Origin of the sequence: Oceanospirillum sanctuarii (genome assembly GCF_002150805.1) — a bacterium.
In the GTDB taxonomy this organism is placed as follows: Bacteria; Pseudomonadota; Gammaproteobacteria; order Pseudomonadales; family Halomonadaceae; genus Oceanospirillum; species Oceanospirillum sanctuarii.
On the sequence record NZ_MTBA01000004.1, the window covers coordinates 518,902 to 576,572 of the forward strand.

General features: G+C 50.9%; 52 protein-coding genes, 2 tRNA genes and 1 pseudogene (2 of these 55 only partly in view). 17 read left to right on the plus strand and 38 right to left on the minus strand.

Annotation, left to right across the window (positions count from 1 at the left end; genetic code table 11):
* From odhB to sdhC, 6 genes are all read right to left on the minus strand, one after another.
* Positions 1–573 carry the 5' end (the start) of a 2-oxoglutarate dehydrogenase complex dihydrolipoyllysine-residue succinyltransferase gene (odhB, locus tag BV405_RS09280; protein ID WP_086480581.1) on the minus strand. 651 nt of this gene lie to the left of the window's left edge, so only the first 573 of its 1,224 coding nucleotides appear in the window; it begins with the start codon at positions 571–573; the stop codon falls past the left edge of the window.
* Positions 574–658: 85 nt separating this feature from the next.
* Positions 659–3,502, minus strand: coding sequence for a 2-oxoglutarate dehydrogenase E1 component (locus BV405_RS09285; RefSeq protein ID WP_086480582.1), 2,844 nt, complete (start codon positions 3,500–3,502; stop codon positions 659–661).
* A gap of 236 nt (positions 3,503–3,738) precedes the next feature.
* On the minus strand, positions 3,739–4,440 hold the full coding sequence (locus BV405_RS09290; RefSeq protein ID WP_281251678.1) for a succinate dehydrogenase iron-sulfur subunit: 702 nt from the start codon (positions 4,438–4,440) through the stop codon (positions 3,739–3,741).
* Positions 4,441–4,461: 21 nt separating this feature from the next.
* Positions 4,462–6,237, minus strand: coding sequence for a succinate dehydrogenase flavoprotein subunit (gene sdhA / locus BV405_RS09295; RefSeq protein ID WP_086480584.1), 1,776 nt, complete (start codon positions 6,235–6,237; stop codon positions 4,462–4,464).
* 3 nt (positions 6,238–6,240) lie between these two features.
* Positions 6,241–6,588: a succinate dehydrogenase, hydrophobic membrane anchor protein gene (sdhD, locus tag BV405_RS09300; RefSeq protein WP_086480585.1), complete on the minus strand. Its 348-nt coding sequence runs from the start codon at positions 6,586–6,588 to the stop codon at positions 6,241–6,243.
* Positions 6,582–7,016, minus strand: a complete 435-nt coding sequence (gene sdhC, locus BV405_RS09305) for a succinate dehydrogenase, cytochrome b556 subunit (RefSeq protein WP_086480586.1) — start codon at positions 7,014–7,016, stop codon at positions 6,582–6,584. The genes sdhD and sdhC overlap by 7 nt, the downstream gene beginning before the upstream one ends.
* A 314-nt stretch (positions 7,017–7,330) precedes the next feature.
* Here sdhC and gltA point away from each other — a divergent pair, with 314 nt between their 5' ends.
* The 3 genes from gltA to BV405_RS09320 all read left to right on the plus strand — a co-directional run bounded on the left by gltA (position 7,331) and on the right by BV405_RS09320 (position 11,652).
* On the plus strand, positions 7,331–8,617 hold the full coding sequence (gltA, locus tag BV405_RS09310) for a citrate synthase (protein ID WP_086480587.1): 1,287 nt from the start codon (positions 7,331–7,333) through the stop codon (positions 8,615–8,617).
* Positions 8,618–8,713: 96 nt separating this feature from the next.
* Entirely contained in the window at positions 8,714–9,589 is an 876-nt protein-coding gene (locus BV405_RS09315; protein ID WP_086480588.1) for an NAD(P)-dependent oxidoreductase, read from the plus strand.
* A 119-nt stretch (positions 9,590–9,708) separates the two neighbouring features.
* Positions 9,709–11,652, plus strand: coding sequence for an HD domain-containing phosphohydrolase (locus BV405_RS09320; RefSeq protein ID WP_086480589.1), 1,944 nt, complete (start codon positions 9,709–9,711; stop codon positions 11,650–11,652).
* A gap of 194 nt (positions 11,653–11,846) precedes the next feature.
* On the opposite strand, the gene BV405_RS09325 is transcribed toward BV405_RS09320, so the two are convergent.
* The 4 genes from BV405_RS09325 to BV405_RS09340 form a co-directional block, all read right to left on the minus strand.
* A tRNA-Glu gene (locus BV405_RS09325) sits at positions 11,847–11,922 on the minus strand.
* 50 nt (positions 11,923–11,972) lie between these two features.
* Positions 11,973–12,048: transfer RNA gene (locus BV405_RS09330), tRNA-Ala, on the minus strand.
* Between the two features lie 142 nt (positions 12,049–12,190).
* Positions 12,191–13,675: a glutamate--tRNA ligase gene (gltX, locus tag BV405_RS09335; protein ID WP_086480590.1), complete on the minus strand. Its 1,485-nt coding sequence runs from the start codon at positions 13,673–13,675 to the stop codon at positions 12,191–12,193.
* 153 nt (positions 13,676–13,828) lie between these two features.
* Positions 13,829–14,635, minus strand: a complete 807-nt coding sequence (locus BV405_RS09340; RefSeq protein WP_086480591.1) for a carbon-nitrogen hydrolase family protein — start codon at positions 14,633–14,635, stop codon at positions 13,829–13,831.
* Positions 14,636–14,923: 288 nt separating this feature from the next.
* Between BV405_RS09340 and BV405_RS09345 the strand changes: the two genes are divergently transcribed.
* Positions 14,924–16,336, plus strand: a complete 1,413-nt coding sequence (locus tag BV405_RS09345) for an AmpG family muropeptide MFS transporter (protein WP_245832286.1) — start codon at positions 14,924–14,926, stop codon at positions 16,334–16,336.
* Entirely contained in the window at positions 16,333–16,803 is a 471-nt protein-coding gene (locus tag BV405_RS09350) for a Fur family transcriptional regulator (protein ID WP_086480592.1), read from the plus strand. The genes BV405_RS09345 and BV405_RS09350 overlap by 4 nt, the downstream gene beginning before the upstream one ends.
* Before the next feature lie 72 nt (positions 16,804–16,875).
* On the opposite strand, the gene BV405_RS09355 is transcribed toward BV405_RS09350, so the two are convergent.
* The 5 genes from BV405_RS09355 to BV405_RS09375 all read right to left on the minus strand — a co-directional run bounded on the left by BV405_RS09355 (position 16,876) and on the right by BV405_RS09375 (position 19,278).
* Complete coding sequence (locus tag BV405_RS09355; protein WP_086480593.1) at positions 16,876–17,193, minus strand: antibiotic biosynthesis monooxygenase family protein; 318 nt, start codon at positions 17,191–17,193, stop codon at positions 16,876–16,878.
* Positions 17,194–17,235: 42 nt separating this feature from the next.
* Entirely contained in the window at positions 17,236–17,640 is a 405-nt protein-coding gene (locus BV405_RS09360; protein ID WP_086480594.1) for a DUF1801 domain-containing protein, read from the minus strand.
* Positions 17,641–17,652: 12 nt separating this feature from the next.
* Positions 17,653–18,162, minus strand: coding sequence for a P-loop nucleotide/nucleoside kinase family protein (locus BV405_RS09365; RefSeq protein WP_176330101.1), 510 nt, complete (start codon positions 18,160–18,162; stop codon positions 17,653–17,655).
* 135 nt (positions 18,163–18,297) lie between these two features.
* Complete coding sequence (locus tag BV405_RS09370; RefSeq protein ID WP_086480595.1) at positions 18,298–18,621, minus strand: DMT family transporter; 324 nt, start codon at positions 18,619–18,621, stop codon at positions 18,298–18,300.
* A gap of 174 nt (positions 18,622–18,795) precedes the next feature.
* Entirely contained in the window at positions 18,796–19,278 is a 483-nt protein-coding gene (locus BV405_RS09375; protein WP_086480596.1) for a YajQ family cyclic di-GMP-binding protein, read from the minus strand.
* A gap of 72 nt (positions 19,279–19,350) precedes the next feature.
* On the opposite strand from BV405_RS09375, the gene BV405_RS09380 reads away from it, so the two are divergent.
* Positions 19,351–20,274, plus strand: coding sequence for a ketopantoate reductase family protein (locus tag BV405_RS09380; RefSeq protein WP_086480597.1), 924 nt, complete (start codon positions 19,351–19,353; stop codon positions 20,272–20,274).
* On the opposite strand, the gene BV405_RS09385 is transcribed toward BV405_RS09380, so the two are convergent.
* Both BV405_RS09385 and ppc read right to left on the minus strand, forming a co-directional pair.
* Positions 20,259–20,870: an HD domain-containing protein gene (locus tag BV405_RS09385; protein ID WP_217895618.1), complete on the minus strand. Its 612-nt coding sequence runs from the start codon at positions 20,868–20,870 to the stop codon at positions 20,259–20,261. The two genes, BV405_RS09380 and BV405_RS09385, sit on opposite strands and share 16 nt — an antisense overlap.
* Positions 20,871–20,971: 101 nt before the next feature.
* Positions 20,972–23,611, minus strand: coding sequence for a phosphoenolpyruvate carboxylase (ppc, locus tag BV405_RS09390; RefSeq protein WP_086480598.1), 2,640 nt, complete (start codon positions 23,609–23,611; stop codon positions 20,972–20,974).
* 448 nt (positions 23,612–24,059) lie between these two features.
* Between ppc and BV405_RS09395 the strand changes: the two genes are divergently transcribed.
* On the plus strand, positions 24,060–24,398 hold the full coding sequence (locus BV405_RS09395; protein ID WP_086480599.1) for a hypothetical protein: 339 nt from the start codon (positions 24,060–24,062) through the stop codon (positions 24,396–24,398).
* Positions 24,399–24,680: 282 nt separating this feature from the next.
* Here BV405_RS09395 and mazG read toward each other — a convergent pair whose 3' ends face one another.
* The 4 genes from mazG to cysM form a co-directional block, all read right to left on the minus strand.
* Positions 24,681–25,580, minus strand: coding sequence for a nucleoside triphosphate pyrophosphohydrolase (gene mazG, locus BV405_RS09400; protein ID WP_245832287.1), 900 nt, complete (start codon positions 25,578–25,580; stop codon positions 24,681–24,683).
* 135 nt (positions 25,581–25,715) lie between these two features.
* Positions 25,716–27,998 carry a GTP diphosphokinase gene (gene relA, locus BV405_RS09405; RefSeq protein WP_086481152.1) on the minus strand — a complete coding sequence of 761 codons (2,283 nt, stop codon included), beginning with the start codon at positions 27,996–27,998 and terminating at the stop codon, positions 25,716–25,718.
* A gap of 264 nt (positions 27,999–28,262) precedes the next feature.
* Complete coding sequence (rlmD, locus tag BV405_RS09410) at positions 28,263–29,606, minus strand: 23S rRNA (uracil(1939)-C(5))-methyltransferase RlmD (RefSeq protein WP_086480601.1); 1,344 nt, start codon at positions 29,604–29,606, stop codon at positions 28,263–28,265.
* Positions 29,607–29,945: 339 nt separating this feature from the next.
* Positions 29,946–30,890 (minus strand): cysteine synthase CysM, encoded by a 945-nt coding sequence (gene cysM, locus BV405_RS09415; RefSeq protein ID WP_086480602.1) that lies wholly within the window; start codon positions 30,888–30,890, stop codon positions 29,946–29,948.
* A gap of 339 nt (positions 30,891–31,229) precedes the next feature.
* Between cysM and BV405_RS09420 the strand changes: the two genes are divergently transcribed.
* A complete protein-coding gene (locus BV405_RS09420; protein ID WP_176330102.1) occupies positions 31,230–34,229 on the plus strand; it encodes a response regulator in 3,000 nt (999 codons plus the stop codon).
* Positions 34,230–34,283: 54 nt separating this feature from the next.
* Here BV405_RS09420 and acpS read toward each other — a convergent pair whose 3' ends face one another.
* The 12 genes from acpS to rpoE all read right to left on the minus strand — a co-directional run bounded on the left by acpS (position 34,284) and on the right by rpoE (position 45,400).
* Complete coding sequence (acpS, locus tag BV405_RS09425) at positions 34,284–34,673, minus strand: holo-ACP synthase (protein WP_086480604.1); 390 nt, start codon at positions 34,671–34,673, stop codon at positions 34,284–34,286.
* A gap of 10 nt (positions 34,674–34,683) precedes the next feature.
* Positions 34,684–35,439 (minus strand): pyridoxine 5'-phosphate synthase, encoded by a 756-nt coding sequence (gene pdxJ / locus BV405_RS09430; RefSeq protein WP_086480605.1) that lies wholly within the window; start codon positions 35,437–35,439, stop codon positions 34,684–34,686.
* Positions 35,440–35,557: 118 nt separating this feature from the next.
* Positions 35,558–36,283 carry a DNA repair protein RecO gene (gene recO / locus BV405_RS09435; protein WP_086480606.1) on the minus strand — a complete coding sequence of 242 codons (726 nt, stop codon included), beginning with the start codon at positions 36,281–36,283 and terminating at the stop codon, positions 35,558–35,560.
* An 89-nt stretch (positions 36,284–36,372) separates the two neighbouring features.
* A complete protein-coding gene (gene era / locus BV405_RS09440; protein ID WP_086480607.1) occupies positions 36,373–37,278 on the minus strand; it encodes a GTPase Era in 906 nt (301 codons plus the stop codon).
* An 8-nt stretch (positions 37,279–37,286) separates the two neighbouring features.
* Positions 37,287–37,997, minus strand: coding sequence for a ribonuclease III (gene rnc, locus BV405_RS09445; protein WP_086480608.1), 711 nt, complete (start codon positions 37,995–37,997; stop codon positions 37,287–37,289).
* 66 nt (positions 37,998–38,063) lie between these two features.
* On the minus strand, positions 38,064–38,879 hold the full coding sequence (gene lepB / locus BV405_RS09450; RefSeq protein ID WP_086480609.1) for a signal peptidase I: 816 nt from the start codon (positions 38,877–38,879) through the stop codon (positions 38,064–38,066).
* A 2-nt stretch (positions 38,880–38,881) separates the two neighbouring features.
* Entirely contained in the window at positions 38,882–40,681 is a 1,800-nt protein-coding gene (gene lepA, locus BV405_RS09455; RefSeq protein ID WP_086480610.1) for a translation elongation factor 4, read from the minus strand.
* Between the two features lie 320 nt (positions 40,682–41,001).
* Positions 41,002–42,387, minus strand: coding sequence for a DegQ family serine endoprotease (locus tag BV405_RS09460; RefSeq protein WP_086480611.1), 1,386 nt, complete (start codon positions 42,385–42,387; stop codon positions 41,002–41,004).
* A gap of 190 nt (positions 42,388–42,577) precedes the next feature.
* A complete protein-coding gene (locus BV405_RS09465) occupies positions 42,578–43,042 on the minus strand; it encodes a SoxR reducing system RseC family protein (protein ID WP_086480612.1) in 465 nt (154 codons plus the stop codon).
* Positions 43,043–43,142: 100 nt separating this feature from the next.
* Positions 43,143–44,057, minus strand: a complete 915-nt coding sequence (locus BV405_RS09470) for a MucB/RseB C-terminal domain-containing protein (RefSeq protein WP_086480613.1) — start codon at positions 44,055–44,057, stop codon at positions 43,143–43,145.
* A gap of 66 nt (positions 44,058–44,123) precedes the next feature.
* Positions 44,124–44,765, minus strand: coding sequence for a sigma-E factor negative regulatory protein (locus BV405_RS09475; protein ID WP_086480614.1), 642 nt, complete (start codon positions 44,763–44,765; stop codon positions 44,124–44,126).
* A 44-nt stretch (positions 44,766–44,809) separates the two neighbouring features.
* The gene (rpoE, locus tag BV405_RS09480) at positions 44,810–45,400 is read right to left on the minus strand and encodes an RNA polymerase sigma factor RpoE (RefSeq protein WP_086480615.1); all 591 of its coding nucleotides are present in this window, start codon (positions 45,398–45,400) and stop codon (positions 44,810–44,812) included.
* Between the two features lie 430 nt (positions 45,401–45,830).
* Here rpoE and nadB point away from each other — a divergent pair, with 430 nt between their 5' ends.
* Entirely contained in the window at positions 45,831–47,432 is a 1,602-nt protein-coding gene (gene nadB / locus BV405_RS09485; protein ID WP_086480616.1) for an L-aspartate oxidase, read from the plus strand.
* Positions 47,433–47,478: 46 nt separating this feature from the next.
* On the opposite strand, the gene BV405_RS18090 is transcribed toward nadB, so the two are convergent.
* Together BV405_RS18090 and BV405_RS09495 are read right to left on the minus strand one after the other, a co-directional pair.
* Positions 47,479–47,919, minus strand: a complete 441-nt coding sequence (locus BV405_RS18090; protein ID WP_342743949.1) for a protein YgfX — start codon at positions 47,917–47,919, stop codon at positions 47,479–47,481.
* Positions 47,879–48,157, minus strand: coding sequence for an FAD assembly factor SdhE (locus BV405_RS09495; RefSeq protein WP_086480618.1), 279 nt, complete (start codon positions 48,155–48,157; stop codon positions 47,879–47,881). The genes BV405_RS18090 and BV405_RS09495 overlap by 41 nt, the downstream gene beginning before the upstream one ends.
* Positions 48,158–48,419: 262 nt before the next feature.
* On the opposite strand from BV405_RS09495, the pseudogene ihfB reads away from it, so the two are divergent.
* The 3 genes and pseudogenes from ihfB to BV405_RS09510 all read left to right on the plus strand — a co-directional run.
* Positions 48,420–48,719, plus strand: a pseudogene (gene ihfB, locus BV405_RS09500) (integration host factor subunit beta); the annotation flags it as partial.
* 119 nt (positions 48,720–48,838) lie between these two features.
* On the plus strand, positions 48,839–49,150 hold the full coding sequence (locus BV405_RS09505) for a lipopolysaccharide assembly protein LapA domain-containing protein (RefSeq protein WP_086480620.1): 312 nt from the start codon (positions 48,839–48,841) through the stop codon (positions 49,148–49,150).
* Positions 49,143–50,321, plus strand: a complete 1,179-nt coding sequence (locus tag BV405_RS09510; protein ID WP_086480621.1) for a tetratricopeptide repeat protein — start codon at positions 49,143–49,145, stop codon at positions 50,319–50,321. Before BV405_RS09505 ends, BV405_RS09510 begins: the two co-directional genes overlap by 8 nt.
* Positions 50,322–50,414: 93 nt before the next feature.
* Here BV405_RS09510 and pyrF read toward each other — a convergent pair whose 3' ends face one another.
* The gene (gene pyrF, locus BV405_RS09515; protein WP_086480622.1) at positions 50,415–51,128 is read right to left on the minus strand and encodes an orotidine-5'-phosphate decarboxylase; all 714 of its coding nucleotides are present in this window, start codon (positions 51,126–51,128) and stop codon (positions 50,415–50,417) included.
* A 194-nt stretch (positions 51,129–51,322) separates the two neighbouring features.
* Between pyrF and BV405_RS09520 the strand changes: the two genes are divergently transcribed.
* Positions 51,323–51,667 carry a ComEA family DNA-binding protein gene (locus BV405_RS09520; protein ID WP_086480623.1) on the plus strand — a complete coding sequence of 115 codons (345 nt, stop codon included), beginning with the start codon at positions 51,323–51,325 and terminating at the stop codon, positions 51,665–51,667.
* Between the two features lie 106 nt (positions 51,668–51,773).
* Here BV405_RS09520 and BV405_RS09525 read toward each other — a convergent pair whose 3' ends face one another.
* Positions 51,774–52,535 (minus strand): SDR family oxidoreductase, encoded by a 762-nt coding sequence (locus BV405_RS09525; protein ID WP_086480624.1) that lies wholly within the window; start codon positions 52,533–52,535, stop codon positions 51,774–51,776.
* A gap of 221 nt (positions 52,536–52,756) precedes the next feature.
* Here BV405_RS09525 and BV405_RS09530 point away from each other — a divergent pair, with 221 nt between their 5' ends.
* From BV405_RS09530 to BV405_RS09545, 4 genes are all read left to right on the plus strand, one after another.
* Positions 52,757–53,251 carry an FxsA family protein gene (locus BV405_RS09530; protein ID WP_086480625.1) on the plus strand — a complete coding sequence of 165 codons (495 nt, stop codon included), beginning with the start codon at positions 52,757–52,759 and terminating at the stop codon, positions 53,249–53,251.
* Positions 53,252–53,400: 149 nt separating this feature from the next.
* Positions 53,401–53,694, plus strand: coding sequence for a co-chaperone GroES (locus BV405_RS09535; RefSeq protein WP_086480626.1), 294 nt, complete (start codon positions 53,401–53,403; stop codon positions 53,692–53,694).
* 58 nt (positions 53,695–53,752) lie between these two features.
* Positions 53,753–55,396, plus strand: a complete 1,644-nt coding sequence (groL, locus tag BV405_RS09540; RefSeq protein WP_281251679.1) for a chaperonin GroEL — start codon at positions 53,753–53,755, stop codon at positions 55,394–55,396.
* 222 nt (positions 55,397–55,618) lie between these two features.
* A complete protein-coding gene (locus tag BV405_RS09545) occupies positions 55,619–56,359 on the plus strand; it encodes an RNA methyltransferase (RefSeq protein ID WP_086480628.1) in 741 nt (246 codons plus the stop codon).
* A 106-nt stretch (positions 56,360–56,465) separates the two neighbouring features.
* Here BV405_RS09545 and BV405_RS09550 read toward each other — a convergent pair whose 3' ends face one another.
* Positions 56,466–57,671 carry the 3' portion of a methyl-accepting chemotaxis protein gene (locus BV405_RS09550; RefSeq protein ID WP_086480629.1) on the minus strand. The gene runs 432 nt beyond the window's last position, so 1,206 of the gene's 1,638 nt are visible here — the last part of the coding sequence; its start codon lies off the right edge, out of view — the gene reads right to left on this strand; the stop codon is at positions 56,466–56,468.

Consider the following 57,671-nt stretch of genomic DNA (forward strand, 5'->3'; position numbering starts at 1 on the left):
CTTAGCGATAGTCTGACGCATACGGCTCATTGGAACGCGCTTCTCAACACGCTCACCAGCAACAACATTTACCGCAGGGGCAGCGGCTGCCGCAGCAGGAGCAGCTTTTGCAGCACCGGACTGTACAGCCTTCAGTACGTCTTCTTTAGTAACGCGACCGCCTTTACCGGTACCGTTCAGTTTAGCGATATCCAGATTGTTCTCATCAGCCAGTTTGCGTGCTGCAGGGCTCAGGATCTTATCACCAACCTGTACAGTTTCTTCTTCAGCGGCAGCTGGGGCAGCAGCGGCAGACGGAGCAGCTTCAGCGGCTGGAGCAGCAGTTGTACCTGCAGCACCCTCTTCAAAAATAGCGATCAGCTCGTCGCTCAGTACAGTAGAGTCCACATCCTTGATGATCTCTTTCAGAGCGCCATCAGCAGGAGCAACAACTTCCAGAACAACTTTGTCAGTTTCAATTTCAACCAGCAGCTCATCACGTGCAACAGCTTCGCCAGGTTGTTTTGCCCAGTTTACGATGGTTCCGTCTGCAACAGATTCAGGGAAGACGGGAGCTTTAATTTCAGTAGCCATGTTCGGTCCTTTCTGGATTGTTCTTTGTTTGCACAAACAAAAAATCTGAGGTGCCCCGCTTATTGCAGGGCACGTAATTGATCAATTAAGCGTTAAAAGCGTCGGATACCAGCTGCGTTTGCTGTTCAGCATGCACAGAAGTATAACCACAAGCCGGAGCAGCAGAAGCCGGACGACCCGCAAACTTCAGTTCAAAACCGAAGCCTTTACGGTAGTCGTTCAGAACACCACGCATATGGTGCTGACTGCTGTACCAAGCGCCCTGGTTCATTGGCTCATCCTGACACCAAACAACTTCTTCCAGTGCAGGGTATTCGGCAACGATGTCAGCCAGAGCTTCCTGCGGGAACGGATAAAGCTGCTCAATACGGATAATCGCCGTATCACTGCGCTCATTCTCACGACGGTAATTCGCCAGATCGTAGTAAACCTTACCGCTGGTCAGCACCAGGCGCTTGACCTGACTCTTATCAATGGTAGTGTCTACTTCGTTGATGATCGGCTGGAAGCTACCGTTAGCCAGCTCTTCAAGAGTCGAGGTTGCATCTTTATGGCGCAACAGACTCTTCGGCGACATAACAATCAGCGGCTTACGCAGCGGACGGATCACCTGGCGACGCAGCATGTGGTAAACCTGCGCAGGCGTTGTCGGAACAACAACCTGAATATTGTGCTCAGCACAGGATTGCAGGTAACGCTCCAGACGCGCAGAGGAGTGCTCAGGGCCCTGGCCCTCATAACCGTGTGGCAGCAGCATGGTCAGACCACACAGACGGCCCCACTTGTGTTCACCACTGGTGATGAACTGATCAATTACAACCTGTGCACCGTTAGCGAAGTCACCAAACTGTGCTTCCCAAATAACCAGTGCATCAGGTTTTGTTGTTGCATAACCATATTCGAACGCCAGAACCGCTTCTTCAGACAGGTAGGAGTCATGAATAGTCATAGCTGGTTGTGACTCAGACAGGTTCTGCAGAGGTACATAAACCTCACCATCAGTCTGACTGTGAATCACTGCATGGCGGTGCGAGAAAGTACCACGGCCAACATCCTGACCTGTGATACGAACCGGATGGTTCTGATCCAGAATCGTGGCATAAGCCAGTACTTCTGCAAAACCCCAGTTTACAGGCATGGCACCTGCAGCCATCTTACGACGGTCTTCGTAAATCTTGTTTACCTGACGCTGAATTTTAACACCGTCTGGGATTTCACCCAGTTTATTAGCCAGTGCCTGCAGATGCGTCAGCTCAACAGAGGTATCTGCTTCTGAGGTCCATTCGTGACCCAGATAAGGAGTCCAGTCAACGAACAGCTCTTTGTTCGGTTCTTTAACCAAGCTGTTAGCTACATGTCGGCCATCAACAAGCGCCGAACGGTAGTCTTCCATCTTGTCTTTATCTTCAGCTTCCGTCAGAACACCTTCAGCAATCAGACGCTGTGCGTACAGGGTACGGGTTGTCGGCTGCTTGGCGATCTTCTGATACATCAGAGGCTGAGTACCTGATGGCTCGTCCGCTTCGTTGTGACCACGACGGCGGTAGCAAACCAGGTCAATCACGACATCACGCTTGAATTGCTGACGGTAATCAGCAGCAACCTGAGCGGCATGGATCACAGCTTCCGGATCATCACCATTAACGTGGATTATAGGTGCCTGAACCATCTTAGCGATATCAGTACAGTATTCAGTAGAACGGGTATCTTCAGGCTTACTGGTGGTGAAACCAACCTGGTTGTTGATCACAATATGGATGGTGCCGCCGGTTTTGTAGGCACGGGTCTGAGACATCTGGAATGTCTCCATCACTACACCCTGACCTGCAAAGGCAGAATCACCATGAACAACAATCGGCATTACCGCGTCACCGGAAGTGTCTTTACGACGATCCTGACGGGCACGAACCGAGCCTTCAACAACCGGAGAAACAATTTCCAGGTGAGAAGGGTTAAAAGCCAGAGCCAAGTGAACTTCGCCACCGGAAGTCATCACGTTGGATGAGAAACCCTGGTGGTATTTCACATCACCGGAACCATCATGATTGAGTTTCTTACCTTCAAACTCTTCAAATAGTTCCGCTGGGTTTTTACCCAGAATGTTAACCAGCAGGTTAAGACGACCACGGTGAGCCATACCGATAACGACTTCTTTCACGCCGAAGGAACCAGAGCGCTGAATGAGCTCATCAACCATAGGAATGAAAGACTCACCACCTTCCAGACCAAAACGCTTGGTACCTGGATAGCGGGATGCAAGGTAGTTCTCCATACCTTCAGCGGCAGTCAGACGCTCAAGGATATGTTTCTTCGCTTCAACTCCGAATGCAGGAGCTGAACGCACGCTTTCAAAACGCTGTTGTAACCAGCGCTTCTCTTCTGTGTTCACGATGTGCATGAACTCAGCGCCGGTGGTGGAGCAGTATGTTTTCTCCAGCGCTTCGATGATTTCACGCAGTGGGGCTTCATCTTTACCGATGAACAGAGAGCCGGTTTGGAAAACCGTATCCAGATCAGCAGCAGATAATTGGTGGTACGCCAGATCCAGGTCAGCTACCGGCTCACGCTGAAGCAAGTTCAGGGGGTCGATATTAGCTTTCTGGTGGCCGCGGAAACGGTAAGCATTGATCAGCTGCAGAACACGAACCTGTTTCTTTTCATGTTCAGTGCTTACTGAGCCAGCACTGGCGGGAGCAGCTTTGTGCTTGTTTTTGGCAAGCAGATCGAAGTGTTCGCGGATGGGCGTAAGGGGGATATCACGAGAACCGGTGCCTTCGGTTCTTGGAAGCTTGTCGAAGTAGTTCCTCCACTCTTCAGGAATTGCATTCGGATCAAGCAAATATTGCTCATAAAGCCCTTCAACGTAGGACACATTGCCCCCGTAGACGTGGGAAGAGCTCCACATCAACTCCATTATGCCTTCTTGCATTCTTAGTCACCCTGCACGAGGAACTTGAAATCCACAATGACCCTTGAGTCTTTTTCAGGTCAAAAAAAAGGTAGCGTGCCTTACCTTTCTGCAGATTAGGGACGAGCCCCGTTCCCCAAGTCGTTTTTACGTTTGCTAAAGCCGGCACCTTTTGAGCGCCGGCTTTAGCGACCACAGGTGTCTGCCTGTCGGCAGACACAATAGCTTTATTATTGTGTAAATGAGCTGCGGTTTGACTAGGTCGCGTTACGCAACAGCATGTCACGGATATGACCGATGGCTTTTGTTGGATTCAAGCCTTTAGGACATACACTTACGCAGTTCATAATACCGCGGCAACGGAATACACTGAACGGATCGTCCAGTTCTGCCAGTCGCTCGCGGGTTTGAGTGTCACGGCTGTCAATCAGGAAGCGGTACGCCTGCAGCAGGCCGGACGGACCGACAAACTTATCAGGGTTCCACCAGAAAGACGGGCAGGACGTTGAACAACATGCACAAAGAATACACTCGTACAGGCCGTCAAGTTTATCACGTTCCTCAGGTGCTTGCAGACGCTCGATAGCCGGAGCCGGAGTGTCATTCAGCAGGTAAGGCTTGATACGCTCGTATTGCTTGTAGAACAGAGACATATCAACAACCAGGTCACGGATAACCGGCAGACCAGGCAGAGGACGGATAACCAGCTTGCCACCAGTCACAACCTCGGACAGAGGAGTGATACAAGCCAGACCATTTTTACCGTTCATGTTCATACCGTCGGAGCCGCAAACACCTTCACGGCAAGAACGACGGTAGGCAAACGTATTGTCCTGCTCTTTTACCAGATGCAGAACATCAAGCACCATCAGGTCTGCACCTTTAGTGTCGATGTTGAATTCCTGCATGTACGGAGCAGAATCTTTTTCCGGATTATAGCGGTATACACTAACAACCAGCATTAGGCTAACTCCCGTAAATTAGTAAGTACGTACTTTTGGTTCGAATGCAGGTACTGTCTTAGGCGCAAAGTTAACATCACGCTTACCAACACGCTTCTCACCAGGGAAGTACATTGAGTGCTTCAGCCAGTTCTCATCATCACGATCCTGATAATCGTCACGAGCGTGAGCACCACGGCTCTCTTTACGGTATTCAGCTGTAATAGCGGTTGCTTCCGCCACTTCCAGCAGGTTATCCAGTTCCAGAGCTTCAATGCGCGCGGTGTTAAACGCCTGAGACTTATCGTCCAGCTTCGCATTAGCAATACGCTCGCGCAGAGATTCCAGTTCTTTAATACCTTTCAGCATGTATTCTTCTGTACGGAATACACCGAAGTAGTTCTGCATGGTCTGCTGCAGCTCAGCACGCAGCTCAGCAACGCTTTCGCCGTCAGTAGAACCGTTCCAACGGTTCAGTCGCGCCATTGCACGTTCGATATCAGCTTCGTTAACAGGAGCATCGGTCAGGCCTTCGCTCAGGGCTTTCTCGATATGGATACCTGCAGCACGGCCGAATACAACCAGGTCAAGCAGAGAGTTACCGCCCAGACGGTTTGCACCGTGAACAGATACACAAGCCACTTCACCTACTGCGTACAGACCATTGATGATGTGATCGTTACCGTCTGCATCCTGAGTCAGAGCCTGACCGTGAACGTTAGTCGGTACACCACCCATCATATAGTGACAGGTTGGAACAACAGGCACAGGTTCTTTAGTTGGGTCTGCGTGAGCAAATGTTTTTGACAGCTCACAGATACCAGGCAGACGCTTGTTCAGAACTTCTTCACCCAGGTGGTCAAGCTTCAGGAATACGTGATCGCCTTTCTCGCCACAACCGCGGCCTTCCAGGATCTCCATAACCATAGAACGTGCCACAACATCACGACCTGCAAGGTCTTTGGCGTTAGGCGCATAACGCTCCATGAAGCGCTCGCCATCTTTGTTTACCAGATAGCCACCTTCACCACGGCAACCTTCAGTTACCAGTACACCCGCACCCGCGATACCGGTTGGGTGGAACTGCCACATTTCGATATCCTGAACAGGAATACCGGCACGCAGCGCCATACCAACACCGTCACCTGTGTTGATCAGAGCGTTAGTGGTAGAAGCGTAGATACGGCCTGCACCACCGGTTGCCAGAACAGTCGCAGCCGCTTTAACAAATACGGTTTCGCCAGTTTCGATGCACAGTGCAATTACACCACAGATGTCACCGGAATCGTTGCGAACCAGATCCACTGCATACCATTCGTTCAGGAATACAGTGTTATTTTTCAGGTTAGCCTGATACAGAGTGTGCAGCAGAGCGTGACCAGTACGGTCCGCAGCAGCACAAGTACGGGCAGCCTGACCGCCTTCACCAAAGTTTTTAGACTGACCACCGAAAGGACGCTGGTAGATACGACCATTGTCAAAACGGGAGAAAGGCAGCCCCATGTGCTCCAGTTCGAATACCGCTTTAGGGCCTTCGGAACACATATACTCGATAGCATCCTGGTCACCAATATAGTCCGAACCTTTAACGGTATCGTACATGTGCCAGCGCCAATCATCGTTCGGATCCGCACTTGCGATCGCACAGGTAATACCACCCTGAGCCGATACAGTGTGTGAACGGGTTGGGAAAACTTTTGTAATCAGAGCAGTTTTCTTACCGGACTGCGACAGCTGCAGAGCTGCACGCATACCGGAACCGCCACCACCAACGATGATGGCATCAAAATTCAGTGTACGTAGATTTGCAGACATTCCTTACGCTCCCCAAAGAACTTGAACACCCCATACCACATAGGTAAACAGGGCTAGGTTACATACTGCCTGGAATACAAAACGGATCCCCGTTGGCTTGATATAGTCAGTGGAAATCGTCCACAGACCGATCCAGGCGTGGGCAGCAATAGACAGGATGCTCAGAAAAGTGAAGATACGAACCCAGGTTTGCTGGAAGAACGCAGACCACTGAGCGTAGTCCAGATCAGAAGTCGTCAGGAAATAACCAACGATAAAAACGCTGTACAGAGCCAGAACAACCGCACTAAAACGCTGTAACAACCAGTCTGACAGGCCGCTACGACCGAAATTCGTTACGTTAGTTACCATACCCAAACCCCTGCCAGTACAATCAGAATTACAGAAATCACCAGCGTCAGCTTGGCGCCCAGACGGCCACCTTCCAGTGTTTCACCGATACCAACATCCATAATCAGGTGTTTGATACCCGCTACAACGTGGTATGCCAATGCGGAAAGAAGTCCCCAGAGTACAAACTTGGCGAATGCACCCTCCTGCAGAGTTTCTTTAACTGCGTTGAAGCTTTCTTCTGACTCCAGAGAAGCATCAAAAGCCCAGAACATGAACGCCAGTCCGACAAACAGAATAACGCCCGTGATACGGTGCAGAATCGAAGTATACGCAGGGAGAGGGAGCTTAATAGTTGCTAGATCTAAGTTTACAGGTCTTTTGCTATTCACGGCTCTTACACACTCTCTATGCCCTTTCTTAGGGCTTATGGTTTCTGGTGGTTGCATCCTTATATCTAGAAGCAATAAACAGGGCTAAAACCCTATTTCGTATACCTATTTATATAAGGCGGCACCACCGCCAATCGTGCGGCAGGAATTATAGTGACTCGCTATTCTGATTACAATAAAACCAAAGGCATAGCCGGGGCATAATTCCCTTGGGTCGCCACACTTCCGATTGCTACCCGATTTTAACAATCGGTACCTGCATTACTGCTACCTTTTTAGGTAATTGACAATCCTGCTTATCCTTCTATATTTGTGCAGTCCGCGATTTTGGGCATGGCAAGTATGAATTAACAATTAGAAAGGAGGCCATAATGGCTGACAAGAAAGCGATCCTGACGGTACCAGGGCTTGACGAACCAATTGAACTGCCGATTTATAACGGCACAGTTGGCCCTGACGTTATCGACGTACGCGGCTTGACCTCCAAGGGAATGTTCACTTACGACCCAGGCTTTGTCTCAACTGCTTCCTGCGAGTCTGCCATCACTTACATTGATGGCGCAAAAGGCGTATTGCTGCACCGCGGCTACCCGATCGAGCAACTGGCAAAGCAGTCTGACTACATCGAACTGTGCTACCTTCTGCTGAATGGCGAACTGCCAAGCCCAGAAGAGAAAAAACAATTTGAGTCCACTATTACGTACCACACCATGGTGCACGAGCAGCTGACTCAATTCTTCAAAGGCTTCCGTCGTGACGCACACCCAATGGCAATTTTGTGCGGCGTAGTGGGCGCGCTATCAGCGTTCTACCACGACTCCCTGGATATCAACAACCCACGTGACCGTGAAGTTTCAGCATTCCGCCTGATCGCGAAAATGCCAACTATCGCAGCTATGTGCTACAAATATTCAGTTGGCCAGCCTTTCGTATTCCCTCGCAATGACTTCAACTATGCAGAAAACTTCCTGCACATGATGTTCAGCACACCTTGCGAAGAGTACAAGCCGAACCCGGTACTGGCTAAGGCAATGGACCGCATCTTTATGCTGCATGCGGACCACGAGCAGAACGCGTCTACTTCTACCGTTCGCCTGACCGGCTCCACCGGCGCCAACCCATTTGCCTGTATTGCTGCAGGTATTGCTGCTCTTTGGGGCCCATCACACGGTGGCGCCAACGAAGCAGTACTGGAGATGCTGGACGAAATCGGTGAAGATTCTGAAGAGAACATCCAGCGCTTCATCGCTAAAGCGAAAGACAAAGATGATCCATTCCGTCTGATGGGCTTTGGTCACCGCGTTTACCGTAACTTCGACCCTCGTGCGAAAGTTATGAAAGAAACCTGTGACGAAGTTCTGAAAGAACTAGGCCTGGAAAACGATCCACAGCTGCATATTGCTAAGCGCCTGGAAGAGATCGCACTGGAAGACGAATACTTCGTTAAGCGCCAGCTTTACCCGAACGTAGACTTCTACTCCGGCATCATCCTGAAAGCGATTGGCATTCCAACCAACATGTTCACAGTGATCTTTGCACTGTCCCGTACTGTTGGCTGGATCTCTCACTGGAAAGAGATGGTAAGCGGCGACAACAAGATTGGTCGCCCTCGCCAGCTGTACAAAGGTTCCGATGCTCGCGATTATCCTGCAAAATAATCCCGAACCGGTTCCACCAAAAGGGCTGCTTTGCAGCCCTTTTTTCTTTAGTGATAAAACACATACCCGACCAACAGAGCACGGAGAACAATAACAATGCCATTAAATCTCGCATTTATCGGTCTTGGCGTTATGGGTTACCCAATGGCAGGACATCTGGCGAAAGCCGGTCATAAGGTTTGCGTCTATAACCGCACCACTCAAAAAGCGGAACAATGGGCAGAAACCTATGGCGGCACTTTTGGCACCACTCCGGCAGAAGCAGCAAAAAATGCTGACATCGTCTTCTGCTGCGTGGGTAATGACGATGATGTACGTAGCGTTACCACCGGCGAAAACGGCGCAATCTCCGGAATGAAACCTGAAGCCATTCTTATCGATCACACTACTGCATCAGCCGAACTTGCCACTGAGCTCGACACAGCCTGTCGTAACGCCGGATTACACTTTATTGACGCTCCGGTTTCCGGAGGCCAACAAGGTGCTGAAAACGGAAAACTGACCATCATGTGCGGTGGCGAAGAAGCGATCTTCGAAAAAAGCCAGGATATAATGGCGATTTATGCACAGGCCGTCACCCTGATGGGCGAAGCAGGCGCAGGCCAAATGACCAAGATGGTCAACCAGATCTGTATCGCAGGCCTGGTACAGGGCTTATCGGAAGGACTCTACTTTGCCGAGAAAGCAGGTCTTGATCAAAACAAAGTGATCGATGTGATCTCTAAAGGCGCCGCAGGCTCATGGCAAATGATGAACCGCCACCAGACAATGATCGATGATAAATACGACCATGGCTTCGCAGTCGACTGGATGCGCAAAGACCTTGATATCTGTCTAAACCAGGGACGCAAGATTAAGGCTAAACTACCGGTCACCGCACTTGTTGACCAGTTCTACGGAGAGGTACAGGCAATGGGTGGTGGCCGCTGGGATACCTCCAGCTTACTCAAGCGCCTGAAAGCAACAGACTAAATACCTTTTTGGTAATAGCCTGATACAATTTTAAGTGTACAATTCAGGCATTTGATTTTATAAGATGTTTTCTTTTTTCTAAAACATCCCAGCCATTCTGACAAAGAGGATTTGGTACCTTGGCGACCGAGACACCCAACGCACAGCAGGACAATCAATCTGAGCCGCAAGGCCAGCTCTTGACCAAACCTGAAAGCATCTACGGGCTTCTCAACCGCCTGAAGGATCACCATATCCCTCTCAAGCTTCACTTCAATACGGTTGAAGGTGTTTATAGCACCATCATCCTTAAAGTGGATCTTAAGAACCGCCACTTTATTGTCGATCAGGTCTCTCCCAACTGGGGAGACCGGGTTATGGCTAAAAGTGGTGCCTTTATGTTTGAAGCCTATTACGACGGTTGCCGTATCGCTTCATCAACCCTTAAAGCCGTTGGCAAAGGGGTACAGGATGGTCAGGCGATCTACAAGATCCCTTTCCCGGATGAGCTGGATTATTTCCAGCGCCGCCAGTTTTACCGCGCACAGATTCGTCGCGGCGTTGTTATCGATGCTATTTTCGATTCCAAAGACTTTGCCAAACCTATCGTTGGTGAACTGAAGGATATTTCAGCCCAGGGCTGTCAGATCGAAATCGATGGCGATTATCGGGAGATTCTTGGTAATCAGGCGGTTCTGGACAGCTGCTCGATCACTTTCCCGAATCAACTGTCTATTGTCACCGCTATTCAGGTTCGCCACGTAGGCTATGACGAGAAGACTGATCGCTCAAGCTGTGGCTGCCTATTTGTTGATCTCCCCCCAATGGAAGAGCGCAAGGTATCCTACGCCGTAGCTGAGATCCAAAGGGAAGTCGCCCGTCGCTCCAGCGATGGTAGCTCTCGCTACATCTCCCCTCTTTACGAACCCAAACCCCTTGAAGAGGGCGAAGGTGGCGAATCAGCACCAGCAGCAGAAAGCAGCGAAAAACCTCGTCGCAAGAAAGTGACTAAGGCGAACAGAACTTCTGATAGCAACTCATCAGCAACAACTGACGAAGATAACTCCGAAGAGCTGGTTGAAGAGGTTATCGAAGAGGGTTCCATTCAGTCCGGCATTAACGAACTGAAACAACAGAAAGAGAAAGCCAAGCTACAGGAACTGTTCAAAGAGTTCCGTCTTTACCACACCAATGCGATCGCTTGCGTGAAGGGCTTGCTGGCCCAGCTCAAGCAGAAACAAACACTTAAGCTGCAGCCCGCATTCGACGTTTCCGAGCAACTGGCCAGCGCATTGGAACAGAACCCTCACGTTCTTCTGGCGCTAACCACATTGCGTGATGCTCAGGATTATATTCCTCAGCACAGCGTCAGCTTTGGCATTCACTTAGCCTATTTTGCTAAGAGCATGGGTTATACCGGAAGCCTTGCTGATCTCATTATGGCTGGACTGGTTCATGATCTGGGCAAGAATTCCCTGCCAAGCATGATCATGTTTAAACCGGATCGCCTGACGCCGCAGGAACTGAAGACCATGCAGCGCCATGTCATCACCACCCACAAAGCGTTGACGGAAGCCAGCACCGACCTGCCTAAAGAAGTTATGGCGGTCGTTCTGGGCAACACAGAGCGCCTTGACGGTAATGGCTACCCCCGCAAGCTGAAAGCAGACAAGATTTCCGGCCTCGCCCGAATGGCAGCTATTGTTGATGCTTATGACGCCATGACTACCGACCGTAACTACGCCAAAGGCATGTTGCCGGCACTGGCTTTCAAAACCCTGATGAACAGTGACAAACAGTTCGACCGCCTGATGGTACAACGCTTTATCAAATGCGTCGGCCTGATGCCGGTTGGCTCTTTTGTTCGCCTGTCATCCAACAAGCTGGGCTTTGTGCTGACACTGGATCCGGAAACCGCCAAACCTGCTATGGTTCGTGTAATTTATGATGCAGACAAAAAGCAACTGATCACACCGGATGATTTCGATCTGACCGATCCGGCAAGCTCTGCAAGCGTAGGCACGATTGTCCGCCCGGAAGACCCAAGCAAGTACTTCGTAAACCGCTTGCTAATGATGGACTAGAGCTCCAAGCAGACTACAGACCTCCGGAAGCGAACCGCAGAAAATCCGGGAAATTCTATAAATGACTATTAAGAGATGATCTTTCAGTAAAACGGGAGGGGCATCTGTAGATATAGGCCAAATTTCAGACATAAAAAAACCGCCCATAAGGCGGTATTTTTATCTCTTTTCAACTCAATCTTCAGAAGAAAAGATGGCGTCCCATAGGGGGTTCGAACCCCTGTTACCGCCGTGAAAGGGCGGTGTCCTAGGCCACTAGACGAATGGGACGCATAGGACTGAAGTTAATCATAGATCAAACTTCAAATCATACAAGAGATTGGTGGAGCCTAGCGGGATCGAACCGCTGACCTCAACACTGCCAGTGTTGCGCTCTCCCAGCTGAGCTAAGGCCCCGTCTCAAGTACGGGACGAATAATACTGATCCGCCCCGAACCGGTCAACACTTTTTTTCAAAAAAACGTCATTTTTTAAGAAAACTTATGCTGACAAATCAATCGGTTAGCCTGAAAGGCTGTTCCCATAAGGGATCTACCGATTACTGCCCTAAAGCTGCAAACTCTTTTTCCAGCTTCTTGGTCTGCTTCTTGGAAACACCGCCCAGAACTTCAACCGCATGACGCAGACGGGCACGGGTCATATCCGGACCGATAATCGCCATAGAATCCAGTACGGAAGACGAAGTCGCAGAACCAGCGATAGCAACAAAGATCGGCTGCAGGAAGTCTTTGATTTTTACTTCAAAGTGATCTGCCAGCATCTTCACATCAGCAAAGATATTGTCTTTGTTCCACTCACGCAGCGCTTCCATCTGCCACAGCGTGAACTGCAGCTGTTTTACAACCGCTTCTTTTTCCGCCTTGATATGAGCAAAGCTCTCTTCGTTGATTGGCAGCATGCCAGAGAAGAAGAAGCCCGCCAGCGGTGTAATATCGCTGAACGTTTCCACACGGCCTTTAATCTGAGGAATGATCTGGCTGACATACTCAGGGTTGAAAGCCCACTTCATCACTTCCTGCATAAACTGCTGGTCATCCAGTGTTTCACGGATGTACAGGCCGTTCAGCCAGGACAGCTTCTCAACGTCAAATACAGGGCCACCCAGAGAAACACGCTGAATATCGAAGTTTTCGATCATCTCATCCAGAGTGAAGCGCTCACGCTCATCCGGCATAGACCAGCCCATACGCCCCAGATAGTTCACAACCGCCTGCGGCAGGAAACCCATACGACGATAGAAGTTGATCGAAGTCGGGTTCTTACGCTTGGACAGCTTGGACTTGTCGGCATTACGCAGCAGCGGGAAGTGACACAGTACCGGCATATCCCAACCGAAGTATTCGTACAGCAGCTTGTGCTTAGGCGCAGAGTTGATCCACTCTTCACCGCGCAGTACGTGAGTGATCTTCATCAGATGATCATCCACCACGTTCGCCAGGTGGTAGGTCGGCATGCCATCTGCTTTCAGCAGAATCTGACAATCGATCTGGCCCCAATCGATCTCGATAGTGCCACGCAGCATGTCTTCAACCTGACAAACACCTTCTTCCGGTACACACATACGGATCACGTAAGGTGCGCCAGCGGCTTCACGGGCTGCAACCTCTTCCGCAGGCAGAGCCAGATCGCTCTGTTTCAGAGCAGTATGCTTGCCTTCAGCCTTACGGGCTTCACGCAACTCATCCAGCTCTTCACTGGTGCGGTAACAACGGAAAGCTTTACCTTCATTTTCCAGACGGTACGCGTAATCGGCATACATATCCTTACGCTCAGACTGACGGTAAGGACCGTACTCACCACCAACATCCGGCCCCTCATCCCAGTTCAGACCTAACCAACGCAGCGAATCGAAAATCATCTGTTCCGATTCAGCACTGCTACGGGTCTGATCGGTATCTTCAATACGCAGAATAAACTTACCGCCATGCTTACGGGCAAAAGCCAGGTTAAACAGTGCAATATAAGCGGTACCAACGTGGGGATCACCGGTTGGTGATGGAGCAATACGGGTGCGAACAGTCATGGTTTTCCGTTCTTTCCTGTGATGATGAATGGGAGATAATCAATTGCGGGCAATTATAGTCGAGGGGCTGTCTGACCGACAGCCCCCGAATCCGGAATAAAGCGTCCGTGAATAAAACTTTACGTTTATCCCGGATGAAACAGACAAAACAACTTACAGACGACGGTGCAGCCAGCAGGGTAACTGCTGACGAACCTCTTCAAAGCGGCTGACTTTAAGCTCTGCCACGATGACACCTTCACCGGTTTCCAGCTCTGCCAGCTTCTCACCCCAGGGATCCAGCGCCATGGTGCGCCCCCAGGTTTTACGGCCACTTTCGTGATCACCACCCTGCGCCGGTGCCAGCAGGTAACACTGGTTTTCCACCGCACGGGCTTTGAGCAACAACTCCCAGTGGGCTCGACCAGTCGGCACAGTAAAGGCGGAAGGCACTACAAGTAGATCCACATTATCCAGCGCACGGAAAAGCTCCGGGAAACGCAGGTCATAACAGATCGCCAGCCCAACACGTCCCCAGGGGGTATCAAAACAAACCGGCTGAGTGCCCGCTTCAATACTGGCTGATTCGTTATAGCTCTCATCTCCCTGTTGGAAACCAAACAGATGGATTTTGTCATAGCGGGCAACGCAAACACCGTCCGGATCAAACACCAGCGTCGTGTTGGTGACATGATCTTCCTGCTTACCTTTCAATGGCAAAGAACCCGCCACCAGCCAGATATTCAGCTTACGGGCGAGGGTCGCCAAGCGTTGCTGAATCGGACCTTCACCGAAAGCCTCTGCAATATCAAATTTTGCCCGTTCATCATGGTGCAGCAGCGTAAAATACTCTGGCAAAGCCACCAGCTGAGCACCCTGCTCAGCCGCCTGAGACACCCAATACTCGGCGCGAGCCAGATTCTGCTCCAGATCTTCACCGGACACCATCTGTACTGCTGCTACCTTAAAATCTGCCAGCATCTTTATTACCTTTTACTGCGACCGTTTTACTACTGCCTACACAGCAGATCTTCCTCTGCAGGGGTTGTTTCCGTGGGCATATCATCAAGAAAACCAATCCCCAATGCAGAATCGTTAATGAGGCGCAGTATAACAACAGCTTTGCCCCTCGGCACAGCAGGGCTTCTTGCGTACAATGGCTGGTTTCAGCGTTACCGGCCAGATGACTGATACCCCCATGCTTCAACTGATGACACTGTTTCAACTGAATACGCTTAATATTCTGGCCCGACAGGATTGGATACGACTTTGACCTCACAGAAAACAAACCGGCTCGATTTTAAAGGCTTTCTGGCAGCATGCTTTAACCGTCGCATGTTAGTCACCTTTGTTATGGGCTTCTCCAGCGGTATGCCGCTACTGCTGACCATCTCTGTGCTCCAGGTATGGATGCGTCAGGAAGGTGTGGATCTATCCACCATAGGCATGATGGCGTTGGTGGGTCTGCCCTACACGCTGAAGTTCGTCTGGGCTCCTCTGCTGGATCGTTACACCCTGCCTTTTCTGGGACGCCGTCGGGGCTGGCTGCTGCTGATTCAGCTGTTACTCGCGCTTTCCATCGCAAGCCTTGGCCTGTCTGATCCGGCATCGTCACCCTGGTTGATCGCTTTTTTGGCCTTACTGGTTACCTTCTTCAGCGCCAGTCAGGACATCGTTATTGATGCCTACCGGCGCGAGCATCTGCACGAAAATGAGCTGGGCATGGGCTCCAGCCTTTATGTTTATGGCTACCGCACCGGTATGCTGCTGGCCTCCGGCGGTGGTTTGGTTCTGGCTGACAGTATCGGCTTTGCCGCCGTTTATATGCTGATGGGACTCTGTATGGGAATCGGCATCGTAACCACCCTGATGGCGCCCGAGCCCCGTGTTGCCGCAGCACCACCGACCAGCCTGAAAGCCGCTGTTGTTGAGCCGTTCAAAGAGTACTTCACCCGCGACAGCGCCTGGACAATCCTGCTGTTTATTCTGCTTTATAAACTGGGCGACACCCTCGCCAGCGCCATGACCAGCCCCTTCTATGTGGATCTTGGTTACAGCTCTGAAGAGATCGGCTACACGGTTAAACTATTCGGTTTCTGGGCCACCCTGATCGGAGCCTTTTTAGGTGGGGCTCTGATTCTTCGTCTTGGTATCTATCGGGCGCTTTGGCTGTTCGGCATCCTGCAGATGGCCAGTACCGCAGGCTTTGCCGTTCTGGCAGAAGTGGGCTACAACCTGAATGTGCTTGCTGCCGTTATCGGCTTTGAAAACCTGACCGCAGGCATGGGAACAGCCGCCTACATGGCCTTTATGGCCTCCCTGACCGACAAAAGATTTACAGCTACTCAATACGCCCTGCTGACCAGCCTGATGGGCGTGCCCCGCACCCTGATCTCTGCACCAAGTGGCTATCTGGCAGAGGCTGTCGGCTGGACAGAATTTTTTGTGATCTGCACCCTGATCGCCCTGCCGGGGCTTTGGTTGCTGCGCCACTTTTCAGACTGGCACAGCCATACAGATCATGAAGAAGCTGTCCGGCAAGAAGACGAACCTGAAAATTCGGGTTATACCGGATCAGGAAAGATGCGACCGGTTACTCTTGATGAATTGAAACAGGTCACCCGCACCAACCCAAGAATGAATAAAATAGCCTCAGCAGACACCAAGGAGTCCCAGGCATGATGAAACAAGATGTTGATCAGACCATCAGCCATGCCCTGAAATCCTGTCAGGATTCCGGTGTCCGTCTGACACCGAAACGGGAGAAGGTACTAAGAGTTTTGCTGGAAGCTGATAGTCCATTATCCGCATACGATGTGGTGGAGCAGTTCCGTAAGGATTACGCTGAAAACCTTCCAGCAATGAGCGCCTATCGGATTCTGACCTTCTTACTGGACAACGGTTTTGTGCACAAGCTGGAAACCACCAACCAGTTTCTGACCTGTAACCATATTCGTTGTGACCATCCTCACCAGCCGCCTAAGTTTCTGATCTGTGATCAGTGCAACACCGTGAAAGAACTAACCATCAGCGAAGACACCCTGAATGAACTTAACCGGGGCATTGAGGAAGCAGGTTTCACCCTCGTTCGCAAACAACTGGAATTACACGGCCTGTGTGAACAGTGCCAGAAAGACACTAAAGTCTGACCAGCAGAACACCAAATTTCAAAAGGCCTCAATTGAGGCCTTTTCTGTGTGCGAGCATATCAGTAGAGAGCTTCAGATACCGTAATCCCGCTCTACTTTGGCAACCCTCAGTTTAAATGAGGCATACCACTTCTCATGCCCCAGTCGCTGAGCTTCCTGGTGTTCAGCATTCTGTTTCCAGTGTTTGATCGCTTCCAGACTTTCCCAATAAGAGACGGTGATGCCCAAACCATCCCGAACCGATTCTACTCCCAAAAATCCCGGTTGCTCTGCCGCCAGCTCAACCATACGCTCGGCCATGGCTCCATACCCTTCATCACCTTCGGTTCTTTGATTGGTAAAAATCACCGCGTAATAGGGTGGTTCCGGAGTTTGGGCAATATCAGTCATCGCATTCTCTTCTGTAGTAAGTTGTCATAAATACTTGTGATTTTAAGTACCTAACAAGGGTAGATGCTTAACCTTATGGTACGTAAGTGCCAGCCTGACACAGTGTCCAACCGCCTTCTCAGGCATAACTTCAGCTAAGGGCAGCACAATCGCCCGATTACCTTCAAAAACAAGGCTGTCACGATATAGCTCTTTAAAGGTCTCGACCAAACGGGTTTTACAATTAAAGAACAGGTAATACTGATCCGGTGTTTTTTCTTTCCAGTCGATTCGAACGGGACTGCCACCTTTAACGCTAAAACTGAGTTCTCCCCACTTCAGCACTTCATCAACCTCAGCAAAACCTAATTCCGTTGCCGATCTGATAATCAGCTGCCTCAGCTCATCAAGCCTGATTCGAGCCTGCTCAGGATAATCTGCAAACCGCGCATTGATTACATCACTCATAGTTGTCCAGCCTTACTCATCGCTATTGGCTGTTGAGGTGAGGGTCATAAGATTCAAACCTTCCTCAGCGGTTGGCGGCTCAAAAAAAGCAGTCACCTGATGAAATACGGTTTCGGTATCAAAGGCTGCCCGTTCCGGCTGCTCAAGGCGACGTTTGGCGATCTGTTTCAGGCACTCCTCATCACTCAGATCCAGCCAGATCATCTGATGCTCACAACCTGCATCACGACAAAGATTCAGAAACCAGCTGCGCTGACGCAGGGTATTGGCTGGGAAATCCATCACCACGTCCGTTCCTGTGGCGAGAACCTGCTGCACCAGCTGCCGGACAAAGGGGCAGATCAGAGCGGCGTGTTTCAGATAATCATCAAAACTCCGGATCTGATCGGGGTAATGAGCCGCCAACCACTCATCCTCTGATAAGCGTACTGCCTGCTTTTCTGCCGCTAACTGTTTTGAATAGGTAGATTTGCCCGCGCCCATCTTGCCGCAGAAAAAATAGAGTCGTCCCTGTTTCATCATGCTGATTCCTGGCAATAAATATCAGATGTCTGGCTCTGAACAATACGCGGTTTGTACTCAGCGCCCAACCGGCGGGCGCTAATATTCAGAGCGAGGGTTATTCGCTCTTCAAGAAGCGGTTAAGCTGTTGCCCCCCTACCTAAACCTCGCTGGATAACTTAAGTCCACCATACCGATCACCACCAGAATCAGGCTGATTACTTTGATCAGGGAAAGAGATTCGTTAAACAGCAATACACCAAGAATGACGACTCCTAGCATACCAACACCAACCCAGATGGCATAAGCCGTTCCCAAGGGAAGAGTTCTGACGGCGATACTAAGCAGGTAGATACTTGCAGCCATGGCGACCACAACGAAAAACGAGGGGACAGGTTTAGAGAATCCTTCGGTGTATTTAAGGCCGACAGCCCAAACGACTTCCAGAAGACCTGCACAGATGAGAATTAACCAGTTCATAACGACTCCGAAAAAGGGCCGTCCCCGCTGATTAATTAAAGTTTCAGGGTCGTCCCTGAACTGTGCCGGACATTAGCACATTCAAAATCGCCTTGGAAATGCCTGCTGATAAATTTCAGGCAGAAAAAACCGGAGGCAAGCTCCGGTCTTTATACGTCAGAAATCCAAGCTGAATCAGTCGCGGAAATTCTGATACTGCAGTGGAATATCCAGCTCTGCCTGACGCAGGAAAGCGATCACCTGTTGCAGGTCATCACGCTTTTTGCCGGTTACGCGAACCTGGTCGCCCTGAATCGCAGCCTGAACTTTCAGCTTCTCATTTTTGATCATTTTGACGATTTTACGTGCAGTATCGGTATCAATGCCTTCCTGAAGCGTCACAATCGATTTAGCAGTTTTACCGCTTTCGATCACGTCACCCACATCCATACACTTGGTATCAACTTTACGGCTGATCAGTTCAGCCTGCAGCATATCCACCATCTGGCGAACCTGAAATTCAGACTCAGAGATCACCTCTACCACGTTGTCTTTACGAACAAATTTGGCTTCTACGCCTTTAAAATCGAAGCGGTTGGTTACCACACGGTTGGACTGATCCACCGCATTAGTCACCTGATGCATATCGAGTTCTGACACCACATCAAAAGATGGCATGTTTGTCTCCTTAATAATTCTGTCTGCAGGCATTATACTTGCGCCCCTGTTTCTGCCAACTGGATAAATTGAATGAGTCAAACACACTGGACGGTACTGGGTGCGGGTTCGCTGGGCTGCCTTTGGGCAGGCTATCTGAATCAGGCTGGTTTCCCCGTTACCCTACTGCACAGAGAAGGGGTTGCTGCACCTGCATCCCTGAGCCTGACACGGTTTCAGGCAGATCAGGCTTCAGCATTTGAGGCAGAGCTGACCACAGCTTCCGCCTGCCCGGAGAAATCCATTAGCCGGTTGGTTGTCGCGACAAAAGCTCACGATGCTGTGGCAGCCGTGGCAGGTATTCAGCACGCATTAACCGATGATGCCTGCATTGTCCTACTGCAAAACGGTATGGGGTCTCAACAGGCTGTTGCAGAAACATACCCAGAGTACGCCATAGTCGCCGTCTGCATCACCGACGGTGCTTACCGTACTGAACCCGGTCATGTGATCCATGCCGGTCAAGGTGTCAGTCGTGTTGGTGCGCTGAATAGTGCAGGCCAGCAGGTCTGGCGTGAGGTGGTTAAAGATCTGGAAAAAACGGATCTGATCATCGAAGCCTGCGAGGATATCAATCAGGCCTTGTGGAATAAGCTGGCGATCAATATCGCCATTAACGGCCTGACCGCACTGGATCAGTGTCTGAATGGCGAGCTGATGCAACCGGATCGTTATCAGAGAGTGACCCGTCTGTGTCAGGAAACCGAAGCTGTAATGAAAGGCCTGCAGCTGCAACTGCCGGAACAGGGACTGCTAAGACTGGCAACTGATGTGATTGAAGGCACGGCTCAAAACCGCTCCTCCATGTTGCAGGATACCCTGAGAGGCAAGATCACCGAGATCGACTACATCAACGGCTATCTGGTGCAGCAGGCTGATCGTCTGAATATTGAAGTGCCGGAAAGTTTTGCCATCTATCAGCAGGTAAAAGAACGCTTTAATCAGCCGTCTTCATAAGGCGGCTTTTGGCTGAGCTGTTCCAGCTGTTGCAAGCCTTCTTCAATAATCTGCCGGGCTTCTGCAAATAACTCCGGATTTCCCTGCTTGAGTACCTGAAGCATGGCGTACTTTTCCGGCAGATAGAGGGCGGCAAACTCAGGATCCCGCTCGGCAATGGTGTAAGTATTGTCGATAATATCCGCCAGTTTGATGGTTTTGGCGCGGATATCCGCCTGTTCCAGCTGCAGGCGATCAATCAACTTGCGCTCTGCCCTTTCCAGCTCAGGGCTGTGAGGACCAGAGGTCAGCTGATCCACCAAAAGCGCCACCTCATCACCAAACAACTGTCGGATCTCTTCCAGATCGACATCGGTGTCCTCCACCACATCATGCAGCCAGGCCGCTGCTAACACCTCTGGTTCCGGAAGATATTCCGCTACCCGTTCAGCAACCGCCTGTGGATGAACAATATAATCCTCATTGGTATAGCGACGAACCTGCTCAAGGCGGCCATGGGCATCTGACGCGAAACGACGTGCGCGCTCCACTAAGGGATGCTGCATGGCTGAGTCAGACTCAGTGTTATGCATCTCAGGTTGTTTATTGGCGTCCATTCAAGCTCCTGATCTGCCCGGCTGCTATGCAGCCGGGGCTTATTGCCTGCTGTTTCACACTTAACTACTGCTTCTCACTTAACTGCTGTTTCACACTTGGTTTAACCCGTATTACGCAAGCCAGCAGCGATACCGGCCATAGTCACCATCAGCGCCTGCTCAACCTGAGCGTTACCGGCTTGGGTACGATCCCTTTGCAGCAGCTCCGCCTGCAGTACATGCAGCGGGTCGATGTAGGGGTTACGCACCCGAACCGCTTCAGCGATCAGCGGCATGTGTTCCTGAAGCTCCTTACGATTACGGATCTGCTTCACCGTCTGTTTCAGATTATCCAGACGACTACAGAGCACATCACCCAACGGGTGAAGCTTCTCCGGTACCAGCTTCTTCTCATAGTAGCGGGCGACGTTGGCGTCGGACTTGGTCAGTACCATCTCCAACATATCCATGTAGGTTGTGAAAAATGGCCAGTTTTCCATCATCTCTCTGATTAAGGGTAGCTCACCTTCCTGCACCGCATCGGACAGAGCGATATCGCTGCCTAACCAAGCTGGCAGCATCAGACGGATCTGAGTCCAGGCGAAGATCCAGGGGATCGCCCGCAGGCTTTCCACGCCGCCATCCGCACGACGCTTGGCAGGACGACTCCCCAAAGGCAGCTTAGCCAGCTCCTGCTCCGGTGTGATCGCCCGGAAGTAAGGCACAAATTCCGGTACTTCACGAACCTGATGGCGATAACTATGCAAGGCACGCTCTGCCAGCAGATTCATCTCCTGTCGCCACTGAGGTTTCACCGATGGCGGTGGCTGAAGCGTCGCTTCCAGCACCGCAGAAACATAGATCTCCATGCTTCTCTGGGCGATATCCGGCAGGCCGAATTTAAAGCGGATCATCTCCCCTTGTTCGGTTACCCGCAGGCTACCGCTCACAGACCCCGGAGGCTGAGCCAGAATCGCCGCCCGTGCAGGGCCGCCGCCACGACCAACGGTACCACCCCGACCGTGGAACAGAGTCAGGTGCACACCATGACGCTTGCAGACTTTCACCAGCTCTTCCTGAGCTCGATACTGCCCCCAGGCCGCTGCCAGCTGACCGGCGTCTTTGGATGAATCGGAGTAGCCGATCATCACCTCCTGCTCGCCCTGAATCTGATCCTGATACCATTCGATACGCAGAAGACTGCCGATCACATCCGAAGAGCGATCCAGATCATCCAACGTTTCAAACAGCGGCACGACCTTCATCGGGAAAGGACAACCACACTCTTTCAGTAACAGATGCACCGCCAGCACATCTGAGGCGTAGTGCGCCATGGAGATCACGTAACTGCCTAACGCTTCCTGAGATTGCTGGGCAACCACACGACAGGTATCGATCACCTCCTGCACTTCTGCAGAAGGCTCCCAGTTATGGGGAATCAAAGGACGACAGGAGCGCAGCTCACTCAGCAGAAACTGCTGCTTCTCAGACTCACTCCAGTCGTGATAATCCCCCAGATCCAACGCCTGACAGATCTCAGACATCACATCCGCATGACGGGCAGAATCCTGACGGATATCCAGTTTCAGCAAATTCAGACCAAAACAGCTGGCCCGACGCAAGGTGTCCAGCAGAGGGCCTTTGGCGATGCGCTCCATACCGCAATCGATCAGACTGCGATAACAGAGTTTCAGCGGGGCTTTCAGCTCTTCGCTATCGATCAGTACCGCATCCGGCCGTTCGTCACGGCTATGACCATCCAGCTGATCTTCGATCCATTCCTGAGTCACCTGCAGGCGACGGCGAAGCCCCCGCAGCAGCACACGGTAAGGCTCTTTGGTTTCCTCGCCAACCTCAGCGCGCAGCTCATCATTACACTGCCACATGGAGAGTTCATTCAGCAGCTGGTCGATATCACGCAGGTAAAGGTCCGCTGCCATCCAGCGGGCTAACAACAGGACTTCCTGAGTCACCTTAGCGGTCACATTCGGATTACCGTCACGGTCGCCCCCCATCCAGGAAGCAAAACGTATCGGTGAACAATCAAGAGGCAGGGAACGACCGGTGGCCACTTTCAGCCCATGATTCAGGTAGCGATAAAACTCGGGCACCGCCTGCCAGAGGGAGTTCTCAATAACCACAAAACCCCACTTAGCCTCATCCACAGGGGTCGGGCGCTGATGACGGATCTCATCGGTGTGCCAGGCCTGTTCAACCAACTGGCGGATGCGATCCTGAATCTTCTCCCGCTGATCCAGATACAGACTTTCGTTTTCCAGCTGGTTGAGGTTGTCTGCGATGCCATCGTACTTCTGGATCAGGGTACGGCGATTCACTTCAGTAGGGTGAGCGGTCATCACCAGATCGATACGCATATCGGTGATGGTTTGCCAGATCTCTTCCGGCGAAATGTTCTGGGTTTCCAGATGATTAAACAGGGTCACAATGGACTGCTGCTCAATAGCTTCATAGTTCTCAGTTTTACGATAGCGGGCACGGTAATGTTGTTCGGCAATATTGGCCAGATTCAGAAACTGGTTAAAGGCCCGTGCCACGGGCAGTAACTCATCATCAGACAGGTTACTGAGATAATCCTGCAGGCTGTTATCGGAGTGATCCCCCACCCGATCCGCTTTTGCCAGATGGCGAATGGTTTCAATCTTTTCTAAAAAATCATCACCCAGATGGTGGCTGATGGTTTGTCCCAGATAGTCACCCAGTTCTCGCACATTGTCACGCAACGACTCATGTAACTGATTCACGGGTTACCTCCATGATGTCTGGAAAATTCGTTTTACGGGAATAGGTTACAGATATCGCTGTAAACCCGGCTAACCTTCCCCGTAAATATTTTTTACTACGTTTACATACCATTTACTACGTTTGAAAACCAAATGTCACTGGTCTCAAGGATCAGTCTGCGTCATCTTTAAGGTGTAGTCACCGGACAGCTTCAGACAACAGATCGTATTAATATCGGCTAATCTCTGCCTGAACTTTGATCAGATCTGAATTTGATGACATTTGTTATCAGTATGGAGCTATCCGATGGGTCTGGTAAAAGAAATCCGACTTGTGCGGCAATAATCTTCGGCTTTGTTGCTACAGTATGAGTAAGGCTTCAGTTTTACTGAACATTCACGTAGCCGGTGGTAAAGCGATGGCGTTAATCAGCCAATTACCACTGACTCCTGCATAAGGAGCTTATTTATGCGTTTTAATGAACTGGTCCATAACTGGAAAAGCAAAGATACAGGTGCCATTACCGAAGAGCTGTACAGCATTCGTTTGCCGGTAGAAGATGCTGCCCGACTGCAGGCTCTGGCTGAACTCTTCCCTCGACGACCGGCGGAACTCTTACTGGCAGACCTGATTAAGGTTGCCCTGGATGAAGTGGAAGGCCGCTTCCCGTATGAGAAGGGAACTAAGGTGGTTGCCCATGACGAAGAGGGCGATCCTATTTATGAGGATGAAGGCTTAACACCTCGTTTTCTGGAACTCAGCCGTCACTACCTGAAAGAATATACTAAGCTGAAGGCTGCCGGTTGACCCGACCTTCATATCTGTTGTTAAACTAAACAAGGCTTGGCTCAGCTTAACGCCATAACACTTGGCCATGAGAAGATTAGCTGAGTTCAGCCAAAGGTTTTATCGCCGCCTCTCTCCCTTGGGCGGCACCTCCCCGCAGGTTTACTGCGGGACTTGCCATGTGAGGCCGTCTGCCTGGTTCTTAGGGATCAGGGTTACAGGCGGTCTATTTTTTTGCCCGCCTGAACTCGCCCTTCAACTCAAAAGCAAACTTAACAGCATTGAATGCCAACAAAGCTACGCTTATTGCTCCAGCAACTTAGCGTCATCCCACCACTGATCCATCTGCTCCAGATCGACATCATCAAAGCCAAGCCCTGCTTTCTGAAGCTGCTGCTCGATATAGGCAAAGCGGAACTCGAACTTGCGGTTGGTTCCCCGCAGAGCGCTTTCCGGATCTTTTTTCAGATAGCGGCTGAGATTGGTTGCTGCAAACAACAAGTCACCAAACTCCTTTTGTGCCTCCGGCAGATTATCTGCTGCTACGGCTTCTTCAACTTCTTCCAGCTCCTCACGAACCTTTTCCAGCACGCCCTGAATATCCGGCCAGTCAAAGCCCACCTTTGAGGCTTTTTTCTGAATCTTGGCAGCTCGGGTTAAAGCCGGTAGCCCAACCGGAATATCCCCCAGCACAGAAGGCTTCTGAGCTTGATCATCACCAGTTTCAGCCACCGCTTTCTTCGCTTTCTCTTCGGCCTTAATCTCATCCCAGCGTTGTTTCACCTGAGCTTCGTCGACATCGGCTGCGGTGACGGCTTCATTATCCGCAGGGTACAACTGCCCTTCGGCAAACACATGGGGATGACGACGAACCATTTTGGTGACCAGTTCATCTGCCACATCATCCAGATTGAACCAGCCTTTTTCATCGGCCATCTGGCTGTAGTAGATCACCTGAAATAACAGATCGCCGAGTTCTTCCTTCAGATGATCCCAGTCCTCACGCTCAATGGTATCCGCCACTTCGTAAGCTTCTTCCAGTGTATGGGGAACGATGGTGGCAAAGGTCTGCTCCTTATCCCACGGGCAGCCGGTTTCAGGATCACGCAGCCGCGCCATCAGGTAGGTCAGGTCTTTTATGCTGTATCGGTTAGGTTGTTTGGCAGGTTCAGATGACATTTGGGAATCGGCTTTATGACTCATAACAGGTGGCTCTTGGCGGTAAATGAAACAAGCGCAATACTCTAACGCAAAACGCCCGCAAAAGCGGGCGTTTTAGGCAATCAGCATGATCGCTGACCTGAATGCTATCCTTGGTTTGAACAGGTCAGGAGCAGATCAGGCTGACTTTTTCTTCTCCTGAAAACGCTGCACATCAAGGATGTTTGGCAGCTGCTCGATGCGGTTCAGAACCCGCCCCAGCACCTGCAGACCATCCACTTCCAGCGTAATCAGAATATTGGCCTGATTCTCTTTCTTATCGGTCAGGGTGTTGACCGACAGAACGTTCACCTTGTCGTTGGCCAGAACCGACATAATATCCCGCAGCAAACCGGAACGATCCCAGGCACGGATACGCACATCAACCGAGTACATGTGCTGAGTGCGCTCACCCCATTCCACATTGATCATGCGATGAGGATCTTCAGTTTTCAGCTGCAGCGCATTGCCACAATCCTGACGGTGAATCGATACGCCACGACCAACGGTGATGTAGCCAACAATGTCATCACCGGGCACCGGATGACAGCACTTGGCGATCTGAGTCATCAGGTTGCCGACACCGTGAATGGTGATATCGTCCGCATTGGTCGCACCACCTTTCTGCCCGCCCGGATAACGACGGTGCAGCAGGAATTTCTCCAACTGTTCTTCGTCATCGGTTTCGCCAAACAGGTTCTGGGCAACACTCAGCACCTGACCGGTACGCAGATCCCCGGCACCCAGCGCCGCATACATATCGTCTTCGCTGTTGTAGTTCACCGCCTGCGCCAGCTTTGGCAGATCCAGCCCGTTCAGACCCAGCTGCTTGAACTCTTTCTCCAGCAGCTGACGACCTTCCGCGATATTCTGGTCGCGATCCTGCAGCTTAAACCAGCTCTGAATCTTCGCCCGGGTACGGGAGGTCAGGGCATAGCCCAACGCAGGGTTGAGCCAGTCACGGCTTGGACGGGTATTTTCTGAGGTCAGAATCTCAACCTGATCACCGGTTTTCAGGTGATAGGTCAGCGGCACAATACGGCCATTAACCTTGGCACCACGACAACGGTGACCTACTTCGGTATGTACCCGATAGGCAAAATCAACCGGGGTCGCATCATGAGGCAGATCCACCACATGGCCATCCGGCGTGAAGATATAGATACGATCCGGTGCTACATCATTACGCAGTTCTTCACGCAGACCGTTGGCATCGCCAACTTCTTCATGCCACTCCAGAACCTGACGCAACCAGGCGATCTTCTCTTCGTAGCTGTCGCTGGTTTTCTTGGTATCCGTGCCCTTGTAAAGCCAGTGGGCACAAACACCCAGTTCGGCTTCTTCGTGCATGGAGATGGTACGGATCTGAACTTCCAGCACCTTGCCTTCCGGCCCGACAACAGCAGTGTGCAGAGAGCGGTAGCCGTTCTCTTTTGGGGTAGCGATGTAATCATCAAACTCGTGGGGGATGTGATGCCAGAGGCCGTGAATAATACCCAGAGCGGTGTAGCAGTCTTTAACATCCGGCACCAGAATACGCACAGCCCGTACATCGTAAACTTCTGAGAAGTCGATGTTCTTACGCTTCATTTTCCGCCAGATGCTGTAAATATGTTTGGCGCGGCCGTTGACCTGAGCACCACGAATACCTTCCCCTTCCAGCTTCTCTTTCAGAAGGGCGATCACTTTTTCGATATATTCGGTACGGTCGAGACGCTTCTCGGACAGCAAACGGGCGATGTTCTTGTACTGTTCTTCTTCCAGATAGCGGAAGGAGAGATCTTCCAGTTCCCACTTGATGTAGCCGATACCCAAGCGGTGCGCCAGCGGTGCATAGATTTCAAATACCTCACGGGCAACACGCAGGCGTTTATCACGGGGGGAGTTTTTGGCATCACGAATCGCACAGGTACGCTCAGCCAGCTTGATCAGAGCAACGCGCACGTCGTCGATCATCGCCACCAGCATCTTACGCAGATTTTCCAGCTGGCTCTTGTTCTCCTGACCGAAAACGATGCCATCGGTCGGTAACTGAATCTGGCTGATCGCCGCCATCTCGGTCACGCCGTTGATCAGCTTGGCAACTGTCTCGCCAAATGATTCTTCAACCTGATCAATGGTGATATGGCCTTCACGCACAGCACGGTAAAGGATCGCTGCGATGAGGGAATCCTCATCCATCTGCAGCTCACCCAGAATATCGGCCATCTCAAGACCGGTACGGAAGCAACGCGAACCCTTAACGATCCAGTAGTTGTCCTCTTTGCGCGCGTTGCGCTGGGCATCCCGGGCCATCTCGCAGGCGGACTGAACCCGCTCCGGTGAATGGAGCGTGACATCCTCCTGCAGGCGTTGCAGCCAGTTGGGGATGTTGACGGTGCCATCGGGGTTTAAGGGTTGATCTTCGCGTACTTTTACCATGTCTTCGCCTGTAAAATTCAGTTTCTTATTATAAGGTGTTCGCTCAGGCATCCACCCGGCTGCACCCTTTATTAATGGGGGCCTTTTGTGAATCAACAAGCTTGCCGGTGACCCGGCAAACTCAGAACTGATTCGGCCTCTTCTTCTCCGTCTGACCCTAAACCCCGGACAGAACAGAGAGCGTAAACCAATACCGTAACAACCTGCGGTATCAACGCCTGCAGAGCAAATTACCTCTGCTTCAGCGTGCTATCTTAAAAAACATCAGGACTTTTTCTTTTTACTGCCACGTTCAAACAGTGCCATAGATTCAACGTGAGCAGTCTGCGGAAACATATCCATAATTCCGGCCCGGATCAGTTTATAACCCTGCTCCGCCAGAATCGCGCTGTCCCTCGCCAGCGTGGACGGGTTGCAGGAAACATACAGCACCCGCTTGGCACCCAGAGCTTTCATCTGTTCACAGATAGCCTGCGCACCGGTACGGGGTGGATCCAGCAGGACAACATTATAGCGGGTCTTGGCCCAGGAAAGGCCTTTGAATGACTGACTCAGGTCAGCCACTTCAAAAATAGCATTTTCTATGCCATTTAATTCAGCATTTGCTCTAGCCCGCTGAACAAGGTTGGATGCACCTTCAACGCCGGTGACAGATGCTACTTTTTTCGCCAGGGGCAGACTGAAATTCCCGAAGCCGGCAAACAGATCCAACACCACATCACTCTCTTTCGGCTGCAGCCACTCCAGCGCCTGATCCACCATCTGACGGTTAATCGCAGGGTTAACCTGTACAAAGTCGTTAGGCTGAAAGGCCAGTGTGACATCATTATGACGGTAGCTAAGTACAGGCAGCTGATCACCACTCAGAGTAATCACCTTACCACTCTCAAGAGAAGCCTTAACCAGACTGTCTGCCTGATCCTTCTGCCAGTAGAGCTGAACTTTATGCTCTTCAGCCCAGTTCAGCCAAAGCAGCTGATCTTTATGGGACAGACCTTTCAGGTGGCGCACCACAAGAGCGCATCCTTCGTCACTGTATGCCAGCTCAAGGTGCCCGATGGTTTTACGGGATTCCAGCTCAGGAATCAGGTCATACAGCGAAGGAATCAGCGCTGACATTTCCGGATGCAGCACCGCACAGTGCTTAATGGCTACCAGATGGGAGGAGCCTTTCTCACGGAAGCCGATGATGAGATCACCGTGACGATTCCACTTCACACCCAAACGGGCTTTACGACGATAGCCCCAGGCAGCGTCCACTAATGCATCCTGAACCGGAATATCACTCAGCTTGCCAAAACGCTCCAGCTGATCCACCAGCGCGGTCTGTTTCACCTCGCGCTGACGCTCCAGAGAAAGGTGCTGCAAACCACAGCCACCACACTGCTGGTAATACTCACAGGCGGGCTCAATGCGATCCGGAGAAGGGGTGTGAATAGTTTCGCATACTGCCTCATCAAAACGGCGATGGGTTTTGACGATACGAATGCTGACGCTTTCGCCGGCCAGTGCTCCCTCTACAAAAACGATTTTTCCATTGTGATGGGCAATACCGCGACCATCATGGCCCTGGCGTTCAATGAGGAGTTCAGACACTTGCTCAGGCACGTAGCCCCCTTTTTATCGACAATTCCGTACAAAAAAGACGGATTTAAGCGCTTAAACGCCAGAACAGTCAGTCACCTGATGTGGGGCAGGACAACGATTTATGCTGGATAAAGCAACAGTCCGGCGGGATGGCGGCAGATGATAACGCCTAATCTCAACTTGTCCAGCCGGAGGGCGCAATTGACATAAAGAACAGACATAAAGAACAGACATAAAGAACAGGCAAAAAAGAAAAGGGCTGCCTGTCAGTCACAGCAGCCCTTCCTTATTTTTTATATGCGGACTAAAGGGTTTTCTCTTCAGAGCAAATTGTTATCTATTCAGATTAGATAAAGCTGATCAGGCGTTAAAAACGCCGGTCGACAGATAACGGTCACCACGGTCACAGATGATGGCAACGACAACAGAACCCGGGTTCTGTTCTGCAACCTGCAGCGCACCGGCAATAGCACCACCGGAAGAAACGCCGGCAAAGATACCTTCTTCTTTAGCCAGTGCTTTCATGGTGGCCTCAGCACGCTCCTGATCCATATCGATCACCTGATCGACACGCTCTGCTTCAAAAATAGTCGGCAGGTACTCTTCCGGCCAGCGACGAATGCCCGGGATGCTGGCACCTTCGCTTGGCTGAAGACCAACAATCTGCACATCAGGATTTTGCTCTTTCAGGTAGCGGGATACGCCCATAATGGTGCCAGTGGTGCCCATGGCGCTGACAAAGTGAGTCACCTTACCGAATGTCTGCTGCCAGATCTCAGGACCGGTAGTGCGGTAGTGGGCTTCCGGGTTATCCATATTACCGAACTGGTTCAGTACGATGCCCTTACCCTCATCCTGCATCTGCAGCGCCAGATCACGAGCTGCTTCCATGCCTTCTTCTTTACTCACGGTAATCAGCTCGGCACCGTAAGCAGCCATAGAGGCTTTACGTTCTTCACTCATGTTATCCGGCATGATCAGTACCATGTTGTAGCCCTTGATCGCTGCAGCCATGGCCAGAGCAATACCGGTATTACCGCTGGTGGCTTCGATCAGAGTATCACCCGGTTTAATATCACCACGGGCTTCTGCCAGATTGATCATGCTCAGCGCCGGACGGTCTTTGACCGAGCCCGCCGGATTGTTGCCTTCCAGTTTGGCAAGCACCACAGAACCGTTATCCATCACCAGACGCTGCAGACGAACCAGAGGTGTCTGACCGACAAAGGCTTCGATGGTCGGGAAATCATTAAACTGCTCCTGAGTGTCAGCGATCTGTTCCGGGGATTTTTGTTCGGAAGACATAGATTCTCTCTAAGTTGGGCTTTAACGGATCGCTCTGTTGCCGCAATCCCCTGTTTTAACTAGGGAATTAATCTTTTGAAACTCAGCATCGACCGTTAACAAGCAGGTATTTCAACTGCGCCTTTTATACCTGTGACGGTTTGATTTTTAAACCGCTTTTCCCGATATAGAACGCACTAAATTGCCATAAGCTGGAAAACAGCTTATATGAGGCAAGCTGGGCAGTTTTCAAAATAATGCTTTGCTATTTGCTTATAACTGCAGCCTTAAAGGTATTATGGTACAAGTGTTTGTCTGGCATGGCAGCACAAGCGCAGCGGATATCAATCTGGATTCATGATGAAAAACTGGCCTTTACGTAACAAAATTCTCTTTATCGCAACCTTTCCGGCAATTATTACGGCACTGGTTTTAAGTACCCACCTGTTTCTGAACTACTACGCACTGGTTGAGAAAAACCTGATGGAAAAAGCGGAAGCTTTAACCCGTCAGCTGGGAACACCACTCGCTTACGCACTGGAGCGTAACGACCGCGAACAGGTACGTCGGATTATGGATGCGCTGACGCAGGAGTCCGAAGTCCGCGCTGTATCGATACACAATAAAGACCGGGAGAATATCTTCCACGGCGGCCCCAGCATGTATCCGGTCAGTAATGCCAGTCACCGCCTGCAGCCTCAGCCGTTGATCCGTTATTCCGACAGCACACTGCGCATTATCCAGCCCCTGCTCTCACCATTTCCGCCAAAAAACCGGGCGACAGAAACCTCTCAAAACAAAACAGAAAAAGGCCTTTTTGCCCCTCAGTTTGTTCACATGGAGATCAAGACCAACGCCATCGTCGGCTGGCTGGAACTTGAGATCCACCTGAGCCAGACCCGCCTGAGCATCATCTATGATGTGATCCTCAACTGGGTGGTGGTACTGATTCTGTTAATCGCCACCCTCTTTATGTCCCTGAGAATCAGCCGCCAGTTTCAGGAACCGATTCAGGAAGCCCGGGATGTGGTGCAACAGGTCAGTGCCGGTAACTACACGGTAGAAGCCCGTCATGTCGGCTGCCCAGAGTTTCACCGACTGGCGGATGATATCAATCAGCTAACCCGCAGTATTAAGCTGAAGCGGCAGGAGCTGAACGACAGTATTGAGCAGACCACCTCAGAACTGGAAGAGACCATGATCACCATGGAAACCCAGAGTATCGAGCTGGATCTGGCCCGTAAGCGCGCCGAGGAAGCCAACCGGATCAAGTCTGAGTTTCTGGCTAACATGAGTCACGAGATCCGCACCCCAATGAACGGCATCGTCGGCTTCTGTAACCTGCTACGCCGTACCCCGTTGACTCCACACCAGAGCGCTCACCTGAACAGTATCCGCAACGCCTCGGAAAGCCTGTTGTCGATCATTAACGACATCCTCGACTTCTCGAAAATTGAAGCCCAAAAGATGGAGATCAAATCGATTCCCTTTAACCCAAGGGAGATCGTCGATGAAACCATCGCCCTGCTGGCTCCGGAAGTGCAGCGTAAGCAGCTGGAGATGGTCGCCCTGGTCTATGACGATGTACCGGCTACCCTGGTCAGCGATCCACTACGCATCAAGCAGGTACTCACTAACCTGCTGGGTAATGCGGTGAAATTCACCGACTCAGGCGACGTCGTGATTCGGGTGATGACAGAGCTGGAGGCCAATGATGAACTGGTGATCTGCTTTAAGATCACCGACAACGGCGTTGGTATTGCCAAAGAGAAACAGCCCGCCCTGTTCACCCCGTTCACTCAGGCCGATTCCAGCCAGAACCGTCAGCACGGTGGCACAGGCTTAGGGCTTGTGATCTGTAAACGTCTGGTGGAACTGATGGGGGGTGAGATCGGCCTTGAGAGTGATCTGGGTGAAGGTGCCACCTTCTGGTTCACGATACGGACACAGGTTCAGGGCAATACCTATGATCTGGAGCCGGAAACCTGTTTCGACGGCCTGAAGACCCTTCTTGTCGAGAGCCACGCTCTGAATCAGAACGCTCTGAACCATCAGCTGACCCAGTTTGGTTTGCAGGTCACCAGTCACAACAGCCTGAACGGCATCAATGTACAGCAACCTGGCAGTCAGGTCGCCGTGCTGGCCTTTAACCATCAGGAAGCTAATGACAGAGCTACTTTGGCACTGACTCACAAGCTGGCGGAGCAGATTCCGGTTCTGGTGTTGCTGGGCAGTAACGATGCCGACCTGATCACCCGCTATATGAGTGCCGGTGTCAGCCACGTGGAAACCAAGCCGATCAGTCAGGAAGACCTCAAGTCGGCCATTGAAAGCGTACTGAATCAGCAACAAACGGCATCCACGGCACAACCGAACAATCTGGCCTTTGCCAGCAAGTCTGCGTCTACCCAAAATGCCCTGTCATCACCCAATACTGGGATGGCACAGGCTACAGCAATGGCAAGGGCTGGCTGGCCGGACGAGTCTCGCATGCAGGATCAGAGCACCAGACACAACCCAGCTCTGAATACCGGTAACGACTTCAATCTGCAGGGCAATATGACTTCCGCGCCTACTATTCTGGTGGTGGATGATAACGCCTCCAACCTGCTGCTGGCATCAACACTGCTGAAAGAATTCGGCCTGAATGTTACCCAGGCAAACAGTGGTAAAAAAGCCATTGAGGAAGTGATCAGAAAGCGGCCGGATCTGATTCTGATGGACATTCAGATGCCGGATATGGACGGTATGGAAACCACCCGACGTATTCGTAATCTCTCGCCGTACTATGAAGATCTGGGCATTATCGCCCTAACCGCCCACGCCCTGCCGGAAGAGAAAGAGAACTTTATGGCAGCAGGCCTGAATGATCTGTTGACCAAACCGATCGACGAGGAGAAGCTGGCAAACCTGATCCAGCACTGGACAGGCTTTACTCCGAGTGTCATGCCTGCGGATGCCGAGCCGCCGTTACCGGAAGATGAGCATCTGCTGGAAGAGAGCATGGAACACGTGGTGGATCTGGAGATGGGAATCCGTCTGGCTGGCGGTAAACCTGCGCTGGCTGAGGAGATGCTCACCATGCTGCTGCAGGATATTCCGGCAACCCGGGATCGTCTGGACAAAGCTTTCCACGGTGAAGATATCGAAGAGATGATCAATGCGGTGCACCACCTGCACGGCGCGACCCGCTATTGTGGCGTTCCCCGTTTGGCACTGACGACAGAAACACTGGAAACTCAGCTTAAGATGCGCCAGATGACCGCTGCACAGGAAACCCTGAAAACCCTCTACAAAGAGCTGGGTAAACTGGAATCCTGGCAGAAAGAGCGGGATATTCTGCAAAAAAGCCAGGCATAGGCCTGGCTTTTGTCGTACGACATTTCTTTTGTGCTGCTAAAGGGAAGAGTCAGATCAACGGGCTTCCAACACCACAAAAGCCTGAGCCAAACCGCCATCATCGGTAATCGACAGATGACAGACGACAGTCTGATCAGCAGCAGTTTTAGCGGCTGCCTTATCAGCGGCCGCTCCCAAAAGCTGCATCACAGGTGCTCCTGCTTCTGTTCTGCCCACCTGCATATCCTGCCAGCTGATCGGCCCGATACCGGTTCCCAGAGCCTTAGCCGTGGCTTCCTTAGCGGCAAATCGCTTTGCCAGAAAAGCCGCCTGCTGCGGATGTTCCTGATAACGCTGCAGTTCAAGCTCTGTCAGAATACGCTGAGCAAAACGCTCGCCGTGGCGGGCGATCGCTTTTTCCACCCGCTCAATCACCGCCAGATCAGTGCCGATACCCAGAATCATCTCAGCAACCTTATTTCGGCTGAGCAGCCAGCATAATACGCTTCATCTCGGCAACCGCTTCTTTCAGACCGACAAACATGGCGCGGGCGATAATAGCGTGGCCGATGTTCAGCTCATAGATGCCAGGAATACCAGCAATCGGCTCAACATTGTGGTAGTGCAGGCCGTGACCGGCATTCACAATCAGACCTTGTTTCAGACCCAGCTTAACGCCCTGTTTGATCACTTCCAGCTCTGCTGCCTGCTCTTCTGCGGTCTCAGCATCGGCGTAACGACCGGTATGAAGTTCGATCACAGGTGCAATGGTCGCGGCTGCTTCAATCTGGGCCGGATCCGCATCGATAAACAGAGAGACTTCACAGCCTACGGCAGCCAGACGCTTGCAGGCATCTGCCACACGATCAAATTGACCAACCACATCCAGACCGCCTTCCGTGGTCAGTTCTTCACGCTTTTCAGGCACCAGACAGATATGCTCAGGACGGATTTCTTCCGCAAAAGCGATCATCTCGTCAGTAACAGCCATCTCAAGGTTCATGCGGGTCTGCATCACCTCTTTGATCAGGCGGACATCTCGCTCCTGAATATGACGGCGGTCTTCACGCAGGTGCAGAGTGATACCGTCGGCACCGGCTTCCTCCGACAGAATTGCCGCCTGAACCGGATCAGGATAGCGGGTTCCACGGGCCTGACGCAGGGTAGCAATGTGATCGATATTAACGCCCAGTTGTAAACGCGGAACGGATGCTGAAACACCTATAGCCATGATGACTCCTAAAAACGAACCTGACACTGCAGGGAATACAAAATAAGTTTCGGTGTAGCCTATCAGGGCTGACACAGGGTTTTCTATACCTACGAAGAAAACTAAAGATTGGTGAACCCTAGAGGTTCGGCTTGCTCTCAACCGAATCGGCTTTATTTGCGCTGCCTGCCTGAAACAGTTGTCGGGACAGCAGAGGCTTATCCCCTAACAAAGGTTGCAGCGCAATCCGACTGAGCTTCTTAGCGGCCTTAAGTACTTCCGGTTCAGACCAGTTCTGCTCTTGCAAAGCCAATAACTGATCGCCTTTAAAGCCGTTCTGAACCGGATGAAAACCAGACTGCCAGTGATAACTGTAATTCTGATCCGGTTGCAGCGCGCCACCTTTATGATCCGCGAAGATCAGCGGGTAGCCCAGAGTCTCCAGCAACTGCCATTCAAAACAGCGCAAAGAGGGTTCCAGCTGATCCGGCTGCTGTAACTGTGCGATCAAAAGAGCATATTCCCGAAAGAGTTCCGGCACCGCCTCCTGAGGCAACAACAAACGGTTAAGCAGTTCATTGGCATAGAGCACACAGCTCAGAGCACGCCCCCCTAACAGAGGTAATTGCCCACAAGGCTCTATATCAAACAGGGTTTTCAGACTGGCGTCGCCACGCCATGAAAGCTGCAGCGGCTGCAGGGGTTGCAGCAAAGCCCGGTTACGGCTTTTTTTCTGTCGGACACCCCGGGCAACGCCATCAATACGGCCATAATCCAGCGTCAGCAAAGAGACCAGAGCACTGGTTTCTTTATAAGGACGACTGTGAAGGACGTATGCCGGTTGGCAATGAACACTGGCAGCCACGGGGAATTTCCTGAGAGGAGGATCGCAGTCTCAGAGCATCTCTGAGACTACTAACCTATTAACAGACCGATCAGATCAAACAGACCTGCTTAGAGATCGGTATAGCCAAGACTTTTAAGAGCACGCTCGTCATCAGACCAACCGCCTTTCACCTTAACCCAGAGATTCAGCATCACCTTGGCACCAAAAGCACGCTCCATATCGATACGGGCTTCCTGACCAATCTGCTTAATGCGGGCACCTTTCTCACCGATGATGATACGTTTCTGGCCGGAACGCTCCACCAGAATCAGTGCACCAATGAAGAGAATACCGTCATCTTCGCTGAACTCTTCGATCTCAACGGTAGCCTGATAAGGCAGTTCATCACCCAGCTGACGCATGATCTTTTCACGCACCAGTTCAGAAGCAAGGAAACGCTCGGTACGGTCTGTAACCTGATCTTCCGGATAGTAATGGAAAGATTCCGGCATATAACCACGCACCAGCTCTTCCAGCTGAGTCAGGTTATGACCGTGCTGAGCCGAGATAGGAATGATGGCATCAAAGTTATGCTTTTGGGCTACTTCTTCAATGTAAGGCAGCAGTGCTTCTTTATCTTCCAGACGATCCATTTTGTTGATCGCCAGAACCACAGGACACTTAATACCCTGCAGTTTCTGCAGCACCACTTCGTCTTCTTCGGTCCAGCGCATGCGGTCGATGATAAAAATCACCAGATCCACGTCTTTCAGAGCGCTGCTGGCCGCCTGATTCATGTAGCGGTTGATCGCTTTATTACGATCTTTTTCCAGCTTGTGCATCCCCGGTGTATCCACATACACCACCTGCACATCGTCTTCGGTTTTGATACCCACAACCTGATGGCGGGTAGTCTGAGGACGACGGGAGGTGATACTCAGCTTCTGGCCGAGAATGTGATTCATCAGGGTCGATTTGCCCACATTGGGACGGCCAACAATGGCCACAAAACCGCAACGGCTCTGATCACTCATGGATGCACTCACTTCTTGCTGTCCGACTTTTTAGACGCTTGTTTCTTGGATTCCAGCTCTGTCAGCGCGTTTTTTGCCGCCTGCTGTTCGGCATTTCGACGGCTGCTGCCCACACCGATGGTCTTCTCGTTCAGAAGAACAACCTGACATTCAACGGTGAAGGTCTGGTCGTGAGCCTCGCCTTCCACTGAGATCACTTCATACTTAGGAAGACTCTGCTGACGGGACTGCAGGAATTCCTGAAGCAACGTCTTAGGGTCTTTCTGAGTATCGTTCAGATTCAGTTTAGTCAGTCGGTCTTTGTACCAATCCAGAATACGTTCACGAACAACATCCATGCCGGCATCGATATAGATCGCACCAATTACCGCTTCCATCGCATCGGCCAGAATCGAATCACGACGATAACCGCCGCTTTTCAGTTCACCGGAGCCCAGCTGCAGGTAATCACCAAGATCAAATTCACGGGCAACTTCTGCCAGTGTCAGACCTTTAACCAGACGTGCACGCAGGCGACTCAGCTGCCCTTCCCGGGCCTCTGTGAAGCGGTGATACAAGGCTTCAGCGATGACAAAATTAACGATGGAATCACCCAGAAACTCAAGACGCTCGTTGTTACTGCCACCAAAGCTACGGTGGGTAAGCGCCAGCTTGAGTTGGTTAATATCGGTAAAGGTATAGCCCAGTTTTTTACTGAGTTCGTTCAGATTTGCTTTCACTCTAACTCGTTCTTTTTTCCGTCATCAGAAAAGGCAAACCGGCCCAGTTGGCCGGTCGTTTAATTATTACTGTATTACCCGAACATCGGAGAAGCTGGGCATACTGGACCAGCCTTCCCAGTGCATCCAGACTGCAAAGGCTTTACCGACGATATGGTCTTCCGGGACAAAGCCCCAGTAGCGACTGTCATTGCTGTGATCCCGGTTATCACCCATTACAAAGTAATGACCTTCAGGCACAACCACTTCACGCATATTCTGGCCCGGCTGCAGACTGTTGTAGATCTCGTGCTCAACCTCACCCAGAGATTCACGCAGCAGCTTACGGTTCGGGTTTCCGGCAGGCAATGCAGCAACAAACTGCTGAGCTGCCGGTTCACCATTGATGTAAAGCACCTTGTTCTCATAACGCAGGCGATCACCTGGCAGGCCGATAACCCGCTTGATGTAATTCACCTTATCGTCTTTAGGATAGCGGAACACCATCACATCGCCACGTTTCGGATCGGCGATCTCCACGACACGGTTGTTACCAACCGGAAGGCGCAAGCCATAGGAGAACTTGTTGACCAGAATAAAGTCACCGATTTTCAGGGTTGGCAGCATGGATCCACTGGGGATCTGGAACGGCTCAACCACGAAAGAACGCACGATCAGAACAAGAAACAATACCGGGAAAAATGAGCGGGAGTACTCTGCCCACAACGGCTCTTTTTCCAGCTGGTTAATCACCTCCGCATCCATAACAGAGCGCTGAGGCTGATTCAGAAAAGCACTGACGGCGCGCTTACGATTCTTGGCAAAGAAGAAAACGTCGGCGGCATAGCCAACACCGGTTACGGCTACGGCGATCACCAGCACTAATGCAAAATCAAAATCCATATTTACTTATCCACTTTGAGAACGGCCAGGAAGGCATCCTGTGGAATCTCCACACGACCAACCTGTTTCATCCGTTTTTTACCTTCTTTCTGCTTCTGCAGAAGCTTTTTCTTACGGCTTACGTCACCACCATAACATTTGGCGGTTACGTTCTTACGCAAAGCTTTTACGGTCTGGCGGGCAACAACCTGATTACCCATCGCCGCCTGAATGGCAACATCAAACATCTGGCGAGGGATGATCTCTTTCATCTTCTCGGTCAGTGCCATACCACGGCTACGGATATGCTCTTTGTGTACGATACACGCCAGAGCATCAACTTTATCACCATTGATCAGGATATCCAGACGTGCCAGATCAGCGGCCTGGAAGCGATCGAAGCTGTAATCCAGAGAGGCAAATCCACGGCTGACAGATTTCAGACGGTCAAAGAAGTCCAGAACCACTTCGTTCATCGGAATATCGTAAGCCAGCTGAACCTGCTTACCCATGAACTGCATATCGATCTGCACACCGCGCTTCTCAACACAAAGGGAGATAACGCCACCCAGCATATCCTGAGGCACCAGAATATTGACGCGGGCGATCGGCTCACGCATCTCTTCAATACCGGCAGGGTCCGGCAGTTTCGCCGGGCTGTCGACGTGAATCACGTCACCGTTTTTATGCAGAACTTCAAAGATTACCGTTGGTGCAGTGGTGATCAGATCCAGATCGTATTCACGCTCCAAACGCTCCTGAATGATCTCCATGTGCAGCATACCGAGGAAGCCACAGCGGAAACCAAAGCCTAGGGCTTCACTGTTTTCCGGCTCATAGAACAGGGATGCATCGTTCAGAGTCAGTTTTTCCAGCGCATCACGGAAATCTTCGTAATCGTCAGAGCTTACTGGGAAAAGCCCCGCATAAACCTGAGGCTTAACCTTCTGGAAACCCGGCAGCATCGCCACATCAGGAGTTTTCGCAGAGGTAATGGTGTCACCTACAGGTGCACCATGAATGTCTTTAATACCGGCAACCAGATAACCTACTTCACCAGCTTTCAGTTCACCGGTCGGAGTGCGCTTCGGCGTAAAGATACCAATACCGTCTACACCCCAGGCTTTGCCGGTGGACTTCATAATAATCTTGTCGCCTTTGCGAACCGTACCTTCAACCACACGGATCAGGGAGACAACGCCCAGATAGTTATCGAACCAGGAATCGATAATCAGCGCCTGCAGATCACCATCAGGATCGCCTTCCGGAGCAGGGATCTTAGCAACCAGGTCTTCCAGAACCTCGTCAATGCCCAGACCAGATTTAGCACTGCAACGTACAGCGTCAGTAGCATCGATACCGATGATATCTTCAATTTCCTGCGCAACACGATCAGGCTCTGCCTGAGGCAGATCCATCTTGTTAAGAACCGGTACGACTTCCAGATTTTGTTCGATAGCGGTATAGCAGTTCGCCACCGACTGAGCTTCAACGCCTTGAGCCGCATCTACAACCAGCAGTGCACCTTCACAGGCTGCCAGAGAACGGGAAACTTCATACGAGAAGTCCACGTGTCCCGGAGTATCAATAAAGTTCAGCTGGTAGGTATTACCGTCTTTGGCGGTGTAGTTAAGGGTTACACTCTGCGCCTTAATAGTAATACCGCGCTCACGCTCAATATCCATGGAATCCAGAACCTGCGCAGCCATTTCACGCTCACTCAGGCCTTCACAGGTCTGAATAAAACGGTCTGCCAAAGTGGATTTACCATGATCAATATGGGCGATGATAGAGAAGTTACGGATGTGACTTAAGCGACTCACAGTATATTTTCACCAAAGAAAGGTCATCTGCTGACGAATACGAAGGGTTCTATTCAGTCAGGGCTGTTCAAATCAGTCAGGGCTTCGGTGTGGCCTTATATCTCTGGCCATCAATCCCGAATACAGTAGAAAAGCCCCGGAAAAATTAGCACAGGAGTCTACATGATTCCCTGTGCTGACGCCATGCCCAGTAAGATATGGCGGTTCAGATTTCGTAAACAATCTGCTCCGCCGCCGGTCTTAAGACAATCAGCGCGCGGCTAAACAAATCAGGCCGAAAGATCTTAATCTAACGGCCTGATTCTCAATAGCACGGAGACTTATTCAACTTTCAGAGGAACGAAGGCGGGTTCACCCTGGCGCACCACACGCACTGGCACCGACTGCCCCTTTTTCAGTAGCTCAACAGCCTTACGGTAGTCGCGCAGGCCGTTGATCTGACGATTGCCCATCATAGTAATGACATCGCCCTCGCGGAATCCTGAACGGGCGGCACTACCCGGCTCGATATCAACAATAACAACACCGCTATCAACACCGGAGCGCTGCTTCATTTCAGAATCCAGTTCGACAACTTTAAGCCCCAGACGATCAGCAGGCTGTTCCTGCTTGGCAGGACGTTGGCTGCGCTGATCCGGCAGTTCTTCAATAGTGATATTCAGCAGCTTACGGGAACCATTACGCAGCACCTGCACCTTGGCTTTATCACCGGGGCGAACCTGTCCAACCAGAGGAGGTAGCTCACCGGAACGACGGATCTCCTGACCTTCAAATTCCAGAATAATATCGCCTTCCTGAATACCACCTTTGCCTGCAGGACCATCCGGAGCCACCTGAACCACCAGAGCCCCCATAGGCTTTCTCAGACCAAAGGATTCAGCCAGATCACGATTCACTTCCTGAATCACTACCCCCAACCAGCCACGGGCGACACGACCTTTCTCTTTCAGCTGATCGGCGACGTTCATGGCAACGTCAATCGGGATGGCAAAGGACAACCCCATAAAGCCGCCGGAACGTGTGTAAATCTGTGAGTTGATACCGATCACCTCACCATCCAGATTAAACAGAGGGCCACCGGAGTTACCCGGATTGATCGCAACATCAGTCTGAATAAAAGGCACATAATTTTCGTTCGGCAACGAGCGGTTCACCGCACTGACAATACCCGCGGTCACCGAGTGATCGAAACCAAAAGGAGAACCGATAGCCAGTACCCACTCACCCGCTTTCAGCTTGGAAGAGTCTCCAAGCTCAACAACCGGCAGCGAGGTACCGTCGATTTTCAGCAGCGCCAGATCGGTTCGTTTATCCAGACCAATCACAGTTGCTTCCATTTCACGGCGGTCTGACAACCGCACAATGATCTTGTCAGCACCTTCAACCACATGATTATTGGTCAGAATGTAACCGTCATCGGAAATGATAAAACCAGATCCCAGAGACTGCTGCGGCTGCTCCTGAGGCGCTCCGCGACGCCCAAAGAAATGACGAAAGATCTCAGGCAGATCTTCCTGGTCCATTCCGGCAATAGGAGGATGGTTATCGGAACGGGTCTTTACAGTACTGATATTAACTACGGCGGGAGCTGCATCTTCCACCAGTTCGGTGAAGTCCGGCAGGTTGTAGGCCTGAACTTTACTGGCAAACAAAAGCCAGCCCAGCATCCAGGTCAGTGACACAAGAACTTTGCCCATATTTTTCATCAAACTCTCCTGAAAAGAAGTGCCTGAATATGAGGATAGTATTGGCACGCTCAACGCGGGTAACTGAAATACGCTACCGGCCAGAACACCTCAACTATCCACATACACAGTCTTTGGATAATTAAGACAGGGTGTCAAAAAACATAACAAGGCTTTTCGCCTCAGCTTTAACTTTCTAGATAGAGCGCATCTATTGATTTATCAAGGGGATATCGCCAGTGTGCGGTAACTTACGCAGTACCACTGGCTGATACTGGGCATCCTGCCGGTGTCGCCAGCTGTACCAGCGCACATAACCAAAACCTGCCAGAAGTCCTGCTCCGGCCAGAACAAAACTCATCAGGGAATCCAGACCAAACAGGGCATCACCGGCTAGGGCTCCAATAATCAGCGCCAGCAGAGGCAGAAGATAAACCAGAGCGGAACCCCGGATAAAAGCGCCTTCGTCCAGCCCCAGAACAACCTGATCGCCAACCTGAAGTTCTTTATCGGTTTTCACCTGCAGCCGCTGGGTTTTACCGCTGCTGATTTTACTCAACAGAGAATGACCACAACTGCTTTTAGCTGAGCAGCTCTGACAGGCAGTCTGACGACAGGTTTCTACCCAAACTTCCTCAGCGGAAACCTCAACAACAATCGCTTGCTCTTCCAGCATGGCCGAACCTTTTAGTGGGCTATCAGAAAAACGCCCAAGCTTATACGATCCATCCCTGACAACAAACTCCTGAATCCGTCAGCTGACGGATTCAATCCGGTCAGAATGCAGCGGCGATCTTCTGAGCGGTATGCAGAGGAATTTCTCCGACAACCGTGATCACCCGCCCCTGATTCTGCTCGTGAATACTGCGCACCACGACCACCGTTGCACCGTACTGATGATGCCCTTCTTTCAGAGAATCTGCTCTCAAAGGCTCAACAAAGACAGAGAAGGTACTGACGCCGTCTGACCAGGAATACATATTGGCCAGATGGTTGTCAGAAACTACCACCGCCTGTTTCTGCATAAAGAGCTCAAAGCCATCGGGTAGCCAGGGCAGGATCTCCTGAGAACGACTCAGAGGAGCCTCTTCTTCAGTTGCCGCCGCAGATTGCTCATCTTTCGCCGTGAAGGAGAAAGAGGTGAACTGAAAGGTTTCAAGTTCACGAGCCAGAGGATCCAAGGTGACAGATTTCAGCAGGAGTGCCGACTCTTTATCAAGCCAGAGCCGGTAACCCAGGCGCTGATTATCACGGGGCACGATCTCGACAATCACCGCAGGGCGACCAACAACCCGCCCCTGACCTTTCAGCTGCAGCTGATAATGCTGTTTAACCCGCTCAAGACCTCCGGAGAAACGGCCGGATGGATTGCGCCCCTGAATTCGGTCGCTGGCAACCACCTCACCGGAGATCTTGCGCGTTATACGGTCACCCTGCTGCAGGAATTCCCGCGGCAGGCCATCCAGATAACTCAACCGGGCATGCTCACCCTGCTCATTAACATCATGGCTGAGTTCCACAGCATCCAGCTGACCTTCTCTGGAATAAACAAGAACACCACTGTATTCGTAGTTATGCATCGCATCATTAAAGCGCTGCAACCACTGATCTGCTGTATCGGCTGCTTTAACCGCCTGTGACACCAGCAGTACGCCCATAAGGCTTAATGTGGGTATAAATTTTCTGATCATGAATCACTACCTGTCTGAACCAGACTTCGGAATTACGAAAACCGCTCCGATTCCGGCTCTGAACGCTTATTGACCCGCAGCCTGATAACCAGAGACACGAACAATCGGCATCATGCCGTGGGTACCATTGGTGGCCACATACTCAGAATGCTGCATCAGATAACCTCGAATCAGACGCTCCTGACGCAGTTTCTGATTATCAACCAGCTGATACGGTGCCTGAGCCAGATCCGGGCCTGCACTGACACGCTGAACACCAATCGGGCTTTGCTGCAAACCACGAGCCGGCAATGTCTGTTGATAACCGGAAGACTGAGCAGCAACCTGCTGGGCAACCGGAAGATCCTGCTGTGGGTTTGGCATCAGCAATACCACCGCAGCTGCAACGGACGCTGCAATTGCGCCTTTAGCCATCCAGGTATCTGAAATTTGTGTCGCGCGAAGACGCCAGTTCTCAAACAACTTCTTGCGTCGGGCCGGTTCAGGCTCCAGCTCCAGAGCGACAGAAATGCGGTCAGCGATATCCACTAACTGTTCCTGTTCAAACTCTTTATGCAGAACACTGCGTACCAGATGATACCGATGCCAGGTGTCAGCCAGTTGTTCGCCGCCCTGCTCATCACAGGCCTTAAGAATACGACGCAACTCCAGCTCATCCGCCTCGTTGTCCATCAGATGTGAAAGCGACTGGTGAATATTATCACTCATAGCTAACCTCGGTTCTTACTTACCCTGACTTGCAGGGTGGAAAATTACTGAGCCGCCAGCTCAGGCTCAAACAGCCGCTTAATTTCACGATCCACTGCCTCACGGGCGCGGAAGATACGCGAGCGGACTGTCCCCACCGGGCACTGCATAACCTGAGCAATATCTTCATAGCTCATGCCATCCATTTCCCGTAGCGTAATAGCGGTACGCAACTCATCAGGTAAGTTGTTTATCGCCTTGTAAACCGTTGCTTCCAGCTCATCCCTTTCCAGACGTTTGTCTGGTGAAGCGTTATCGTTAAGACGGCCGTCGTTATTCAGTACTTCCGCGTCGTCATAATCGATATCGGTTCCGGGAGGCCTTCGGCCGCGGGATACCAGATAGTTCTTTGCAGTATTGATAGCGATGCGGTAAAGCCAGGTATAAAAAGCACTCTCTGAACGAAAGTTGCCGATCGCCCGATACGCTTTAATAAAAGCTTCCTGGGTGACATCCAGCACTTCATGAGAATCCTTGATATAACGGCTGACCAACGCAGCAATCTTGTGCTGATACTTACGCACCAACAGGTCAAATGCCCGCTTATCACCCGCCTGAACCCGCGCTACCAGCTGCTGATCCGTTTCCTTCGTCATCTCTCAACCTCAATGCGCGCAACGGCTGTACCGGGCACGCAAAGCAAAAAGGTGTTTCTTTCCGAACACTATGACTCATTATTGCCTGTCGTATCGGATGATTATTATGCTACGCCGACAGGCTTTGGTCTGTGCTGCTATTCAGGTTTATCGCAATTCCCTTACTGACTGATTTTTAATGTAATCAGATCCTTAAAGAATAACAGCACACGGTAATAACTCACGATTATCGGCACCCGGAAATACTCAATCGACACTCTTAACCGCGATTTCCAAGATAATGAAATCAAACGTAAGTTTGTCTGATGACTGAAATTTCTCTAACATCGGTTGCCCAAAGTAATCTTGCCATTATGACCCGAGCCCTGTTCAAAGGTTCACCGTGTCACCGCAGGAATATTCATTTTTTTGTGCATCGGGAAAAAGTTTGATGAGCCAGGTTTTTCAGCATGATGTTCTTATCATCGGCAGCGGCGCTGCCGGTTTGTCTTTAGCACTGCAACTGGCAGATCATTGCTCTGTCGCCGTGCTGAGCAAAAGCACTCTGGATGACGGCTCTACCCGTTGGGCTCAGGGCGGTATCGCTGCAGTACTGGATACCGATGACAGCGTGGAATCTCACGTACAGGACACCCTGATCGCAGGCGCCGACCTGTGTGATGAAGATGCCGTTCGTTTCACAGTTGAAAACAGCAAGAAGAGTATCGACTGGCTGATCAGCCAAGGTGTTCCTTTTACCCCTAATGATGAAACTGACAGCGATCAACCTTATCACCTGACCCGAGAAGGTGGTCACAGTCATCGCCGTATCATTCATGCTGCCGATGCCACTGGCCTTGCGGTTTCCGATACTCTGATCGCACAGGCGCTGCACAAATCAAATCTGGAAATCTTTACCAATCGCATGGCGGTGGATCTGATCACCCGTCGCAAGCTGGATGCCGAAGGTCACGGCTGTGTTGGAGCCTATGTACTCAACTGCGAAACCGAGCACGTGGATGTCTTTAAAGCCCGCTTTGTAATTCTGGCGACCGGCGGTGCGAGTAAGGTTTATCTCTACACCAGCAACCCTGACGGCTCATCCGGAGACGGTATCGCCATGGCATGGCGTGCAGGCTGCCGGGTTGCCAATATGGAGTTCAACCAGTTCCACCCGACCTGCCTCTACCATCCTCAGGCGAAATCCTTCCTGATTACAGAAGCGCTTCGTGGCGAAGGTGCTCATCTGCTGCTGCCGGACGGCAAACGATTCATGCATCACTTTGATGAGCGTCAGGAGCTTGCCCCACGGGATGTGGTGGCTCGCGCCATCGACCACGAGATGAAACGCCTTGGTAGTGACTGCGTCTATCTGGATATCAGTCACAAACCAGCGGACTTTATTAAAGGTCATTTTCCGACCGTTTATGAACGTTGCCTGGAATACGGCATCGACATCACCAAAGATCCTATTCCGGTGGTACCTGCGGCGCATTACACTTGCGGCGGTATCGTTGTGGATACCAAGGGACGTACCGATACACCAAACCTGTACGCCATTGGTGAAGCCAGTTTTACCGGCCTGCACGGTGCTAACCGTATGGCCAGTAACTCCCTACTGGAGTGCCTGGTTTATGCCGAGTCAGCAGCGCAGGATATTCTCAGCAAGCTGGATAGTGTGCCTGAGCCGCCTTACGTGCCAGACTGGGATGAGAGTCAGGTAACGGACTCCGATGAAGACGTCGTAATCGCCCACAACTGGGATGAACTGCGTCGCTTTATGTGGGATTACGTAGGTATCGTGCGAACCAACAAGCGCCTGCAGCGCGCCAAACACCGCATCGACATGCTGAATAATGAAATTTCTGAGTACTACTCTAACTATAAGATCTCAGGTGACCTGATCGAGCTACGTAATCTTTCGGTTGTGGCCGACCTGATTATCCGCTCCGCGCTGATGCGAAAAGAGAGTCGCGGCCTCCACTACACGCTGGACTATCCGAAACTGAGTACAGAGCCCCGTAATACCGTGCTCACTCCGGATCAGTGGTAAAGCTCAAAAGAGCGCACCCGGTTGATCCCATAAACAAATGCCGGCTTCAGAATCTGAAGCCGGCATTTTTCTTTCTGAAGCAAAGCAATACTCTGAGCTTACGAAAACTTTCCGCATCCATGCTGTCACGGAAAACCAGTATTCGATAGAACTTTCCACTCTCACCCTTAAAGATCAGAAACTGCCAAAAGCTGAAGAAGCCGGACGCGTGATGCAAATCCACAACTACTCGCTCGCCGGAATTCAAGGATAAACTCCAACACTCACCATCAAATCTGATCTCAGCCACATCATCAGGCTGGCCTGCCAAACCCAGCAGACGCACTGAACGTCGCCAGAGCAGAAAGGCGGGAATTGCAAAAAGGAAGCTAAGCGGTTCCGGACGATGGAGACAAAGAAAGATCAGAGGAAGAACGTGGCTCGCAATCAGCCAGCCACGCAGCCAATCAGAGGCTCTTAAAGTTAGACAGATCACCGTGCTCGGCATAAGCGATAATCTTCTGCAAAATCAGTCGGTATTCAGATTCTTCCGGCAGATCACGCTGCATCAGCCAAACAAACAGGTCCTGATCTTCGCATTCCAGCAGCTTTTCATAGCGCTTACGATCAGTTTCATCCAGATCCCGGTAACAATCACGGACGAAAGGCACCAGCATCAGATCCAGTTCCCACATACCGCGACGACTCTGCCACTGCAAACGCTTCACTTCTTCTTCGATACTCATTACACACCTAAACCTATTAACCAGCCCGCTTAGTAATCAGGGCAATTATCGCCAGTATACCGCGCTTGTTCTGCATACCCCAGATAGCTTCGACCAATGATCAAAAACAAAAAACTACTTTTACCCATTGATTTTTCACTAACCTTTTGTTTAATACAGGATTATCGCTATTTTATTTTTCCATAAGTGGCCGATAATAATAATGTCGCTTATCTGAATAACAATGCCCTTAGAAGAATAACGATCAAAATGCAGGAAACAGACAATGACTAAATCCGAATTAATTGAACAGATCACGTTAAAACAGCCCGAGTTATCAGCAAAGGAAGTTGAAGCTGCTGTGCGCATTCTTCTGGAACAGATAACAGATACACTGGCTACCGGTGGCCGGGTTGAGATTCGCGGTTTCGGCAGCTTCTCTCTACACTATCGTGAGCCTCGCACCGGACGTAACCCAAAAACCGGTGAAGCGGTTGACCTGACCGGCAAATTTGTCCCGCACTTCAAACCGGGGAAAGAGCTGCGCGAACAAGTTGATGAGGCGAAAAAGCTACGAGCTTAACATCTGAAAACTGTGCAGTTTAAAGCCATTATCTGAACATCTGCTCTGTTTTCACTGATGAGATTCCTGCCGAATACTGGCATAATCCCGCCATACCCAACCGGATAACAGGAGTTAAGATGCGTTGGCTTAAAAGCGGTATTCTCTTTGCTGTGATCTTAACACTTCTGATCACCGGCGTGCTTTTTTCTTCCCGAAACACGACACCTTACGCCATTGATCTGCTGATCCTGCGCCTTCCGGAAATCAGCATCTCCTTACTTATTCTGGGTAGCCTTGTTATCGGCCTGATTACCGGCTGGCTACTGTCACTATCTACTTTTGTTCGCCTGAAAGCCGCTCAGATGCGTAGCGAGAAAGCGCTTAAAGTCGCTCAGAAAGAGCTGGATACCCTGCGTATTTCCGGCCTGAAGGACACTCAGAATGAATGAAGTGCTGTTGCTGATAACTCTGGTTACAGCGATAGCGATCGGTTTTTTTCTTGGCTACAAAGCCAAAAACAAAAACCGGGGAGCTCGGGCATCCCTGTCTGCAAATAGCCTGAACAAAGATTATTTCACCGGCCTCACCTATCTGCTGAACGATCAGCAGGATCAGGCGATCGAAACCTTTATGCGGGTTCTCGAAATCAATCCGGAAACCGTCGATACCCATATCGCCATGGGCAACCTGTTTCGCAGTAAAGGCGAAACCGAAAAAGCGATTCGTCTGCATCAGAATCTTTTTGCCCGCCCTACTCTCAGTAAGTCACTAACACAACAGGTTCAGCTTGAACTGGCCCGGGACTTTTTTGCTGCAGGCCTGTTTGACCGTGCTGAACGCCTGTTATTGGAGATTACTGAAGCTCAATCTGATGAAGTCCGCCTACAGGTACTGAAGCTACTGCTGCGTATCTACGAGCAGGAAAAAGAGTGGCAGAAAGCGATTGAGATCAGCAACAACCGATTACTGAGAGATCTTCCGGAACAGCGTAAAGCTGTGGCCCATTACTATTGTGAGCTGGCAGACAGCCTTCTTGCTCAGAACGAAACCACACAGGCCAGAAAATATCTGAAGCAGGCACTCTATAACGACCCGAACTGCATACGAGCGAACTGGTCTACGGCCAATATGGAGCTGAAAAACAATAATGTCCGTAAAGGCCGCTCACTACTACTAAGAATACCGGAGCAGGACAAGCGTTATTACTCGCTGGTGTTGCCTGAGCTGCGTCAGATCATGACGGATAAAGACCTGAGCCCTATTCTGGATGAAGCCCTGGAACAGTTCCCGTCCCAGACAGCATTAAATCTGAAAACAGAACTGATTCAACAACGTCACGACAGCCACTCCGCACTGGAATATCTTGAGGCCTACTCCGCCCGTCGCAAAAGCTCATCGCCCTTTGTGGCAGGACTTCAGGTGCATCTGATGCTGGATCAAGCCAACACAGGTTCGCTAAAACCCAGACTCCATCAGCTGGAACAGCAACTAAGCCGTTACGATAGCAAACAACATAAGTCCCGCTGCATCAGCTGTGGCTTTAAAAGCCAGCACAGCCCTCTCTGGCAATGCCCCAAGTGCCGAAGCTGGGGCAGTGTCCGACCGGATGATGTTCTCTGATCTTCATAACGATACAAGGCAGCCCCGATTTGCAGATATAAAAAAAACGCATCACAGGATGCGCTTTTTTGTGCTCGGCAACTCTTAAATTGTTTAGTTTCTGGCAGACGCGATCTCAGCTTCAATCAGAGCCAGAGCCTGCATAGGGTCTTCTGCCTGAGTAATCGGGCGACCAATTACCAGATAATCACTACCATCAATCAGAGCCTGTTTTGGCGTCACAATACGCTGCTGATCGCCTTTTTCAGCAAAAGACGGACGAATACCAGGCGTTACCAGCTGGAAGCTACGAGGCAGAGCTTCACGCAGCATAACCGCTTCCTGCGCCGAACAAACCACACCATCCAAACCAGACTGCTCTGTCAGAGAAGCAAGATGCATCACCTGTTCCGCAGGAGAAGCATTGATACCGGTTTCACGCAGCTGCTGTTCATTCATACTGGTCAGCACCGTTACCGCGATCAGCAGAGTATCGTGACCGGCACCACGCAGACGCTTCAGGGACTCTTCCATCATAGGACGGCCACCACAAGCATGAACATTAACCATCCAGGCACCACTGTCTGCTGCCGCCAGTACTGCCTGCGCTGTGGTGTTTGGGATATCGTGAAACTTCAGATCCAGAAATACTTTAAAACCGCGCTTGGTCAGAGCTTCGATAATTGCAGGGCCTGAGCGTGTGAATAACTCTTTACCCACTTTCAGCTGACAACGTCCCGGCTCAAGCTGATCTACAAAAGCTAACGCCTGCTCAGCATTAGGATAGTCCAGCGCAACAATGATCGGATTTTCAACAATTAGAGACATCAATTTTTCCTCAGCTGTGAGTGCGGGCACATTATAAAGCCTGGCCTAAAAGGGTACAGGACAAATTTATCCCAGCTTTCGAAATAAATATTTCACACTCAGGATCAAACCAAAGTCTATCAGGCAAACATCCACAAACTTACTATGGTTAAGAAGCGAAACTATGGAAATTAACCTCAACAAAGGATGTTGCTATGAAAGCCAAAAAACCATCTCTGACGACCCTCTTCGGCAGTTTGATAGTCGTACTATCACTCGCCACAAGCCCTCAGCTTAAGGCGCAAACCGATAACCTGGTGCCACAGAATGAGACGACTCAGGTTGCAGAAGCTTCAACAACACAGCAAGCTGTAATCAATATCAACACCGCAGGGCTTAATGAACTGCAAAACCTGAAAGGGATAGGACCCGCCAAAGCTCAACGTATTCTGGACTTCAGAACCGAGCACGGTGACTTTAAAAGTGTTGAAGCTTTAACTCAGGTAAAAGGCATCAGCCTGAGAACCCTGGAACTGAACAAGGGCAGGTTGTCGATCTGATCATCTGTGCCAACCTAGGCTAAAATCACAAATATCTTGGCATAAAACAGGCAATAAAAAAGGAAGGCAGATGCCTTCCTTTTTCAGTTCTAACGACAGGATGCGATTAGATACGCAGACCACCATCACACTCAATGATACGACCTGTGAAGTAGTCGTTCTCAATGATGTACTCAACGGAGTGAGCAATTTCGTCCGGCTTACCCAGACGCTTCATTGGGATAACAGAGCAAACTTTCTCCAGTGCTTCAGGCTTCATGCTGGCGGTCATATCGGTTTCGATAAAGCCGGGAGCGATAGCACCTACCCGGATACCGTAGCGGGACAGCTCTTTAGCCCAGGTAACAGCCATGTTAGCCACACCAGCTTTAGCCGCAGTGTAGTTAGTCTGACCCAGGTTACCGGAACGGGAGATACTGGAGATATTGATGATCACGCCCTGAATATCACGCTCAATCATCTGGCATGCCGCTTCACGGGCGCACAGGAATACACCGGTCAGGTTTACATCGATAACCTGCTGCCACTGTTCCAGACTCATCTTCTGCTGAATCTGGCCTTCTTTAGCCTTGATAAACAGGCCATCACGGGTAATACCGGCGTTGTTCACCAGTACGTCCAGACGACCAAAGTCAGTAGCGATTTTGCTGAAGGTCGCTTCAACTTTCGCTTCCTGAGCTACGTTTGCGATATAGGTTTTCGCTTCAGAACCGGCTTCTTTCACCAGATCCGCAGTTTCGTCCAGCTTCTCCTGATTGAGATCAACCAGAGCCAGCTTAGCGCCTTTAGCAGCCAGACGCAGAGCCATCTGACGACCCAGACCCTGACCACCACCAGTAATTACGACAACTTTATCCTGCAAATCCATCACGACCCCCTGGGCTTCTCACATGACATTGGTGTCAATACGGTATGTATTGATAACTGTTCTAGATATTGTGCATTGCAATATAACCCATTTTTTTGCAGTTGCGAACCCTGTATTTCGCATCTGCAATACTGATTAAAATGAAAAACCGTCTCGTGAAATAACATTGAAAACCCGAACACCTGTCCCTATATCTCTCTGAGCCAATCAGGAAATGACTTATGAATAAATTTTTGCTCTTGTTTATTGCAGTGCCGTTAATCGAGATGGTTGTTCTGATCAAAGTGGGACAACAGATCGGCGCGCTGTCCACCATCGCGCTGGTGATACTGACAGCGGTTATCGGCATTGCGCTGTTAAAACAACAGGGCATCGCGATGCTCAATCGCGCCAACTGGAAACTAAATCAGGGGCAGATTCCCGCCAGAGAGATGGCGGAAGGTATTGTGCTAGCGGTAGGTGGTGCTCTGTTGCTGACACCGGGTTTTGTCACCGATGCCTTTGGTTTTATCTGCATCTTACCCGGCAGCCGACATTTTCTTTTGAATCAGGTCTTGAAAAATATCAGCGTCAACCCTATCCATCATTCAAACAGTGGAAGCCAGTGGCAGGAGCCGCAGGAATCCCACTGGGAATCGACTCATCAGCGTCAGAATCAGCCTGGGAAGCAAAATGCCGGGGATGTGATTGAAGGTGAGTACGAAAGGAAAAAATAATTTTCCTAAGCCATTGAATTGAAAAAGCATGTCCCCACATAAGGGACATAGCTTTTAAGCCCTTCGGGGCATAACAAAAACATCGGGCCCAGCCCGTTCTTTTAAAGATTGAAAGACAAAGATCTTTTAGTTTTAGGAGTAAATTGAGAATGAGCATCCGTCCTTTACACGACCGCGTTGTAATCCGTCGTCAGGAAGAAGAGACCACTACTGCAAGCGGTATTGTTCTACCGGGTTCTGCAGCTGAGAAACCTAACCAAGGTGAAGTTGTAGCTGTAGGCAATGGCCGTGTACTGAACAATGGTGACGTTCAAGCAATGAGCGTAAAAGTAGGTGACACCGTTCTGTTCGGTCAGTTCGCAGGTAACAACACCGTTAAGATCGATGGTGAAGAGCTGCTGATCATGAGCGAAAGCGAAATTTATGCAGTTCTGGAAAGCTAATTAGTCTTCCCTGCACTGAATTCAAACCGATTTAAACCTATTTTTAAGCGAGATTTTAATCATGGCTAAAGACGTATTATTTGGTATCGAAGCTCGTCAGCGCATGCTGGAAGGCGTAAATGTACTGGCAAACGCTGTTAAAGCAACTCTGGGCCCTAAAGGTCGTAATGTAGTACTGGAAAAATCTTTCGGTGCGCCAACCATCACTAAAGATGGTGTTTCTGTAGCCAAAGAGATCGAACTGAAAGACAAGTTCGAAAACATGGGCGCACAGATGGTTAAAGAAGTAGCGTCTAAAGCAAATGATGTTGCTGGTGACGGTACTACTACCGCAACGGTTCTGGCTCAGGCGATCGTTACTGAAGGCCTGAAGTCTGTTGCTGCCGGTATGAACCCAATGGATCTGAAGCGCGGTATCGACAAAGCGACTCAGGCTGTTGTTGCTGAGCTGAAAGAGCTGGCTGTACCTTGTGCCGACAACAAAGCGATCGCACAGGTTGGTACTATCTCTGCTAACTCTGACGCAACTGTAGGCAACATCATCGCAGAAGCGATGGCTAAAGTTGGCAAAGAAGGCGTTATCACTGTAGACGAAGGCCGTGGTTTCGACGACGAGCTGGAAGTTGTTGAAGGTATGCAGTTCGATCGTGGCTACCTGTCTCCATACTTCGTAAACAACCAGGAAAAAATGGCGGTTGAGCTGGACGATGCTCTGATCCTGCTGGTTGACAAGAAAATCTCTAACATCCGTGAGCTGCTGCCAGTTCTGGAAGCAACTGCAAAAGCAGGTAAGCCTCTGGTTATCATCGCTGAAGATATCGAAGGCGAAGCACTGGCAACTCTGGTTGTTAACTCCATGCGCGGTATCGTAAAAGTTGCTGCAACTAAAGCTCCTGGCTTTGGTGATCGTCGTAAGGCGATGCTGGAAGATATCGCTATCCTGACTGGCGGTACTGTAATTTCTGAAGAAGTTGGCCTGAGCCTGGAAGCGGCAACTCTTGAGCACCTGGGCAGCGCGAAGCGCATCACCATGAGCAAAGAGAACACCACCATCATCGATGGCGTTGGTGAAGCAGCAGCTATCGAAGCTCGCGTAGCTCAGATCCGTGCTCAGATCGAAGAAACTTCTTCTGACTACGACAAAGAAAAACTGCAGGAGCGTGTTGCTAAACTGGCTGGCGGCGTAGCCGTAATCAAAGTTGGCGCAGCTTCTGAAATGGAAATGAAAGAGAAGAAAGACCGCGTTGAAGATGCTCTGCACGCAACCCGCGCAGCAGTAGAGGAAGGCGTGGTACCTGGCGGTGGTGTTGCACTGATCCGTGCTCTGGCGAAAGTTAAAGACATTCAGGGTGACAACCACGATCAGAACGTAGGTATCGAGCTGGCATTCCGTGCAATGGAAGCTCCACTGCGTCAGATCGTAACCAACGCTGGTGAAGAAGGTTCTGTTGTTGTGGCTAACGTTCGCACTGGCGAAGGTAACTTCGGCTACAACGCTGCAACTGGTGAATACGGCGACATGATCGAGATGGGTATTCTGGATCCGGCTAAAGTGACCCGTTCTTCTTTGCAAGCAGCTGCTTCCGTTGCCGGTCTGATGATCACTACCGAAGCCATGGTTGCTGATGCACCTGAAGACAAACCTGCAATGCCTGATATGGGCGGCATGGGCGGTATGGGTGGCATGGGCGGCATGATGTAATCATCCAGCTACTGCCATCGGGATCAGCGCTTCATCAGAGGCGCTGATTTCTGATACCCGAAGCCTCGCTGAAATGCCTTCACCGGTAGCAGCGGGGCTTTTTTCTACCTGTTATTTATGACCTGATTTCATAGCTGTTGTTTTCTGCCTGCAGCGCCAGTCGGTTTACGGTATCCTTGCCGCCATTATTTTGTCCTCCCCTGTTAGCATCACGGTATCTTTATGCTCGAAAAAATCCGCATTGTTCTGGTCAACACATACCACCCCGGCAATATAGGTTCTGCTGCACGGGCGATGAAAGTGATGGGACTGGATCGTCTGTATCTGGTATCACCCAATCATTTTCCCCATGAAGATGCCAACACCATGGCGGCAGGCGCGGAAGATATTCTGGATAAAGTGGTTATCTGCGAAACACTGGAAGATGCCATTGGTGACTGCGAACACGTTATAGCCACCAGCGCCCGCCCACGCTCTCATCAGGTTCCGGCGATGACACCACCGGAATGTGCCGTTTTCGCCCGGGAGACTCCGGCTGAGGAAGAGATCGCCATCGTCTTTGGTCGTGAACGCAGCGGCCTGACTGCGGAAGAGTACGAACTCTGCAACAAGCATGTATTTATTCCGGCTAATCCGGACTATTCGATTCTGAATATGGCATCCGCGGTTCAGATCATCGCCTATGAGCTGTATCAGAAGAGCCTGACTCACTTTGAGCCGGTTAAGAAAGAGATCGAACTGCCCAGCGCCAAAGAGATGAAATTCTTTCTGGAGCGCATGGAGGAACGATTGGACGATGCAGGATATTTTAAGGGCAAACCCAAAGATGTGACGCTAGGAAAGCTACGGGCATACTTCCAACGCAATCTGCCTGAGAAAGCGGAATTGAGCCTTCTACAGGGTATTCTGACCCGACTGGAGTCGGAAGAAGACTGGCAGCGGCGCCAGAATAATCAGGACTGATTCAAAAGCACTGATTAAACGGATACAAAAACACCCGACCAGCTTAAAACTGATCGGGTGTTTTCTTTGTAGGCATAACCCTAATTACCAGGCCTTACCTGCAAACTTAGCTGACTTTGAAGCGGTGAATCAGACGGATCATATCCTGTGATACATCCATCAGCTCCTGACTGGCCGACGCCATCTGAGCTGATTCACTGCTCACACTATTGGTTAGGTCGCGCAGGCTGACAACATTATTGTTGATGCCGGAGACCGTGGTTGACTGCTCTTCTGACGCAGCAGCAATCTCCTGATTCATACGCTGAATAGAAGCGACTTCCTGCGTGATATTACCCAGTGCCCGACCTGCTGACGCAGAGGTTTCCGCGGCAATACCCGCTTTTTCTGCACCATCGCTCATCACAGATACCGCCTGTTCAGCTGCCGCCTGAAGCTTCTCAACGATGGTCTGAATCTCTGTGGTCGATTCCTGAGTACGCTGCGACAGGGTACGAACCTCATCCGCAACCACTGCAAAGCCGCGACCTGCCTCACCGGCACGGGCCGCTTCAATCGCCGCATTCAGTGCTAACAGGTTAGTCTGCTCGGCGATACCACGTATCACTTCCAGCACGGTATCCACATTGCGACTATCTTCCGCTAACTGAGAAATCACCTCACTGGCCTGATGAATCGCTTCGGCAAGACGCTGAGCCTCAGAAATATTCTGGCTAATAATCTTCTGACTCTGCTCGGATTCTGTGGTAGCCTGTACCGTGGATTCCGTTGCCTGAACGGTACGCTCAGTGACTTCCTCAACACTTGCCAGCATCTGCATCATGGCGCTCGCCAGCTGCTCAGAATCCTGCTTCTGCTGATGCACGCTATCATCCACACTCTGCGTGGAGGCCACCAACTGAGAAGCCGAACTGGCCAGACGCTCAGCAGAACCACTAACATCCCGCATAATACCCTGAAGAGAAGCGACAAAGTGGTTGAAGTAGCGAGCCAGCGCGACAAGCTCCACAGAACCGGTTTCTTCCAAACGCTGGGTCAGATCACCTTCACCTTGAGACAAACCACGCATCGCTTTCACCGTGCGGTTAAGCGGGGTGGTAATACTGCGGATGAAGAACACCAGAATGACCGATAACCCCACCAGAATAATGACCGCATTGAAAATCGACATCAGCTCAGAAGCTGCGATATCCGCCTGCAGTGCATCCATATTCAGACCGCTGCCGATCGTCCACTGCCAGGGAGCGAAATAACCTGCGTAGCTGGTTTTAGGGTCAAGCTGCTCTTTGTTTTTACTGTTAGGCCATTGATA

What these genes read in the sequence shown, in the direction of transcription:
- BV405_RS09460 (WP_086480611.1), bottom strand. Translation starts at nt 42,387, where the DNA reads ATGAAAAATATGGGCAAAGTTCTTGTGTCACTGACCTGGATGCTGGGC.
- BV405_RS09505 (WP_086480620.1), top strand. Translation starts at nt 48,839, where the DNA reads ATGCGTTGGCTTAAAAGCGGTATTCTCTTTGCTGTGATCTTAACACTT.
- BV405_RS09350 (WP_086480592.1), top strand. Translation starts at nt 16,333, where the DNA reads ATGATGAAACAAGATGTTGATCAGACCATCAGCCATGCCCTGAAATCC.
- BV405_RS09545 (WP_086480628.1), top strand. Translation starts at nt 55,619, where the DNA reads ATGCTCGAAAAAATCCGCATTGTTCTGGTCAACACATACCACCCCGGC.
- gltA (WP_086480587.1), top strand. Translation starts at nt 7,331, where the DNA reads ATGGCTGACAAGAAAGCGATCCTGACGGTACCAGGGCTTGACGAACCA.
- BV405_RS09395 (WP_086480599.1), top strand. Translation starts at nt 24,060, where the DNA reads ATGCGTTTTAATGAACTGGTCCATAACTGGAAAAGCAAAGATACAGGT.
- BV405_RS09385 (WP_217895618.1), bottom strand. Translation starts at nt 20,870, where the DNA reads ATGGACGCCAATAAACAACCTGAGATGCATAACACTGAGTCTGACTCA.
- BV405_RS09355 (WP_086480593.1), bottom strand. Translation starts at nt 17,193, where the DNA reads ATGACTGATATTGCCCAAACTCCGGAACCACCCTATTACGCGGTGATT.
- BV405_RS09375 (WP_086480596.1), bottom strand. Translation starts at nt 19,278, where the DNA reads ATGCCATCTTTTGATGTGGTGTCAGAACTCGATATGCATCAGGTGACT.
- BV405_RS09530 (WP_086480625.1), top strand. Translation starts at nt 52,757, where the DNA reads ATGAATAAATTTTTGCTCTTGTTTATTGCAGTGCCGTTAATCGAGATG.
- cysM (WP_086480602.1), bottom strand. Translation starts at nt 30,890, where the DNA reads ATGTCTTCCGAACAAAAATCCCCGGAACAGATCGCTGACACTCAGGAG.
- BV405_RS09315 (WP_086480588.1), top strand. Translation starts at nt 8,714, where the DNA reads ATGCCATTAAATCTCGCATTTATCGGTCTTGGCGTTATGGGTTACCCA.
- mazG (WP_245832287.1), bottom strand. Translation starts at nt 25,580, where the DNA reads ATGAGTCATAAAGCCGATTCCCAAATGTCATCTGAACCTGCCAAACAA.
- BV405_RS09525 (WP_086480624.1), bottom strand. Translation starts at nt 52,535, where the DNA reads ATGGATTTGCAGGATAAAGTTGTCGTAATTACTGGTGGTGGTCAGGGT.
- BV405_RS09520 (WP_086480623.1), top strand. Translation starts at nt 51,323, where the DNA reads ATGAAAGCCAAAAAACCATCTCTGACGACCCTCTTCGGCAGTTTGATA.
- BV405_RS18090 (WP_342743949.1), bottom strand. Translation starts at nt 47,919, where the DNA reads ATGCCGAGCACGGTGATCTGTCTAACTTTAAGAGCCTCTGATTGGCTG.
- BV405_RS09470 (WP_086480613.1), bottom strand. Translation starts at nt 44,057, where the DNA reads ATGATCAGAAAATTTATACCCACATTAAGCCTTATGGGCGTACTGCTG.
- lepB (WP_086480609.1), bottom strand. Translation starts at nt 38,879, where the DNA reads ATGGATTTTGATTTTGCATTAGTGCTGGTGATCGCCGTAGCCGTAACC.
- BV405_RS09420 (WP_176330102.1), top strand. Translation starts at nt 31,230, where the DNA reads ATGAAAAACTGGCCTTTACGTAACAAAATTCTCTTTATCGCAACCTTT.
- BV405_RS09285 (WP_086480582.1), bottom strand. Translation starts at nt 3,502, where the DNA reads ATGCAAGAAGGCATAATGGAGTTGATGTGGAGCTCTTCCCACGTCTAC.
- pdxJ (WP_086480605.1), bottom strand. Translation starts at nt 35,439, where the DNA reads ATGGCTATAGGTGTTTCAGCATCCGTTCCGCGTTTACAACTGGGCGTT.
- nadB (WP_086480616.1), top strand. Translation starts at nt 45,831, where the DNA reads ATGAGCCAGGTTTTTCAGCATGATGTTCTTATCATCGGCAGCGGCGCT.
- BV405_RS09510 (WP_086480621.1), top strand. Translation starts at nt 49,143, where the DNA reads ATGAATGAAGTGCTGTTGCTGATAACTCTGGTTACAGCGATAGCGATC.
- BV405_RS09495 (WP_086480618.1), bottom strand. Translation starts at nt 48,157, where the DNA reads ATGAGTATCGAAGAAGAAGTGAAGCGTTTGCAGTGGCAGAGTCGTCGC.
- sdhC (WP_086480586.1), bottom strand. Translation starts at nt 7,016, where the DNA reads ATGCAACCACCAGAAACCATAAGCCCTAAGAAAGGGCATAGAGAGTGT.
- pyrF (WP_086480622.1), bottom strand. Translation starts at nt 51,128, where the DNA reads ATGTCTCTAATTGTTGAAAATCCGATCATTGTTGCGCTGGACTATCCT.
- sdhD (WP_086480585.1), bottom strand. Translation starts at nt 6,588, where the DNA reads ATGGTAACTAACGTAACGAATTTCGGTCGTAGCGGCCTGTCAGACTGG.
- gltX (WP_086480590.1), bottom strand. Translation starts at nt 13,675, where the DNA reads ATGACTGTTCGCACCCGTATTGCTCCATCACCAACCGGTGATCCCCAC.
- BV405_RS09475 (WP_086480614.1), bottom strand. Translation starts at nt 44,765, where the DNA reads ATGAGTGATAATATTCACCAGTCGCTTTCACATCTGATGGACAACGAG.
- rpoE (WP_086480615.1), bottom strand. Translation starts at nt 45,400, where the DNA reads ATGACGAAGGAAACGGATCAGCAGCTGGTAGCGCGGGTTCAGGCGGGT.
- BV405_RS09535 (WP_086480626.1), top strand. Translation starts at nt 53,401, where the DNA reads ATGAGCATCCGTCCTTTACACGACCGCGTTGTAATCCGTCGTCAGGAA.
- BV405_RS09340 (WP_086480591.1), bottom strand. Translation starts at nt 14,635, where the DNA reads ATGCTGGCAGATTTTAAGGTAGCAGCAGTACAGATGGTGTCCGGTGAA.
- BV405_RS09365 (WP_176330101.1), bottom strand. Translation starts at nt 18,162, where the DNA reads ATGATGAAACAGGGACGACTCTATTTTTTCTGCGGCAAGATGGGCGCG.
- BV405_RS09370 (WP_086480595.1), bottom strand. Translation starts at nt 18,621, where the DNA reads ATGAACTGGTTAATTCTCATCTGTGCAGGTCTTCTGGAAGTCGTTTGG.
- BV405_RS09380 (WP_086480597.1), top strand. Translation starts at nt 19,351, where the DNA reads ATGAGTCAAACACACTGGACGGTACTGGGTGCGGGTTCGCTGGGCTGC.
- sdhA (WP_086480584.1), bottom strand. Translation starts at nt 6,237, where the DNA reads ATGTCTGCAAATCTACGTACACTGAATTTTGATGCCATCATCGTTGGT.
- BV405_RS09465 (WP_086480612.1), bottom strand. Translation starts at nt 43,042, where the DNA reads ATGCTGGAAGAGCAAGCGATTGTTGTTGAGGTTTCCGCTGAGGAAGTT.
- era (WP_086480607.1), bottom strand. Translation starts at nt 37,278, where the DNA reads ATGAGTGATCAGAGCCGTTGCGGTTTTGTGGCCATTGTTGGCCGTCCC.
- BV405_RS09360 (WP_086480594.1), bottom strand. Translation starts at nt 17,640, where the DNA reads ATGAGTGATGTAATCAATGCGCGGTTTGCAGATTATCCTGAGCAGGCT.
- relA (WP_086481152.1), bottom strand. Translation starts at nt 27,998, where the DNA reads ATGGTAAAAGTACGCGAAGATCAACCCTTAAACCCCGATGGCACCGTC.
- acpS (WP_086480604.1), bottom strand. Translation starts at nt 34,673, where the DNA reads ATGATTCTGGGTATCGGCACTGATCTGGCGGTGATTGAGCGGGTGGAA.